The following is a 57671-nucleotide window of genomic DNA, read 5'->3' on the forward strand; positions in this document are numbered from 1 at the left end:
TTCGCGGACAGCACCAGCACCATCTATGGCGTCAAAGCCGCAAGCTTTACGCAAAATGGCTGTCGCAAACCGTGGGTTCATCGCATCCATTTTCTCCAGGAGACGCCAAGCTGGCGCCTCGCTGATGGCGAGATAAGGATTGTCGTTGGTCTTTTCCCGACGCGAGGCTGAAACTGTGACGCTCGTTACGAGCCGCATCGCAATAAGGTCGAACAGCAGATCAACTTCTTCCGCTTTGAGCGGATATTTTTCATGGAACCCCGAAGCAAGTGTCGCCGCCGCGCCAATAGGGTCTTCCATGTCGAGCGCTGAGTAAGCACATGCAATCGCGACTTCCGCGATCAGCACTGTATGAACGGCATCACCAAAATCGATGAGACCAGCAATCTTTCCGTTGTCTCTGTTATCGACCAGAACATTCCAGTCATTTGCATCATTATGAATAACCTGTGCGCGTAGACCTGCAAGCTTGGGCTCGATCAGAGTTTCAAAGCGAGTGATAAACCGCTCAAGCAGTGCTCTTTTGTCTGCATCGTCAATGAAGTGCAGGCGTGTACGCGCACGACCTGCATAACGAAGGTCCCAATCCAGGTCCCGGAGCGCGCCTGGATGAATGAACCCCTGCAACGCGTGATCCAGTTCACCCAATGAACGGCCCAGATTGCGCATCAAATCGAATGTTCTGGTTACTTGTGCCAGTGGTGTTCCAGGGAGCCAGCCAACCAAACGTAGCGCATGCTTTTCGCCGTCTTCAGCAACGGCTTGGGCGAGGAGGTCACCGGAGAGACTTGTCTTGAGATGCGGTACAGCCAATCTGGACTTTGCACTGGAAAGATGATGCAGCAGAGCCGTCTGAAACTCGCTCTCAACTCTCGGTTCGCTGGCATTGACGATCTTTAAGATCCAATCAGACTCCGTTCCGGTTTTCAGACGGAAATTACAATCACGCTCACTATCGAGTTCAGACGCGCTGGCACTTACGCCAAAAACTTCTTTGGCAAGCCTTTCGGCATCAATCGCTGAAAACTGTGGTGCGGGATGGGAGAGATCGGTCATAGCCAGTATTTTTCCAGGTTACATTTCTTAGCCGCAGCTTGGCATGCAAAGGATTTTCGGGCATCAAGTATCCTGTCGGGATAACCGGCACATTGTCGGAATAGACCGGCATATGTCCGGCCATGTGAATAGGGTGATAATGCGCGAACTAGATGCGAAAGATCGTGAAATACTGGCAATCCTGTCGAAGGAAGCACGTATTGCGTTGAAAACGCTTGCGGGGCGTATTGGATTGTCGCGTAGTGCTACGAGTGAACGCGTCACAAATCTTGAGCGCAGCGGAGTCATAAGAGGATACCGCGCCGATATCGGTGAAATTGACGCAAATGTCATTCGAGCAGCGTTTTTAATCAATCTGCGACGGACCCCCGCACATGATCTGCTGGATATCCTCGCACGACACCCGGAAGTGCGCCGGGTATCATCAGTGAGCGGCCAGCTTGATCTGATCGTCGAACTGGAGACGGGTTCAATCGACGGCCTTAATCGGGTACGCGATTTGATTGCAGGGCATGATATGGTCGAAGATCTCACGACCGCCATTATCCTGAGACGCGATATTGATCGCGAGTTAAATTAAAGTCAATCCGCGACCTTGAATGCCACTTATTATGACGCTAAATTATGTCATAATAAGTGGCATCTTGGGAAGGAGACAATATCATGGGGCCTCGCACAATATTCAGATAACGGTCTGTTTGCACCACGGAAAATCGCTGATGCGTTACGTACGACAAGCGATGAAGTTGCCCGTTCGGCAGGATTGGGACGCGATGCCGTACAGCGGAAAGACCGCGTACAATCTGACAAGACGCAGAAGCGGCTACGCGAGATGGTCGAGATTTTAAACAAGGTCGAGCCACGTTTTGGTTCAGCTCTTATGGCTTATGCCTGGTATCGTTCCGAACCGTTGGCGGGCTTTTCAGGCCAGACAGCTATGCAATTGGTGCTCACTGGCAGGGCCAGTGAAGTTCTTGATTATATAGATGCTGTTGATGCCGGGGTTTATGCCTGACCGTGCCAATCAGCTATCAAGACAAACTTTATCGAGCCTTGAATCCTGTTTTTGCGCGGGAGCCTCTTTCCGGGCGGGGCGCTGAGCTTTACGGCGGGCGCTTCAATCCCAAAGGGGTTTCGGCGCTTTACGCGTCCCTCAGCATCATGACCGCACTTCGCGAGGCCAATCAGGTTGGCAACCTGCAACCAACGACAATTGTGCCTTATGATGCAGAGGTCGAAACTATTTTCGACTGCAGGGACGAGCTCGCATTAGAAGAAATGGGAATGGACGCAGCAATGCTTGCGCATGATGGTTGGCGAGAGCAAATGCGATTGAAAAGTGAAGCCACGACGCAGATTTTTGCGAGACGCTTAATCGCAGCCGGTTATAGTGGCTTGCTGGTGCGCAGTTTTGCAAAAGGTGCAAACAAAGATGATCTTAATCTCGTTCTTTGGCGGTGGGGGCCATCGCCCCCTTCCCGCCTCACCTTGATTGATGATGAAAATGGGCTCTCCCGCTAAAAAACGTCGAAAGCAGTTTCATAGTTTTTGAGGAGTAGCTCTAGTTAGCAAAGACACTTCCCGGATTCATTCGTCCGTTGGGATCCAACACACTACGCAATGATCGCATGAGTTCCATACGAACGGGGTCAGAACGCGTGGCAAGCTCAGAGACCAACTTGCGACCAATCCCATGCTCAGCAGAAAAAGTGCCGCCGAGTTCGTCAACAACATCATGAACCTGCTTCATGACGTTAGCTGTCACGTCTGCTGGATCAGCAAATGCCGCCCATTCATCATGTGTGAAATGTGCGATGAAATGAATATTTCCATCACCAATATGAGACACAATCAGAATCGTTGCCTGAGGATAGATTGTATGGACAGCTGCAGTAGCGCGTTTGATCATCAACGGTACGATTGCCGGACGCACAGCAATGTCATGTGACAAGCTATGTCCATGCAGTTTATTGGCCTCCGACACCGAGTGCCTTAAATGCCAGATGTCTTCCGCATGTGCTTCGCTTTGAGCAATGAAGGCATCTTCAACCAAACCGGCCTCAAACTGCTCTGCCAACCATTCTTCGAGAGCGACATGAAGCTCTGTCGTCGCGTCTGTACTACCCAGTTCGACAAGCAAGGACCAATCTGGCCGGCTTTCAAGCGGATGCCTCGAACGCGGTATATGTTGCAGAACCAGATCAACCTGCTCACCAGACAAGAGCTCCGCCGCCTGGACCGCAGTATCAAACCGATCCTGCAAGCCCATCAGAATGGTTACTGCAGCATCGAGATTTGGCAAAGCAATCCAAGCATGTCCTGATGACCGCAGCACTGGCTGTAAACGCAGAGCGGCCGCCGTGATGATCCCCAGTGTGCCTTCAGCTCCGATGAAGAGGTTCTTTAAATCATACCCGGTGTTGTTTTTGCGCAATGCCTTCAAATCGTTCAATACCCGACCATCCGGCAGCACCACTTCGATGCCGCAGATCAGGTCACGAATAGGACCGTAACGAAGAGCACTGGTTCCTCCAGCATTGGTTGATGCCAGCCCCCCGATCTGTGCGCTGCCTTCGCTGCCAAGATGCAATGGAAAACGACGATCAACGGAACCTGCGGCATCATGAGCTGCCGTCAGGGTCAATCCAGCTTCAACCACGATTACATTCGACGCTTTGTCAATTTCACGAACTGCATCTAGACGACGCAGACCCAGAACAATGGTACGTCCCAGACTTAGAGGGACCGCGCCCTGACACAATCCGGTATTGCCCCCTTGAGGAACGATCGTGCTGCCATGCTCACTGGCAATGCGCATTACGGAAGAAACCTGTTCAGTGGTTGCTGGCAAAACAACAGCGATTGCCTGTCCAGTCTCATAGCCACGCCAGTCAGTCAGGAACGGCTCTTTATCATGAGCATCAGTCAACACATACTGGCTGCCAACGGCCTGACGAAGGTCGTGCAGGAAAGCATCATTGGAGCTGGACTTGGACAACATTTTCTTACCTGTGAAATTGAAAAGCACGTCTTTTGGGAAGTGGCGGTCAACCAACCCATTCGGATTGGCGAAGTGCAGAAATATCCTGGGCGCCGGCAAAGCCGAGAAACAAACGCAGTTCGTCCCTTAACTGTTCAACCATACGCACAACGCCGTCTGCGCCCCCTGCTGCAAGACCATAGAGAGGCGCACGCCCAAGAAACACGCCATCAGCACCAGCCGCCAGTAGTTTTGCTGCATCAGACCCGCGTCTCACGCCACTGTCGGCAAAAAGCGTTTTGTGAGGCCCCGCAGCGTCCCGTATCCTTGGCAGAACGTCCAATGGCAGAGCCGCACTATCGAGATTGCGGCCGCCATGCGCCGATACCACCACGCCATCGCAACCTAAATCGAAAACCTCAATTGCGTCAGCCGCAGACAAAACTCCTTTGATCAGAAGTTTATGCGGCCAGCGGTGACGAAGCTCTTTGACGAAATCTCTATCAAGCACAGTGTCGAGAGCGAAGCGCGGATCGCGGATGGAATCTGTCACTGCTTTAGCCACATCCCCGGGATAATGCGCATAGGACGGGAATCCTTTGCGCAATAGATATCGTCCCATGACTCCAAGTGTCCAATGCGGATGAAGCATCAAGTCCACTGCCAGCGTGGCTGAAAATTGTAGTGGCACCCCAAAACCATTGCGTCGGTTATGGATCTTTTTAGGTGATGCTGGCGTATCAACCGTCAATACCAAAGTATCAACACCACATGCTTTTGCACGCTCAAGCAGTTTCCATGTTTCTGAACGATCACGCCAGACATATAGCTGAAACCATAAGTCGCTATTGGGTGCTCCGGCCGCAATCTGCTCGATACTGGTCGATGACTGCGTTGCCACAACATAAGGCAGCCCGGCTGCTTTTGCTGCGCGCGCCATGAGAACTTCCCCATCATAGCGGACCATGCCCGCCAGAGCGGTAGGAGCAATCATAAACGGACAGTTGTGTGTGCTCCCAAGGTATTGTGCAGACAGATCAGGCGTGGTGACTGGACGCAGGACGTGTGGAACAACACGGCGCTTGGCGAAACCATTATGAAGCGCCGAAAGGGCGGTTTCTGCTTCGGTTCCCCGATCAATATATTCAAACAAAGCGCGGGGGAGAAAGACCTTTGCTCGTTCCCGCGCTTCCGCAAAATCCAGAAATCCCGCCCCGCCTGTCATGGACTATGCGATCCCTTCGGTGCGCAAACCTTCAACTGCCTTGAGTATCAGTGCCTGGGTTGCGTCATTGGGTGTCTTCAAAGGCAAAGAGACAGGCCCCACTGGCAGGCTCAGCTGAGCCATCATTGCTTTCAACGGACCAGGATTAACTTCGTTGAACAAAGCTGCGAATGTTGGAAGGAGCTTCCGATGAAGCGCAATCCCTTCCGCATAATTTCCGTCAACAAGCGTATCATGGATCTGTGTCCAGTAAGCTGGCAACATCGGAGCGCTGGCAAGAATGCCGCCCTTAGCACCATACATGATATGGATAGCGTACATCATGTCGTCGCCAGATAACAACGCGATACGATCACCAATCGCCGCAGACAAGCGGTTGAAATAATAAGCATCGGTATTGCAAATTTTTGCACCGATGATCGTACCATCTTCACCCAGCGTCTTCAGCGTTTCGACCGTGGTTACAAAGCTGGTTCGCGCAGGCACATCATAATAGACAAGTGGTAGATCAACAGTCTTTCGATAAGCGCGGAAATAGTCGATCACGCCCTGCTGGCTCGGAATAACGTAAAATGGGGTTACCAGCAGCAGCGCATCAGCGCCTGCTTCTTTAAACGCATTGCCATGATCTACTGCTTCAGCCCAGCCCGGCGAGACGACGCCGGCGACAACCGGAACGCGGCCATTCACAATCCGTACCGTTTCCCGCACAATTTCGAGCCTGACAGCGGCGGAAAGCGCGGTAAATTCGCCCGTGCCACCGACAGGCGCAAGCCCCTTCGCACCGCCAGCCAGATTTGCCTCAATAAGGACTTCCAGCTTTGCAACATCGAGTTGTCCGGCTTCAGTCAGTGGTGTTGGAATTGCGGGGAACATTCCATGCAGATCATAGTGCTTCATTGTCGAATATCCGCTTCTGTCTGGTATTTTGATTAGTGCTCAACTTTGGAAAGGAAGCTCTTCAGACGGTCCGTTTTAGGCTGGCGCAGTACTTCTCCCGGTGCGCCTGTCTCAACAACATGCCCGCTTTCCATGAAAATGACTTTTGACGCGACATTGCGTGCGAAACTCATTTCATGCGTAACGACAATCATTGTTGTTCCGTCAGCAGCCAGTCCCTGCATCACATCAAGAACCTCACCCACCAACTCTGGATCGAGCGCTGATGTTGGTTCGTCAAACAGCATAACTTCCGGCTCCAGAGCCAAGGCACGTGCGATAGCCACACGCTGCGCCTGACCACCAGAAATCTGATGCGGATAGAGACTGATTTTGTCAGACAGCCCAACTCGCTGAAGGAGCTTCATGGCCAGTTCTTGCGCTTGAGGCTTCGTCTTCAGCTTGTTCAGCAGTGGACCGGACATCACATTTTGCAGAACAGTCATGTGTGGGAAGAGATGGAACCCCTGAAAAACCATGCCAGTTTTGGCGCGAAATTCGGCTTTAACTCGCTCCGAGAACTTGCTCTTTGCGTGAAAATCCAGGCTGTTGCCTGCAATCTCAATAAGACCTTCCGTTGGCTGCTCGAGCAAATCAAGACAACGAAGTAATGTCGACTTCCCACAGCCTGATGGCCCAATAAGAACGGCCACATCGCCACGATCTACTGAAAGATCTATCCCCTTGAGAACTTCATGCGTACCAAATGTTTTACGCAGGCTTTTGACGTTAATCATCGCATGACCCTCAATGTTTGATTTCGAAACGGTTCGCAATCAGCGTCACGGGAGTGAGGATCGCCAGATACAGCAATGCTGCAAAGGTATAGACCTCAAGTGGTCTGTACGTTTCCATCGTCAAGCTACCAGCCGCATACATAAGATCAGGAACTGCCACCACTGAAAGAAGCGATGTGTTCTTAAGTTGCAGAATTGTCTGACTGACAATTGGCGGGATCATGCGTCGCGTTGCCTGCGGCAGAATGATGTGTCGCATTTTCGTAAAATAGGAGAACCCCAATACGGTCGATGCTTCCCATTGTCCGCGATCAATTGAGATCACGCCGGCCCGGAAAATTTCAGCTGCAAACGCACCCATGTAAAGCGTCAGGCCCAGTCCGGCTGCGAACCAATCCGGCAAGGTGTAGCCAGTGAGCATCGGCAATGCATAGAAGAACCAGACGATCTGCACGAGTAGTGGTGTGCAGCGAAAGAGATGTATGTAGGTATTGATGACCCAGGTCAGAACCGGAATACGGGATACTAAGGCGAGCCCTAATACGACACCGATGAGAAGACCTGCCAGCGACGTAACGAAGGCATAGGCCACCGTTACACCAATAGCATTGAGCCACAATTGTCCGTCCAGAATAACGGACCAGTCAAATTGGTACATCCGAATGCACTCCCATTTTTGCGGCCACACTGAATCCGGATCAGGCAGCCTTTTTTTCGCAGCTAGCTTGATTCGAAGTTGAAGAAAAGCAATTTCGCACAAATAATTATTAATTAATCATATTGTGATTAAATATAATCGATATACGATTACTTATGTTGATATTATGTTTAATTTCAATTTTTAATGATGGATTTTCGTGAAGAAATGATTTTTCGCTTGTCGTTGATAATGAGAAGATCACAAGGTGCAACCGGGCAATTTAAAGCTCTCCATAGAAGGGCACTTGAAGGGAATATGATAATGATGAAGACGATTGCAGCTGCGCTTTTGGCTTGTGCAAGCATTACAATGAGTGCGCCAGCAATGGCTGAATCGGTATGGGACAAGATCGAACGTACCGGTGAAGTTGTATGCGGCGGAGTCAGAAACTATCCACCGACATCGTTTCATGTGGGTGGAAACCTCGAATATGCCGGTTACGGACCACGGGTCTGCCGCAAGATGGCAGCGGATCTGGGTAAGGCCATGGGTAAAGAGCTCAAGCTGAAATGGCGTGAAGTGACATGGCAGAGCGTTGTGCTCGATTTGCAGTCTGGTCGCCTTGATATTTTTCCAGGTATGACGGCAACGGAAGAGCGCAAAAAGGCTTTGGCCATGGCTGGCCCCGTTTGGCAGATGTCGGATTGTGTCATTGGCGCCAAGGGCAAAGAGCCTATGGCGACATGGGAAGAATACAATTCGCCCAATGTTACATTCGCGATGGTCACAGGCGCAGCACAAACTGCGTTCATCAAGCAGGACATGCCAAACGCCAAGATCATGAACCTTAAGGAAATGAGCGAGGCGATCATGGCTGTGCAGTCTGGCCGTGCTGATTACATGCTGCAGGAACTGCCGATCTGCATAAAAACTTTTGAAAGCGCACGTGGCATTTTCTCAAGCTACAAAGTGCCAGAACCAGTCCACGGCATTCCTGTTTCAGCTGCGACCCGCAAGGATGAAGACGGCCGCGTTCAGGAATTCCTCCAGAAATGGGCAGACGAAAACCGCTCGAACCAGGCAATTGTTCCGTTACTCCTTGAAGGCTTCAAGGACGCCGGCATGGATACTTCCGCCCTGCCTGAAGGCATTCGTTTCTAAAACAAACGGGAAGGGTGTCGATATCGACACCTTTCTTCCTCCTGTCTCGTTATATGCAGCATTTAGTGAGTAACGATCAGGAGAATCTTTAAGCTATCTGAGAATAGGTAATAATTATTGACTAGATGATGGTATCGGGAATGCCATGTCAGAGGAGAGGTTGAGCTAACAATGGCAAAGAACGATGAAGAACATGACGACCCAATGATGGTCAGAGCGGTTGAAAAAGCTTTTCGTGTTCTTGAGACATTCGACCCGGTTCATTCTCGCCAAACTCTGACGCAACTGGCTCAACGCGCCGGTATCGACCGCTCAGCGGCACAGCGTTTTGCCCATACATTGCTACATCTTGGCTATATTCAGAAAGTGCCGGGTAGCAAGACCTATGAGCTGGCGGCCAAGTCTCTTAACATGGCTTACCGCTATACACGCTCGAGTTTACTCGTGCAGAGGGCACATCCCTATTTACTCCATCTTAATCGCAGCACAGGAGAGACAATTTCTCTCACCTTGCTCGACGACACCGACATTATCTATCTCGCACGTTATCTTTCCTCAAATACGCTTGATAATGATGTCATTGTTGGCAGCAGATTGCCGGCATATTGCTCTGCAGCCGGATTGGTATTCCTGGCTGGTCTTGATGATAGCAAAATCCACGACATTCTGGCGCGCAGCGACTTACGAGCCTATACGCCTAAAACGGTTTTTGATCCGGAGAAAATCTGGCGGCGGATATATGAAACGCGTCAGCGCGGTTTCGCTATCGCAGAAGAGCAGGTCTATACCAACGATATTGCACTGGCTGCGCCAATTTACTTACCGGATGGGCACACAACAGCTGCCGCTGTCCTTGCCGCATCAAACCTGCGCTACAACGAAGACACTCTGATAAGGCAATTTGTTCCTATGATGATTTCAGCGACGCGCTCGGTTACGCAAATTTTGACGTAAGCGTCTAAAAAACACTATGAAGAAGCTGTTTCAACACGGTTCTTTCCGTGTGATTTCGCTTCATAAAGTGCCATGTCGGCTTTACGCAGAATGCTGTCGAATGATGACGATGAATTTTTCTGCTTAGCCACACCGATCGATACCGTCACTTTTATTTCGACATTACCGATGGAAAATACATCTTTTTCAATTTTCTTTCGGATCCCTTCTGTCGCCGTTATGGCCTGCTGACTGTTGGCTTCACCAAAAATTATCACGAACTCTTCTCCGCCAGAGCGCGCGACGAAATCTCCGTTCTCCATCGACGCCTGTAAGCGGAAGGCAACATGTTTGAGAACCCTGTCGCCAACATCATGGCCATGGCTGTCGTTGATCAGCTTAAAATTATCGATATCAAGGACTGCCACCGCGTGATGAACTTCACACGCGCTGGTGGCTTCAAATCTGTCTGCGCCGACTTCATTCAAAGTTCTGCGATTGGGCAGCCCAGTTAAATAATCCCTGGATGCGGCCCGCTCCCATCGGCGCCTTATCTGGTCGGTGCACATCAATATAAAGGCGGTTGTTCCAATGATGGGAAGAACGGCAAGGAACAGCGGCGTGACCGCGTTCATCCAGTTGGTATTGTCTGCAATGTCCAGGGCAGCACTGGGACTGATGCCCACATAAAAAAGTGCACGGGCGGCGGTGGCGCTCAGAGCGGCAATGTATAGAGATAGCAACATCACACGGCTGCGCGATCCATCGCTATAACGTCGGTTGGCGAGGATACGAATACTGGCTGCCATCAACCAAATCCATACAATGGAGACGATAACGATACGCGCCAGTGTATTGGGCATCACAATCACAAAATACGTGAAAGGTATCATCGCGAGGATGGAAATCACCCAGGGGAACAGAATGCTTTTCAGGTTATGAAACTGTCTTATTGCCGTATAATACAGGCACAGACCCGCAAAAAGGCAGGCGTTTGCTATGGTTACCGTCACGGCAGGTGGTGCAATTTTACTGGCTGCAAAAATAGCGCACCCGAACGCGACGAGCAAAGTCGCCCACATCCAGTTCATTGCAGCAGGTCGCAGTGACACCGGAAAATCGCGATTGATGGCGCTTAGCATAGCGCCGTTGGCAAGGATAATCAAAGTGACGGTTAGAAAAACCGATTTGGCGTCCACCTCTCCCTACCCCCAATCAATTCGATCTGCCTACTCAATGCAGTCAGCTTAAGAATTCTCTCAACACGTCGAAAGTGTGATCGCCATGATATGTTGTTTCGCCTGCACACACTGCGTCATATGAATTGCCACCCGAACCTCCAAACGAATGCGCCTCTTCAAACCAATTGGAACTTCATAATTCGATGATCTATGTATCTCAAAATATATTAGCGCGCTGATATTCAGCAAAGGTTCATAAACTTTCAGCTAACGATTTCGTGATGTCGCCGAACTTTGCTCTAAATCGACCAATAATGATGACGACACAAAGCGCCATATTTGATCGGGCTTGATGAAATAAGGCGTGTGCAATTTCTGCCTTCAAGGAGAGGGATAATGACTATTCGTTCCAAGCTTCTCGCAACGGTTGTCGTACCGGCGCTTTCAGCATCCATAATGATGCAGCCGGTTCAGGCCGAAACATCGGCTGCAACAATCATCCTCGCGCAGGATAGCAGCGAGCAACCCTCCGATGATCAATCATTGCGTCAGCAACAGACAGAAGAAATGGAACGGGCGGCAGAAGAAGCCCGCCGTCAAGCCGATGAGCAGAATGCAATCGCGGAAGAAACGCGCCGAAAAGAAGCTGAGGATGCTGCCCGACAAGCTGCCGAGCAACAGAAAGCAGCAGAAGAAGAAGCCAGACGCGCAGTGGATCAGCAGCAGAAAGCAGCTCAGGAAGAAGCTGATCGACAGGCAGAAGAACAAAAACGTGCGTCCGAACAAGCCCAACGGGAAGCTGCAGAACAGCAGATGAGTGCTGAGCAGCAGAAGGCAATCGACGAAGAAGCAAAAAGGCAGGCGAGAGAGGCTGCAGAGCAGTCCAAGCCAACCGAAAAGCCGGATCAGCCATCGGAGCCAACTCAATCCGGAGAGGCGCCCGCGGCACCCACTGGTCAGGAACCCGTACAGCAGCCGGAAGAGCCAACCGCCCCTCAGGTGCAGCCTGAACAACCTGCCCCAAAGACACCTGCCTCAGATGAAAAGCCTCAGGACGCTGAACCGGCTCCAGCGGAACAACCAGATCAACAGCAACCGCAGCCAGAGCCGCAGCCTGAACAAGAAGCGCAACAGCCTGCGAACAATTTGCCAGCAGAACCTAAGGCTGAAATTGTTGACGAGCGGACAACCGAGCAAAATCAGGAGATCGCGAAAGATCCCGCCAGCACGGATGAAACCGTTGTTCTGCCGGTGGAAAACGGCGCTGCAATTCTTGATAGCGACAAGGACGCGGACAATTCCGGTGGTAATCAATCTCGGGAAGAGCGCCGTAAACAACGTGAACAACAACGCGCGGCTGACGAACAAAAGACGCCACCACCTACCGATGACGCCGCAGCTCAGGTAGAAATCCCCGCAGATTTGAAGGCTGCTCTGCCTCAGAAAATCGAAGCCAATCTCAAGGAAGAAGGTACGCGCATCAAGGATGCGCCAGCGTTCGTCGTTCCGGATACTACCAATATCGTCAATAACACGGTTATAAATAATACCGTCATTAACAACACAACCGTCAACAATGTGACGAATGTGAAGGTTATCGAGCAGATCGATAACCGCGTCATACTGGAGACAGGCGACCGTATATTCGTCCGCGGAGATGATCGCCCTCGCCTGCGCCGCGACGCTGAACGCACTTACTATGATGAGTTGCCGCGTGGTCGCTTGCGCGAAACCATTGTGCGTCCCGGTGGATACGAGATCGTGACGGTCTATGACCGCTACGGCGATATTTTACAGCGCTCGCGTATTGATCGTGATGGAAATGAATATCTCATGATCTATGCGCCAGAGTATGACGATAATCCCCGTGCAGCGATTTTCGATGTCGGGTATGATCTGCCTCCTATGCGGCTGACCATTCCGGTCAACGATTATATCATTGACGTTGCAGCAGACTCTGAACGCGACTTCTATGATTTCCTTGCTTTGCCACCTGTCGAACGTGTTGAACGCGTCTATACCATCGATGAGGTTCGCCACTCCGCTCGCTTGCGTGACAAGGTGCGCCGTATCGATCTGGACACCATTCATTTTGCTACCGGTAGCGCAGAGGTTTCGTTGTCACAGGCTAAAACCCTTCGCAAAGTTGCAAGCGCGATGCAAAAAGTGCTGACCAAGGATCCAGGGGAAACCTTTTTCATCGAAGGTCATACAGATGCCGTGGGTTCTGATCGTTCAAATCTTGTGCTTTCCGACCAACGAGCGGAATCTGTCGCAAGCCTGCTGACGGAAGTTTATGATATCCCAGCAGAAAATCTTGTAACTCAAGGGTACGGCGAACGGTTTCTGAAAATCCGTACGCAAACGGCCGAACAGGAAAACCGCCGCGTAACAATCAGGCGAGTGACACCATTGGTTCGTCCTGTGGCGCAGCGTTAAATCGACTTGAGTTAGTTCGGTCAGGCACAAACACTGACCGAACTAATCTGAGCTAGAGTGGCTCACGCGGGGACGAATTGCACTTTCATCGTGGCAGGGTCGCCACTTTGCTTTGTAAAAAATGACAGCATTTCTTCAATCGGCAGGCGATGCGATATCAGACGTGCCATGTGGCCTTGATCGTTCTGAAGAATTGACAATGCTTGCGGAATATTACGGTTTAGCGAGTGCGAACCTGCTATGCGTATCTGACGGCGGAAAATCTCAAACGGCGCCACTGAAATACGCGCGTCAGGTGCACATACGCCAAACACCAGTACCGTTCCACCATCTGCCGTAAAGCCGACCATACCTTCTGCAACCTTGGCAATTCCTGTTGCATCAGCGACAAAGTCAAAGCTTTTCTTCCGCGCCTCAAGTTCATCCGAGCCAGAAATAACTGGCTCAAGCCCAAGGCTCTCAGTGAATGCAAGCCGGTGCTCATTAATATCGGCAACAGCAACGTTCGCTACACCTTGTGCTTTGAGCGACAGCGCAAGCAGCAAGCCAATCGGGCCGGCGCCAAATACCAGTGCTGTCTCAGCTCCTTGCGGGCCGGGTTTCAGTTCGGCTGCTCCAAGCCCATTGAGCACACAAGCCAGCGGCTCTGCCAGAGCCGCAACATCGAAAGGCAGATCACCGATGAGATGCAGATGTCGCGCGTTCACAAGGCTCTTGTCCGCGAAACCACCGTTATGCGTCACGCCATAAGCCTTCAGGTCCAAGCAAAGATTGGTCAGACCCTTCCGGCAGGCACGGCAATGCCCACAGGGTATATTCGGATCGACCGCGACGCGATCCCCGGGCTTAACGTTGGTTACGTCCTCAGCAACAGCAAGTACAACACCAACATATTCATGTCCCGGCACGAGCGGAAATGCACTGGAGCCATAGCGTCCATGCAACACGTCGATGTCGGTATGACACAGACCCGACGCTTTGACATCGATCAAGGCATGGCCGGGCTTTAGCTCGGGGTCGGGCAATTGGGCGAGCTCCGCAACGCCATGCCCGGTAAAATATATGGCTTTCATTTCTGCACCTTGGAGCACATTGCGAATGCCAGAAACGGCTTTCGACGAAAATTCGCGTTAGAACAAACGGCTAGAACACGGATCTGATTGAAACGCGCTCTAAGAGATGGCTCAAGCCATCCAGTTGCCACCATCGACACCAAAAGTCTGAGCGAGGATGTAATCGCTGTCAGATGAAGCAAGGAATAAGGCCATGCCTGTGATATCTTCGGGCGTGGCAAAGCGACCAATTGGTACCGATTTAGCAACGGCCGCTTTCTTCTCACCGGACTTTAGTCCTTCCCATTTGGCAAAATTTGCATCTACCACTTCCCAATGTTCCCCATCGACAACGCCCGGTGCGATCGCATTGACCTGGATGTTGTGCTTGACAAGAGCAAGTGCTGCCGACTGGGTAGCCGAGATAATCGCAGCTTTAGACAGGCAATAAAGCGTCACCAATGCTTCGCCACGACGGCCAGCCTGGCTCGCCATGTTGATGATTTTACCGCCGCGCCCGCGCTCTATCATCACATTCGACACCGCTTTCATCATGAATAGCGGACCTTTAAGATTGATGCCGAGTACGCTTTCATAACTGTCTTCGGTGATCGCATTGATCGGTGCCATATCGAAGATAGCCGCGTTGTTGACTAGAATGTTTATGCCACCATATTCCTTATCGATATCGGCCACGACTTTCTCGATATCTGCAAGGTTAGTCACATCGAGCTTAACCGCCTTCACAGCACTGCCCAGACTGCGCGCCGCCTCTTCTGCGCGCTCAATATTGATGTCGGCGATGATGACTTTCGCGCCCTCACGCGCGTAGGCTTCTGCAAAGCCAAGACCGATACCACGTGCGGCACCGGTGATAAGGGCAACTTTGTCTTTTAGTCTCGTGGGCATACTCATGGGAAGTCTCCGGGAGAGTTATTCACTGCACTCAACGATGCGTTTTCTTATCAGAAAGCAGAAGTGGATGACGCTCACGCCGTTCGAGCGCCAATCCATCAGATTTGAAGAGATGTGCGTCAGCCGGGTTAAAGCCAAGCTTGGCGACTTCATGGGTGCGTGCAGTGCTGCCACCACCAGCTTCAGCAACGATCAGGTCCTTCGCAGCCGAATTCTGTACATAAAGGTATGTTTCGCCACCCAGACGTTCGACGACCATAATCTCACCATCCAGAGTGCCATCACTTGCCGGATGAAGATGTTCAGGACGAACACCAAGGACCAGTGATGCACCGATATCGACTCCGTTGCTCTTAACTGGCACCGTCACGCTATTGCCGTCCGCAAGTACGACGGTAACGCCCTCTGCATCCACTGCTTTCACCTTAACATCGATGAAGTTCATGGTTGGCGAACCGATGAAGCCCGCAACGAATTGATTGACGGGGTGATGATAGAGCTCAAGCGGTGAACCAAGCTGCTCAACCTTGCCATCACGCAGAACAACAATCTTATCAGCAAGCGTCATCGCTTCGACCTGATCGTGTGTCACGTAGATCATGGTTGCATTCAGGCGATCATGAAGACGAGCCAGCTCGATACGCATCTGCACGCGCAGCGCTGCATCAAGGTTCGACAGCGGCTCATCAAAGAGGAAAATCTTCGGCTCACGAACCATGGCGCGACCAATGGCAACGCGCTGGCGTTGACCACCTGAAAGCTGACCTGGCTTGCGATCTAAAAGCTGATCGAGCTGAAGTGTCTTCGCCACCTCTTCGACTTTCCGGTCACGCTCTGACTTGGGAATTTTTGCGAGTTTGAGTGCGAAGCCCATATTGTCACGCACATTCATATGCGGATAAAGCGCATATGTCTGGAAGACCATCGCCAAACCGCGTTCATCAGGCGGCACATCATTACATTGCTGGCCATCAATGGTGAGATCACCCCCGGTGATTTCTTCAAGCCCGGCAATCATCCGCAATAGCGTGGACTTACCTGATCCAGATGGACCGACAAAAACCACAAACTCGCGGTCTTCAATATTCAGATCAACGCCTTTGATGACATCGACGTTGCCGTAGGATTTGGTCGCATTATGGAAAGAAAGCGTGGCCATGGGGTTCCCTTTATTTCACGGCGCCGAAGGTGAGACCGCGCACCAGCTGGCGCTGGGTGATCCAACCAAAGACAAGGATTGGCGCGATGGCGAGCGTGGAAGCCGCCGAGAGTTTTGCCCAGAACAGCCCTTCTGGCGATGAGAAGGACGCGATGAAGGCGGTTAGCGGACCGGCCTTGGATGCCGTCAGATTGAGGCTCCAGAATGCTTCGTTCCAGCAAAGAATAATCGAGAGAAGTGCGGTTGAGGCGATGCCTGGCAAGCTGAGCGGCAGTAGCAGATAACGGATTTGCTGGCCCACTTTTGCACCATCCATGCGACTGGCTTCAAGAATTTCGTGCGGCACTTCCTTGAAGAAAGAATAGAGCATCCAGACCACAATAGGCAGGTTGGACAATGTGAAGATGATAATGAGGCCGGTGCGAGTGTCGAGCATTCCACTGTCGCGGGCGAGCAGATAGATCGGGACAAGAACGCCCACAGCTGGAAGCATCTTGGTTGAAAGCATCCAAAGCAAAAGATCCTTGGTACGCCTACCCGGGAAAAATGCTGCTGCATAAGCCGCGGGCACCGCGATGATGAGTGAGAGGATCGTTGCCCCCACGCTTTCAACGATACTATTCATCGCATAACGGAAATAATCCGCTCGCTGATTGACCGCCTCGAAGTTCTCAAGCGTTGGAGAAAATAAAAGCTTTGGCGGTGCCACAGCGTCGATTTCAGTTTTGAATGCTGCGAGCAACATCCAAAGGATCGGAAAGAACATCAGGAGCGCCACAATCCAGCCAATGATACCGGCGGAGACTGTGGCCTTGTTGAATTTACGTTTTGCAGCCATCTCAGCCTCCTAATTATCCAGATTGCGCGCGACTGTGCGGATGAGGAAAAAGGCGACAATATTGGCGAGGACGATAGCAATAACGCCCGCAGCCGATGCGCCGCCGATATCCCATTGCAGCAGCGCTTTGAGATAGATGAAATAGGTGAGCGTGGTGGTGGCGATACCCGGACCGCCCGAAGTGGTCACAAGAATTTCTGCAAAGATTGATAGAAGGAAGATCGTCTCAATCATGATGACGACCGAGATCGGCCGCAACAAGTGAGGCAGAATGATGTAGTAAAACATCGCCGGCCCCTTGGCTCCGTCAAGGCGAGCGGCTTCCATTTGTTCGCGATCGAGCGACTGCATCGCAGTCATTAGGATAAGCGTTGCAAAGGGCACCCATTGCCATGAAACAATCATGATGATTGAAGCCATGGGAAATTGCGAAAACCAGTCGATAACCGGCAGTCCAAAGCTACGCGAAATAAAAGCAAAGAAGCCGTTCACCGGATGCATTAGCAGGTTTTTCCAGATCAGCGCAGACACGGTTGGCATGACAAAAAATGGCGCAATGACCAGAAGACGCGCTATGTTTTTGCCAAAGAAATCCTGATCAAAAATAACGGCGAATAAAACACCCAGTACAATAGATATGGCCAGGACAGATCCAAGCAGGATCAATGTATTAGCAATGGCAGACCATAGTCCTGGGTCCGACAGAAGAAACGAATAATTCGATACGCCCGCAAAGCCCGTCACAAATGGATTGATCAGATTATAATACTGGAATGAAAACCACAGCGTCATTGCCAGCGGCACAATCATCCACAAAAGCAGTACAATCACAGCTGGCGCGAGCAGAGGACCGGTACGGATACTACGGCGCGATCTGGATGCAAAACGAGATTTGGTGCCGGTGACGGCAACGTTGTCAGATGGCATTGAATGCCCCTCCCTTCCCGCTCATGCTCTCACTCCACTAAGAGCCTGCGAAAATTACAGCGGTTCCGGTTGAGATTAAATCGACGGAACCGCTCTAACTCTTCGTTTCGACGCATTATCCCATACAAAGCCGTTTCACGATTTTGTTTGGAACACCCCAAACTTGCTGTCCTTTTGCAATCGGACAGCAAGCATTGGCTTCCTGACTACTTGATGTAGCCAGCCTGCGTCATCATCTGCTCAGCCTGTCGCTGCGCACCATCAAGAGCCGCATCGACAGTTTGCTGGCCTGCAACAGCCGAAGAAATCGCCTGACCAACAATCGTACCGATTGCCTGGAATTCAGGGATAGCTACAAACTGGATGCCTGTGTACGGAACAGGGTCCTTGGTGGGCTTTGTGGGATCAGCGGACTCGATTGCCTTGAGAACAGTTTCAGCGAAGGGTGCTGCCTTCTTGTAGTTCTCATTGGAATACGTGGATTGACGCGTGCCCGGAGGAACAGCAACCCAACCCTCCTTCTCACCGACCAACTCCACATACTTCTTGGAGGTAGCCCATTTCAGGAACGATTTTGCAGCTTCCGCCTTGCTGGTTGAGGCCGGAATTGCAAGGTTCCATGACCATGCCCATGCCGAGCCATTCGGCGTCACTTCAACAGGCGCCTTGGTAAAAGCAACCTTATCGGCTACCTGGCTCTGTGTCTTGTCGTAGATGCGTCCTGCTGCGGATGTCGCATCGATCCACATAGCGCAATGACCAGTCGAGAAGAGAGCCTGATTTTCGTTGAAGCCATTGGACGTGATTCCGGGAGGGCCTGCTTCTTTCATCAGATCGACGTAGAAGCTAATTGCCCTCTTCCATTCGTCCGAATTGATTTGCGGTTTCCACTGCTCATCGAACCAACGTCCGCCATATGTGTTTACGAGCGTGCCAAGATAGGCCATGTTTTCGCCCCAGCCCGGTTTTCCTCGCAGGCAGAGACCGTACTGCTCTTTGGACTTATCGGTAAGCTTGGTCGCAAATTCCTTGATCTGCTCATAGGTCGGCTCATCCGGCATTTTGAGGCCAGCTGCTTCAAACAGATCCTTGCGATATAGGGTGAACGAGCTTTCTGCGTAGAACGGTACGGCGTAGAGCTTATCCTCAACCGTTAAGCCCGCACGGACAGGCTTGATCAGATCGTCATAATCATAATCGTCGCCGAGATCATCCACCTCTAGCAGCCATCCTGCTTTACCCCAGATTGGCGCTTCATAACCACCGATGGTCATGATGTCGAACTGGCCACTTTTAGTTGCAATGTCGGTGGTAACACGCTGGCGCAGAACGTTTTCTTCAAGAACTACCCAGTTAAGCTTGTTGCCGGTTTCCTTTTCCCATTCCGACGAAAGCTTCTGCATGATGATCATGTCAGCGTTGTTCACAGTGGCAATGGTCAATTCTTCAGCTGAAGCAGCCCCCGAAAGAATGGCTAGCCCCGCAACTGACGCAATTAGCCCAGCTACATAAGATTTGGTTCGCATCTCGTCTCCTCCTTTACGAATGCATAGCAAAATTCTTACATGTGTAAAATTTATGAACAGTAGTTTGCTTCTTGTCAAGCGAGGCTTTTATGCAGTTCAGAGGACTGATATGCTATCAGCAAAAGCTCATTTACGATAAGAAATATTCTGTTTTTTTGCCCGCACATGCACGGTATTCGCGCTCGCACATCTCCGGGCGAATGAGATTATTAGTTTTACTTCAAATAGTTATATGGAATACATCGCATTCAAAATTTTAGATAATAAGTGATAAGGTTCAATGACCATCATCGTGACTTCCGCACATCGGGAAGCCAGACATCAATCAGCGACAGTGATCATGCGATATACGACTTTGGTGGTAATCTCTCTGCAAACTAACGATCTGAATTCAGCATCAGGCTGAACCGCGCATGATAAGGTGACTATCAAGCCGGCGCACTTCCGTTTCAATGGCGGCACCGCTTTCTTGGGCATTGATACGTGAGAACAGCATATCAAGCCCGAGCTGAGCAATATTGCGATAATCCTGCGCTACAGTTGTCAAAGGCGGACAAGTGAAGCGACTAAGAGGGTGATCATCGTGGCCAGCCACGCGGAAATCACAACCTTCTTCGCGTCCGACATGGCGTCTGCGTTCAAATGCAGCGGAGATCACGCCGAAGGCAAGGCGATCATTCGCACAAAGTACAGTTCGGGTTGGAAAGCCGCCACGATCAAGAATTCGCCCTGCTTCCTGATATCCAAGCTCTTCAAAATTCCAGTTCTTGGCGGTCATTGGCAGAACAATGGGTTCAGTTCCAAGTCGTTCCATAGTTGCAATATAAGCCGCACGACGGTCGAGCGCATTCTGATTAACGGCAGGCATCTCCAAAAAACATGGATGCTCTCCCGTACGACACAAATATTCGGTTATATTACCGATGCTTTGACGATTATCAGTGCCGACAAAAGGCTGATCTTCGCTGATACGATTATCGAGGAAGACTACCGGCATTGAATTCGAAAGGCTGGCCAGCAGTTTGGCGTCTGTATCAAAACCGAGCGGCGCCATAAGAACGCCCGCAATCTTGAGCGACATCAACGTGCGCATAGCGCGTGCTTCCAGCTTTCTGTCCCCATGCGAGGACAACACAATTGTCCAATAGCCTTCAGCCAGACAACGCATTTCGATCTGACGGATTATTTCCGCGTAAAAGGGGTCAGAAATATGCGGAACAATGACGCCAATGTTTTTTGGCTTCTTCCTGTTAAGGCTGACAGCAAAGATATTGGGTTGATAATTGTAGTCTTTAAGCGCCCTTTCGATACGGGCCCGGGTCGAAGGCTTAACACTCTCAGGATTGTCAAAATATTTAGACACAGTGGGACGAGACAGGCCGCTTGCAACAGCAAACTCCTCCATCGTCCTGATCCTGTTATCGCCCATTATACGCTCTTCCCGATCCGGCCAGAACTGTTAACTGACAGGCCTATTTTCTTTCTATGCGTAAATTTATTTTTACATAGAAGCAACACGAATTTATCTTTCGCACCGTTTTGCCCCTGATTTCCCATGAGAATTTCAACGGAAATCGGTGAATTTACAGGCTTTAAATCGTTATAATTTTTACACGTGATAATTTTTATATTGACTCGTTGAACAAGCTCTATCATGTCTAAGGAAAGCTCGGTGTTGGGCTCGTGAAGGAACCTGCCCTTCAGGGAGGTTTCAAGATTGGAAACAGTCTTGAGCCCGCAGGAAGATGTTATTTGTGTCCCCAGTCAGAAGGACGATCCGGCAAATGCCGGTTCTATTCGGAGGAAATCATGTTTCGCAAATCGCTCAGCCGCATTCTCTTTTCCGGTGTCGCTATCGCTATGATGGCGGGTGCTGCTTCTGCTGAAGGCATTGGCGCGTCACTCCTTACCCAGCAGCATCCTTTCTACATTTCGCTCGCAGACGCGATGAAGAAGGAAGCGCAGGCCCAGAATGTGCCGCTCGAAGTGTCTATCGCCAATCAGGATTTGAGCAAGCAACTCGCCGATGTCGAAGATTTCATCACTAAGGGCGTTGACGTCATCATTATCTCGCCGGTTGACAGCAAGGGCATACGCTCGGCAATCAACAAGGCTGAGAAGGCAGGCATCAAGGTCATTACCGTTGACGTCCCTGCAAACAATGTTGAGGTGACATCGTTCGTTGGTACTGACAATTTCGCCGGCGGTGAAAAAGCTGGTGAACTGATGGCAAAGTCCATTGGTGAAAAAGGCGATGTTGCAGTCATCGAATATCCGACCGTACAGTCGGTGGTGGATCGCGTTGAAGGCTTCAAGAAAGCCATTACTAACTATCCGGACATCAAAATCGTATCGGTACAGCCAGGCATCACCCGTTCTGAAGCCCTGTCTGCCGCTCAGAACATTATTCAGGCCAATCCCGACATCGTCGGCATTTTCGGCTTTGGCGATGACGCAGCTCTCGCAGCGGCGTCCGCGGTGAAGGCTGCCAAGCTTGAGAAGCAGGTAAAAGTTATCGGCTTTGATGGCATGGAAGAAGCCCGAAACGCTGTGAAAAACGATCCGGTCATGGTTGGCGTTATCGCCCAGTATCCAGACCAGATGGGCAAGGTTGCAGTTGAAACAGCTGTCAAAGTGATCAAGGGCGAAAGCGTGCCGGCCAAACAGCCAATCGTACCTGGCGTTGTCACCAAAGACGGCGAAACCAAGTAACACCGCGTGAAACGGCGGCACTCCTCCCAGCCGCCGTTTCCATTCCGCGCGCGGCAGCTTGAGCGACACTACACGCCAGAGCTGCCGCTGCGCACTCATTGACAGCAGACTTTAAGCGTTCCACGTTTCTTAGCGCGCTCATCTGCAGTATAACGGAGAGCGGAGGCCTAAAATGACAGCCACCAGTTCCGCAAAAGATATAAGCCCGAATTTGATGACCGATACAGTGCTGGAGATCCGCGACATCGCTAAGTCGTTCGGTTCGGTAATTGCGCTTAAGCGCATGAACCTGACTGTGCGTCGTGGGCGTGTGCACACACTTTTGGGTGAAAACGGCGCGGGTAAATCCACGCTGATGAAAATCCTGGCCGGTGTTTTCAAACCAACATCTGGCACGATTATACTCAAGAGTGCGCCTTATGCGCCCAAGAACCCGCTTGATGCCCGTTCCCATGGAATTTCGATCGTCTTTCAAGAGCTAAGTCTCTGCCGCAACCTCTCCGTTGCAGAGAATATTTTTGCTAATAATGAACCAAGTCGCTTTGGGTTCATCCGCAATTCCGAACTGAACGCGGAAGCCGACAAACTGATCAATGAGCTCGGTCTGCCGGTCGATGTGCACGCGAAAGTCGGTGACCTGTCAATTGCGCAGCGACAGCTCGTAGAAATCGCCAAAGGGTTGAGCCAGCCCGCAGACGTAGTTATCCTCGATGAGCCCACGTCTTCCCTTTCCGACAGCGAAGCAGAAATCCTTTTCACGATCATCGAACGGTTGAAGGCACGTGGCACGGCCGTTATCTATATTTCCCATCGCATGGAAGAAATCATGCGACTTTCTGATGACATTACTGTCGTTCGTGACGGTGAATATGTAACGACCACGGAAAAAGATCAGACCAGCATCGATAAGTTGATTGCGTTGATGGTTGGGCGTGAGATGACCGACATCTACCCCCCGCGCGAGGCTCATCGTCCATCGGCAATCGTCCCCCCAATTCTGGCAACCAAGAACCTCAGCGTGCCGGGTAAATTTCACAATGTCTCAATCGATGTAAAACCGGGCGAAGTGCTGGGCCTTTTCGGCCTCGTCGGCTCAGGTCGTTCGGATGTGATGAAGGCCTTGTTCGGCATGCTTCAGCCAACCGGCGAAATCATACTGGATGATAAGCCAATTACCCTGGCTTCACCAACGGATGCAATCCGCAACGGCATAGCTTTTGTCACTGAAAACCGCAAAGAAGAAGGTCTCGTCCTGCCTCATAGCGTCGAGCGCAATATCAATATGGTTGCGCTTGGTCAGCTCGCAGGCCCGTTTGGTATGATGCGCTCATCCGCAGAGCGCTCTGGTGCTAAAGCGGAAGTGCTACGTCTTGCCATCAAGACCGCTTCGCTTGATACGATCGCGGGTTCGCTCAGCGGCGGCAACCAGCAAAAAATCGTGCTGGCGAAATGGCTTCAGATGAAGCCACGCATATTGATCCTTGATGAGCCAACGCGCGGCGTCGATGTCGGTGCGAAATTCGAAATCTATCGCATCATCCGTGAACTAGCCGCCAATGGCGCGGCGATCCTGATGGTTTCCTCCGAACTGCCGGAAGTGCTTGGTCTCAGTGACCGCGTAGCCGTCATGCATAACAAGCATGTCGCCGCTGTCCTTGATGCCGATGACCTCACGCCAGAAACCGTCATGAGCTATGCAGCAGGAATGCAAAAATGAGCAACGCACAAGAAATTCAGAAAAAAGCAGCGGACGCGGAAGTCCGCCGTTCGCTGTTCTCCTCCCCGATGATCCGCCAATATGGCGGCATCGTCATTTCACTGGTAGTGCTCTGTGTCGTGTTTGCAGTGTTGAACCCGCGCTTCCTCGCCTTCAACAATTTCATGAACATCATGCAGCAGGTGGCCGTAATTGCGGTTGCCGCTTACGGCATGACATATGTGATCCTGCTCGGCGAAATTGATCTCTCGATTGGTTCCATCATTGCTGTATCCGGCATGGTGGCAGCTCAGGCCTTTGCAATGGGCTTCGGGTTTGCGCCAACAGTGATATTCACACTGGCTGCGGGTGCGATCATGGGCGGCTTGAATGGTGTCCTCTCGGCCAAGCTTATGTTGCCGTCCTTCATCGTCACCGTCGCAACGATGGGCATCTATCGCGGCATGGTCAGCCTGCCTACCAATGGCGCACCTGAAATCATCGAGAACGACACGTGGCTTGCCATCGGTTCTGAAACCTGGCTTGGCCTTCCGATTATCATCTGGATTGTCGGCGTCCTCTTCATCGTCAATTATATCCTGCTGTCTAAGACTGTATTCGGCCGCCGAATCTACCTGGCAGGTGGGAACAAGGAAGCCGCCATCTATTCCGGCATCCGGGTTGATCGCATCAAGATCATTGTTTTCATGCTTTCCGGTGTCATGGCAGCCATCAGCGGCATTCTGCTCTCGTCGCGCCTGTCCTCCGCACAGACAAATGCCGGTATGGGCTACGAACTTGATGCAATTGCAGCTGTCGTTCTTGGCGGAACCTCGCTTGCAGGCGGAGTGGGCACCATGGTGGGCACCATCCTCGGCGCGCTTATCATTGGTGTCATCAACAACGGCATGAACATGCTGTCAGTGCCTTATTTCTATCAGCTCATCGTCAAAGGGGTCGTCATTCTCGTCGCCGTCTGGCTCGATGTCCGTTCAAAGTCCGTCAGAACATAAGCAGCGGTATACATAAATGAAAAAGATCATCACCATCGGCGAAATCGTCGTTGAGATCATGGCCGTGGAGACTGGTAACGGTTTCAGGAGCGCCATTCCGCTGATCGGGCCGTTTGCCTCCGGCGCACCTGCTATCTTCATTGATCAGGCCGCAAAAATGGGCCAGCCGTGCGGCATCGTCAGTGCCGTTGGCAATGACGATTTCGGTACGCTCAATATTGAGCGACTGCAAAGGGACGGCGTTGATGTTTCGGCCATCGGCATACATCCGACCGCAGCCACAGGCAGCGCCTTCGTGCGCTATCGCCCGGATGGTAATCGCGATTTCATATTCAATATCAAGCACAGCGCTTGCAGTGCAATCGATCTGACTCCAGAAGCAGAAGCATTGATCGAAACCGCTGACCATCTGCATATTATGGGCTCGGCACTGTTTTCCGATGGCATTGTCGCAACCATTCATGAAGCGACAATCCGCATCAAGGCTAAGGGCGGCACGGTTTCCTTCGACCCGAACATCCGCAAGGAAATGCTCGAATTGCCCGGCATGCGCGAAGCCCTTGCCCATGCGCTTGAAAACACCGATCTGTTCATGCCAAGCGGTGCGGAAATTTTCCTCTTCACCAAGGCGACAGAGGAAAAGGCTGCAATAGAAGAATTGCTGGCACGCGGCATCAAGGCGATCGTCGTCAAGCGTGGCGCTGATGGTGCAAGCTATTTCGACCAGTCTGGTGAAATCTCTTCACCTGCATTCAAGGTCGAAGAAATCGATCCGACCGGTGCTGGTGATAGCTTCGGAGCAGCTTTCGTCACTTGCTGGCTGCGCGGCATGAAACCTGCACATGCGCTACACCTCGCCAACGCAACGGGTGCGCGTGCGGTCGGGGTCAAAGGTCCAATGGAAGGAACGTCCACCTTGGCAGAAATCGAAGCCTTCATTGCAAATAACGGAGCATTGTCATGAGCAGCACGCAGACATTGAGCACGCTTCCCGCACGGTTTTCGAGCGGCGCACGTGGTGGCATCACCTCGATCTGCTCAGCGCATCCTGTGGTCATTGAAGCAGCCCTGCTTGAAGGCATTGCAACCAAAACCGACGTGTTGATCGAAGCCACCTGCAATCAGGTCAATCAGGATGGCGGCTATACCGGCATGACACCGGCTGATTTCCGCCGCTTTGTCGAAGACATTGCAGCCCGCCTCGGCTTTGATACCAAGCGCCTTATTCTGGGTGGCGATCATCTGGGTCCAAATCCGTGGAAGCATCTTCCCGCAGAAGAAGCCATGCAGAAGTCCGAAATCATGATGGATGGCTTTGTGCGTGCAGGCTTCACCAAGATCCATCTTGATACTTCCATGGGCTGCGCCGGTGAACCGGTCGCTCTGCCGGATGCAATCACTGCGGAACGCGCAGCGCGTCTTGCCAGGGTCGCAGAAAAAGCAGCCGCTGAATCCGGTTTTGATCTGCCGGTTTATATTGTGGGTACGGAAGTTCCTATCCCCGGCGGCGCGATGGAAGAAATCGAAGATCTGGAACTGACCACACCGCAAGCAGCGCTTGAAACCGTTGCTATTCACCGCAAGGCTTTTGCAGCGCTTGGTTTGGAAGATGCCTTTGCACGTGCCATCGGTGTTGTCGTGCAGCCGGGTGTGGAATTTGGCAATGAGAATGTCGTCTATTATGATAGCGACAAGGCTACAGCGCTGAGCAGCACGCTCAATGAAATGCCGCAATTTATCTTTGAAGCGCACTCAACCGACTATCAGCCGGTAGAAGCGCTTACCGATCTCGTTCATGACGGTTTTGCCATTCTGAAAGTCGGACCGGGCCTCACCTTCGCGCTGCGTGAAGCACTTTATGGTCTTGACCAGATTGCAGCTTTTCTCGACAAGCTGCCGGAAGAAGAGACGGTTCGCGGCAAGCTTGAAAAGCTCCTCCTCAACGAGCCTAAGAACTGGGAGAAATATTATCATGGCGATGCGAGCGAGCTGCGCCTTCAGCGTCATTTCTCCTATAGCGACCGCATTCGCTATTACTGGCCACATCCTGAAGCGACCGCTGCCGTCAATTCACTCATGAAGCGTCTTGAAGGTCGCAAAATCCCGGAAACACTGATCAGTCAGTATCTCGGTACGCTTTATCCGGCTGTTGCCTCAGGCAAGGTCGAAGCAACCCCACATGCGCTGATGGTCGAAGCCGTCCGCAATGTCATCCGCATCTATGGCAAGGCTGTTGGGACCCATTGAGAGGGTTACAAAAACAAAGGAAAGGGCGGCCAAAAGGCCGCCCTTTTTTTATCACGCATTCAAAGACGCTATATCGATAACGAACCGATAGCGCACGTCGCTTTTGAGAACACGCTCGTAAGCTTCGTTAATGTCCTGAATATTAATCTTCTCAATTTCAGAGACGATATTGTGCTTGCCACAGAAATCAAGCATTTCCTGTGTTTCTTTAATAGAGCCGATCATCGAGCCAGCAAGGCTCTTACGACCCGGAATGAGCGAGAAGGCATGGACCGGCACCATATCTTCAGGCGCTCCAACGACAACCATTGTGCCATTCACTTTGAGCAATCCAAGATAGGCATTCCAATCAATCGCCACACCAACCGTGCAGATGATCAGATCAAATGTTCCGGCCAGCTTCTCGAATGTCTCGCTGTCGCTGGTAGCATAATACTCTTTTGCTCCGAGCTTCAGTCCGTCATCCTTCTTTGAAAGCGATTGGCTCAACACAGTGACATGCACACCCATGGCATTTGCCAGTTTGACGCCCATATGGCCAAGGCCACCCATGCCAACAATCGCGATCTTTTTGCCAGGTCCGGCCTGCCAATGGCGCAGCGGCGAATAGAGCGTTATCCCTGCACAAAGAAGAGGAGCTGACGCGTCAAGCGGCAGATTGTCGGGTATGGAGAGGACATAGCCTTCCTTGACGACGATCTGATCGGAATAACCGCCTTGAGTAGGCGTCTTTCCGTCAGCATCGACACTGTTATAAGTCTGCACCAGACCGGGCAGATAATGTTCATTGTCCAGATCACGCGTGGCACAGCCTACACAGGAATCAACGAAGCAACCAACGCCGACCTTATCGCCTACTTTGAATTTGGTCACGTTGGAACCGACGGCGCTGACAACGCCAACGATCTCATGACCTGGTACAATCGGGTAGACTGCATTTTTCCATTCGTTGCGAACGGTGTGAATATCAGAGTGGCAAACTCCACAATATTGAATTGAAATCACCACATCGTCTGCATTTGGTTCGCGACGTTCAAATGTGAACGGAACCAAGGGTTGATCCGCATCAGTTGCGGCATAACCTCTTGCAATAGCCATAATAAACTCCAATCATCGAAGCGAAACTGGGGAGAGAAGGGACGCTGAAATATGAACGATTTTCGCATAATAAGGTAGACCGATCCTACAAGCTTCTTGCACGATCCTGCAAAAATTGGTGTATCCTCTCGCAAGTCGAACAGCCAGGCATAAGTAAGTGGCGGTTCAATCAGTTATGAAACGAGGCCCATATGAGATCACTGGCAGACGCTTATAGCGAACTTGCATCACTGGCGGCTCGCTTTGTAAAGGAAGACGGTGAAGTCCGAACAGCCATCGAGGGGCTTTCGCTAAGCAGACGCTCGACGCCAAGCATTCCATGTCACGGGAGTTACAGACCGTGCCTCGCAATGGTCCTTCAGGGCGCCAAGTCTTTGCAGCTCGGATCTGCAACAATCAACTACACAACAGGTGAGTATCTGGTGACGTCGCTGGATTTGCCCGTAACATGGCGTGTTTCGGAGGCGAGCGTTGAAGCACCACACTTATGCTTGTCGCTAGCAATCGATAGTGAGAAGCTCGTGAACCTTCTCGGACAAATGGATATTCGCCGCAATTCAATCTCAACGGAGGCGAAACGGGGAATTGCTGTAAACGCGGCGCCTACTGAACTTCTTGATGCCATGGTCCGGTTGTTACGTTTGCTTGAAACACCCGGTGAAATTCCCATTATGGCGCCTCTTCTAGAACAGGAAATTCTATACCGATTGCTGACGGGTACGGATGGCGAGCGGCTTGTCAATATTGCAACAATCGATAGCCAGGCAAACAGAATAGCACGTGCAATTTCGTGGCTTCGGCAGAACTTTGCTCTTCACCTCAAGATAGAACAACTCGCTGAATACGTGAATATGAGTGTCTCATCATTTCACCATCACTTCAAAGCAATCACTGCCATGACACCAATTCAATATCAAAAGCAATTACGGCTTAATGAAGCGCGGAGACTAATGTTGGTTGAACGGCTCGATGCCGGTACCGCGGGCCATCGTGTGGGATATCAGAGCCCTTCGCAGTTTAGTCGCGAGTACAGTCGATTTTACGGTAACCCGCCACTTCGGGATATAGAAGCTGCTTAAGCTGTTTCGATCGCATCTGTTCATAAGAGCACGAGTTGCATTAATCGCAGCAAAACGCGCTCTACCGAGTGTCATCATCCATTCCGGGGAGGATAATTGACAGTGAGGCGCCACCGCCAGATCTGTTTTGCAACTCGAGCCTTCCACCGTGCGCGACAGCGATAGCCTGCACCACCGAAAGACCCAATCCCGTGCCGCCAGTGGCGCGTGATCTGGACACTTCCCCACGCCAAAATGGTTTCACTTCAACCCCACACATATCGTCCGGAAATCCGGGGCCTCGATCCAGAAGCCGAATAGCCAGAAATCCGTCAGCCAACTTATCAATTTCGCATCGTAAGCTCGCGCCTTCCGCAGCATAACGACAAGCATTTTCGACAAGTGCGAGGATAGCTTGTCTTATGCGCTGTGAATCAACCAGAACAACGGTTGGCGGCAGTTCTGCTGACACTTTAATATTGTTTGTATCGAGCATCGGTTCAGCCGAATGTAGAACTCCTTCAATCAACTGAGCCAGATCAATCTGCTCAGGGTGCATGACCAGCTTTTGGCCTATCGCCAAGGATAAAGTACGGAGGTCTTCGACAATCCGGGATAATCCTTCGGCTTGTAAAAGAAGATTGCTCAAGGCCTTCTTTTCCATCGGGAATATGCCGTCGACCATGCCCTGCATCGTGCCACGTAAAATTGTGAGTGGCGTGCGCAGTTCATGTGCCAGGGCCATGTTGTTGAAGTGCAGTCTGTTTTCCATATTTTGAAGGCTGGTGGCCATCGCATTAAAGCTATCGATAAGGCTCGAAACTTCCATAGTGCGTTTGTGAGAACCCGTCATACGAACTGAAAAGTCACCTGATTTCAACGCTTCGGCAACCACTGTCAGTTGCTCAAGTGGCCGCGCAATTTTTCTCGCCAAATATATCCCAATCGCACTACAGATGAGCGCCGAGAGAAGACCCGATACCAGAACCGATATATAAACGTTCCAATCCAATGGATCTGAGAACCTGTTGAGATATCGAAACAGCTCCTTAAGTGCTGCTGTATCCGGCACGATGCCCGCATTTAGATCCCGATAAGCATGTGCCGCGTCTGCGGGTAGCTGTTGTAATAGCCCTTCCTCAAGATAGGATGCGTACCAGTTAACCCCCAGATAAGCCAAGCCAACACTCAGCAATAACATTGCCGTGATGATGATTGCGGTTAATGTGGCAAGTGAAAGCGTTGGGAACTTCATTTTGGATCACAGAAACGATAGCCGATGCCTCGGACCGCAGAGAAAAAACCAATCTGACCCAGCTCTTCCAGCTTCCGCCTGAGATTGGAGATATGCGTGTCTACAGTTCGGGCGAGTGCATCGCTTTCTGGCAAACAGGCGTCGAGAATATCGGCACGTTCAAAGGCATGCGTCGGGCGGCGTATCATGTAAGCAAGAATTCGAAATTCACTTAAGGTGAGCTGTAAGGTCACGCGCCTTTCTCCCTGATATACGAAAGCCGAGTACGCCTTGAAATCGACCTCGAAATTACCAAAGCGTCGAACTGTTTCGTGCTGTGCTCCGTTCGTTCTGCGAAGCACTGCCTTTACGCGTGCAACGACCTCCTGCGGATTGAAAGGCTTCACGATATAATCATCAGCCCCAAGACGTAGCCCACTCAGCCGATCCAGATCTTCCGCCAATGCGGTTATCATAATCACAGGTGTATTCTCAGTCTGCCGCAAACGACCAAGCACTGCAAATCCATCCAGTTTCGGAAGGCGTACGTCCAGTAGAACAAGATCGGGCGATAGGTGGGCATGATGTTGAAGCGCCGTTTCACCATCAGCAGCGCGAACGGTCCGGTATCCTTCCCGCTCCAGGTAAGCGCTGAGAATTTGTGCGATCTCCGGCTCATCCTCTACGATCAGAACGAGACTGTTTTCCACCCTGGGCTCCGAAATTCTTTATTTTCTTCTGCTTAAACTTTGCTGCGTCGGTCGGAGTTATGCCGGAGAAAAGACCAACGCGCAATTTCCAAACAATAGATAAGCAGACATGCTGCTGTAGTTTAACACGGTGCAGATATGCTCTCCATCGTTTCTTGACAATCGGGGTTCAAATCGCGGCCATGTTAATTTTGCAAGGCTATCGAAATGCGAAACACAGTTTCCAGCCCAAGCGATGCCCCTTATCGGGTGGACTACACCAACAGCATTTGGTTTTCAGGGTGGACTGCGCCCGCTGTCAGCTTTCTCCTGATATCAAGTTTGATTTTTATTATGTTCCCTACGCTTGATTTAGCAGTCACTCGTATTTTCGCAAACGGTCGCAGCTTTCCACTATCCGAGAGCCCAATTCTCCTCTCAATACGCGATGCGAACCGTCGCGCCATGATTTATCTGCTTGTTCTGATGACTATCATGATCATTCTTTATGCGGTTAAACCGCGAAAATTTGAGCTTTTTCCACCTCACAAGGCTTTCTTTGTCATTCTATCTTTTCTCATCGGGCCATTTCTTACAGTACAGTTTCTCAAAAACTTTTTTGCTCGTGCGCGGCCACGTAGTCTGCTTGAATTTGGGGGCTCTGCGGACTTTACACCTGTTTGGCAATACGCTGCTCAATGCAGCCGCAATTGCTCCTTTCCGTCAGGCGAAGCCGCGACAGCCTCGGCAACACTTTCAGTGATTATACTAATACCCGCAAAATGGCGTCCGATTGCAGTTGCGGTTATTACACCGGTTTTGCTCTTTGCGTCGTTTAATCGCGTAATGTTTGGCGCCCATTTTCTCTCGGACGTTACCATCGCATGGGGGCTTATGTGGTGCCTGATGATTTGGCTTTGGCGACGAATTTCTCAAAATGCTCAAAACATAGATTATCTGATTGAGAACATAGGGCGTGCATTAATTAAATGACGACACCTAGAGTATCCGTCTTGATCAAGCCATTTTTGGTGCCCAACAGCGATGCGCTTTTAGGCGTGCATTTGCTAGCACGATGAGCTTTCGCATGACGGCTGTAATGGCGACCTTTGGCGGTTTTCCCTTTGCTCTGAGCTGATCGTATTTGGCTTTGAGGTCAGGATTGAAACGGGTAGCTCCCAGAGCAGGCATGTAAAGGACCCGTCGGATATTGGCGCGGCCACCGGCTATAAAGGTCTGGCCGCGCCATTTGCCCGACTGCCTCGTCATTGGGGCCAGCCCGGCAAGGGCTGCGGCCTGATTGGTTTCAAGTCTCCCCAGTTCTGGCATGTCTATGATCAAGGAGAAGGCAATGATTGTCGAGAAACCTGGTATGGACGTGAGGATAGAAAAATTTGCAGCCAATTGTGCATCCACTTGAATGATCGCTATGATTTCTGCTTCTATTGCTTGCATCTGGCGCTCAATCTGCTTGAGCCTTTCCGCATTCTGGCGCTTGAGCAGAGGAATGGAAAACGCCTTGGCGCGGTTCTTCGCTGCGGTGCGATCTTTGACCAGAGCCGCGCGTGCCAAGTGCAAGTCTTTGAGATCATTGTGGATGGGGCTTGGCACCGGACGTGGTGACAGTTTCAGCAATGAGCCCATTTTCGCCAGCATTGCAGCGTCAACCTTGTCGGTCTTTGCAAGCGTGCCCATGCCTTCAAACATGCGTCGAGCCCTGCGTGGATTAACTTTGACCTGCGGAAGATTGGCTGCAGCCAACGCCCTGTCTGTATTAGCCCTGTCCTGCTCGCAACATAGAACAGAGCACAGCGGAAAAGATTCATCGAAGACTGGACTGATGTGATGGCACCAATTGCCGGTCGCAAAGCCTGTTGATAGTTATCATGTTTAAAGTGCGTTTGTGCAGGGGATCGTTAAACTACACCGACGCAAATCGATCGCTTCATTTTTTCGGTGAATAAATAACCTTAACCGGAGCGTCATGCTTGTAGGTTGCAGCGGAAGGTCCGTACTTCGCATTGAAGCTCGGGTGCCACGCTCTCAGCTCCGTATCAGACATCCACTTAATTTCCAACTGATCGGCAGGCGCAAATCCGTAAAATTGCACCAGAGCATTTGTGGCCGATTGGCACTTTTCCGATGTGCCGGATTTAAGAATAGAAACCTGCGTCGTTTCCGCCCATGTCAGAGACCCGTTTTGCGGACATTTGCGAACTTCAACGTGATATTGTCCGCTCGGGGAAGGCAGGTTAGCAACAACTTTGTTCGGGCCGCATCCTACCGCATAAACAGACAGAAAAATCAGAACCGCGACCTGGCTTTTCATTTGTCTATCTTTCTCTTCAGCAGCTCATTCGGCTTATGGCCGCTTGACTATTGTGTGGGTTTCTACATCCCGTTAAACACAAAAGATTGCTGATGGCTATAAGTATTGCATTTTCTGGATAATATATAACCCTAGATGACCGAAACGATTAACAGGTGGCCTGTATCCGCGTCAGCCGAAAACCAGAAGCCTTATGAAGGACATTATTCCAAAGATAATACAGCGGCTACCCTGGATGCTCACTTGCTTCGAAGGGCCGAAGACCGGCATTCTATTTCGCTATCGACAAACGTCCCCATGAAAACCAACCAGGTTGCGCGGGAAGGATCGAAGGCGAAGGAACAGCGCTGACAGTACCGAATGGAGGCTTTAATGCAAAAGCCAAAGAATCTGTTCAAAACAAGCGCTATCGTGAAATCGGTATACAGTTTCTGGATGAGTACACAATGGAACTGCAAGAGGTTGGCGGATGCTCATATTACCATGGCGCATCTTGCGGCTTTAACGGGGTCGTGGAACTCGACGCTAGTGGCATTTAAATTTGAGCCGAAAATCTTCAGATAAAAAGCAAGGCTGGATTAATCACAGTTTTGCTATAAAAGTCATATGAAACACAACTCATCAGATTGGCTCATGGCGCGCCATTCATCACGACCGCCGCGCCAACTTTCAGATTACCCTACAACTATTTCGAGGCCTCCTTATGCAAATCCGCCAGTTCTCCAACGATAGCCGCTGCTTCATTTTGCAGAACGTCTTTTGTACTTTTGCGCGCTTTTTCTAAGGCAATTTCAGCGCTCAAACTCCGCTCGTTAGACTGTAGACCATCGTCCTTATCCGCATCAACTTCATCATTGTTCTTACCGCGCGCCTTAAGGCGATTTGCTTCAGCAAATATCTCATCGCGACGTGTGGCTTCATTGAGAGATATGATTGTCTTTTCGCGCTGTGCCTTCAAGGCAGCGATGTCCTCCAAAAAACGCTGAAATTCAGATTTATTCTTTACTCGGCTATCATGCCGTTCTTGCAGCTGTAAGATCGTCGCCGCCATATCGCCAAACGACTTGTATTTCGCGGCCTTCACCTGGCTCCACGGCAGGGCGTTATCGAAGCTAGATTCACCAGTGGTCTTGATATTAAACGTACCGGGAAGATTGATATCAGGCGTCACGCCACGTAGCTGCGTAGTGCCGCCATTTATTCGGAAAAACTGCGCAACCGTCAACTTCAATTCGCCGAATTTCGCTTCTGGATTCTGAACTACTTCATCAAGATTTATAACGGTTTGCACCGTTCCTTTACCGAAACTAGGCTCACCGATAATCACCCCTCGTGCGTAATCCTGAACCGCTGCAGCAAAAATCTCAGACGCCGATGCTGATCCACGATTTATGAGAACTCCTAGCGGACCATTCCAGATCGGAGTCGGAAGATCATCACTCTCTATTTTCACTTCACCTTTTGCATTGCGCTGCTGAACGACAGGCCCTTTGCCAACAAATAGGCCGGTGAGATCTATCGCTTCGGTCAATGACCCTCCCCCATTATAGCGAAGGTCAATGAGGACGCCATCAACTTTATCTTGCTTCAGTTCCGCTACCAGTTTAGCGACATCGCGGCTGGCGCTTCGATAATTCATGTCACCTTTTCGACGAGCTTCAATATCCTCATAAAATGCAGGAAGAGTGATTACGCCTATCTTTCGCGTCGTAGTTCTATCGTTTACCGAAATGATGGTCTTCTGGGCTGCTTGTTTTTCGAGGCTGATCTTGTCGCGAACCAGGCTGATAATGTGATGTGCCCCATCTGGTCCCGCGTCCGCCGGCAAAATATCCAGACGCACACTCGACCCTTTGGCACCGCGTATCAGTTGAACGACCTCATCAAGACGCAGTCCGACCACTTCTTTTATTGGACCGTTTTCATCTTGACCAACCCCAACGATACGATCTCCAACTGCAAGCTTTCCTGAGGATTGAGCGGGGCCACCAGCCACCAGTTCGCGGATAGTCGTGTAATCATCGCGTTCCTGTAAGACAGCACCGATACCCACAAGGGAAAGTTTCATAGCGATGTCAAACTCTGCCGAAGCATTCGCACCAAAATAGTCGGTATGGGGATCGACGGATGTCGTATATGCTGCCATGAATATTTGGAAAACATCGTCGGACTTCGACTTATATGCACGCGCGAGCGTGTTCTCATAGCGCTTGTCCAGCGTCTCGCGAATTGTGGCATCGTCCTTGCCAGCAAGTTTCAGACGCAGCCAGTCGTTTTTGACGCGTTTGCGCCATAAATCGTTGCGGTCCTTGTCTGATTGTGGCCAAACAGCCTTATCGCGAACAATCGGGTAGTCTTCCTGAACACTGAAGTCGAATGTTTGATTAAGCAGACTACGTGCATAAGTCATCCGGTCAACAACACGCTGCCCATAAATATTGAAAATGGCAAACGGAATGCTCAGGTCTTCCTGGTTGATGGCATCGTCAATTTCTGTGCTGCTGGTCTTGAAGCTATCTATATCAGACCGTAAGAAAATCAGCCGGTCAGGATCAAGGGAATCGATATAGCGATTCATGATCTTGACTGACAGAGTATCATCCAACGCAACCGGCTTGTAATGGAACCGCGAAAGAAACTCTGCCGTCAAACGTGCGGCTTGAACCTGCTGCGTCAACGGCTTTAGATCTGGCGGAGGGCCTGCTTCAAAAGCGTGTGAGGGAGACGCAATAATTGCAAGGAAAAGAAAGAGAAAAACAAACTTCTTGCGTAACAACTTGCACCCCATTTTCTCGAAGCAGAATATTCAAACCATAATTTATGTGAAACAATTATGGTCTTTTAGCAACCATTCGCGTTCTTATTGACCACTGAGATTACGAACCTTGCCAAAATAGCGCTGAAGGTGCCGTCATTTTCCAGTCGAAATAGAAAGTCCGGGCGGTGCCCGGACCAGTTAGACGTTCACCACCTGCGGTAGCGGCTGGTCCACGCTCATCGCATGATCGAGAACGCGCTGGAGATTTGCAGCGTGCCGGAAGTTCGGCTCCAGCCCCACACCATCGGCGACCGATCGAGCAAAACGCTGATAGTTCGTTTCGACCGGGCTCACTTCGATCTCACGCCAAACCGGAGTCTCGATATCTGCTCCAATAGAGCCACGGAGGGTCGAGTCTGCGGGCGTATGAATGACTTCAAGGGCACCTTTGTCGCCGTGAATGCGTAAACGCAATTCATTGAGATGCCCAGTTGCCCAGCGGCTGGCATGTATCACACCCAGTGCACCATTCGAATATTCTGCCATCATCACAAAACTGTCATTCGCATCAAGCACATATTCGCCGATGTGATTATTGTCGGCCTTATCGAAAGTTTTTAGTCGTGCCGATGCGCGCTCGACGTCGCTGCCAATTGCATAAGATGCAAAATCAAGAATATGAATGCCAACATCGCCAAGCACTCCGTTGGAGCCATGGCGCGTGGAAAGCCTCCAAAGCCACTTGCTCTCGGTTTTCCAATCGCCCCATGTTTTCGACACCAGCCAGCTCTGCAGGTACGAAGCCTCGAAGTGTCGCACCTGACCAATCTCGCCCGACATCACGATCTCTCGCGCCTTTTGCAACGGGGCGACATTGCGATAAGTGAGATTGACCATACTGATGACGCCTGCCTGCTCGGCGGCTTCGGCCATTTCACTGGCCTTTTCGTAACTTTCGGCAAGCGGCTTTTCGCAGAAGATGTGCTTACCTGCACCAATGAGCGCCATTGATGTTGGATGGTGGATCGCATCTGGCGTCACATTTGCAACAGCATCGAAGCGGTTCCATTCAAGAGCATCTTCAAGCCGCGTGAAGCGATTGTGTATGTCGTGATTTTCTGAGAAAGCGTCAACGCGTTCCGCTGAAACATCACACGCTGCAACCACTTCGACACCATCAATGGCTTTGAAAGCCTCAGCATGGTTCTTCGCCATGCCGCCAGTTCCAAGGATAAGAAGACGCATCATGCACCTCAACGATAACCGGCTTCGCCCGCCTTATGAAGTTTAGGCCCCCGCTCTACAACTGGCTCCAAAGCCTGGTCTACGGGAACATTTGGCGCTGTGTGAATACCAGTCCAGGCGGGCCGGGAATTATAAGCCCATTTGACAGAGTTGCGGAGTACAGTCTGCACATTCGCGTCGTGATAGGTCGGATAGGTTTCGTGACCGGGACGGAAATAGAAGATATTACCTGCACCGCGGCGCCATGTCAGACCGGAGCGAAATACCTCGCCGCCCGCAAACCATGAGATAAATACGGTTTCGAGCGGTTCAGGGACTGAAAATTGCTCGCCATACATTTCTTCGTTCTCAAGCACAAAATTCTCATCAAGACCTTGTGCAATCGGATGACCTCGGTTCACGATCCAAACCCGTTCACGTTCGCCTGCTTCACGCCATTTCAATGCACAGGGCGTACCCATCAACCGTTTGAAAATTTTGGAAAAATGCCCTGAGTGAAGGACTATCAGCCCCATTCCCTCAAAAACGCGTCTGGCCACGCGCTCAACAACTTCATCTTTTACACCACCATGATCTTTGTGCCCCCACCAGACCAATACATCCGTGTTGGCAAGGCGTTCCTCTGTCAGACCGTGCTCTGGTTCCTGCAAGGTGGCTGTGGTGGCTTCAATATTGTTATCAGCATTCAGCGCACCTGCAATCGTGTTGTGCATTCCATTCGGATAAACAGCACGAACGATTTCATTAATCTGCTCGTGAACATTTTCACCCCAGACGATAGTGCGTATAGACACGAGTATTCTCCTTAATTGTGGCCTGTGAGCCCTTGTTTGGATTGAACGATGGGGATGTAAGTGCCTATTGATAAAACCAATGCCCGAAGGCAATTGTTCCAAAAAACGATCTTTTTATTGGAAGGGTGGCTCTACCGAATGTCAACGCTGTACGACTTGTAACAGGTCGCACAGGCGCTATTGGCGTTGTGATGCGGCGTAATAGTGAGTTTCACTTCGCTGAGTTCATGCGCGGTATGGCTGAAAGGCTCAGTCAAGATGAGGTGGATATCCTGGTCAGCCCGATTGCAAATAACGGCACGGAAGATGAAGTGGAATTTTTCCAGCGCCTTGCCACCAGCCGACGCGTCGACGCTATAATCATAACCTCACCCAAACCGAATGATGAACGCATTCGCTTGCTAAATGAATTAGGCATGCCTTTTCTCGTTCATGGTCGTTCGAAAATCGATATTCCACATGCGTGGCTTGATATCGACAACGAAGGTGCCGTTTATCGTTCTACCACCCACCTGCTTGATCTTGGCCATCGTCGTATCGCTATGATCAACGGTCGCCAAGGTTTTACATTCTCACTAGATAGGGACATCGGATACCGTAAAGCTCTCGAAGAAAACCAGGTTGAATTTGACCCAGATCTCGTCGAACACGGCGATTTCACAGACGAGATCGGCTACCGCTTAGCGAGAAAACTCCTAGAGCGCGATTTATGGCCTACAGCATTCGTCGCAGGTGCGATGATGAACGCTTTGGGCATTTATCGAGCGGCCCGTTCTTTCGGTTTAACCATCGGCGGAGATATTTCCGTCATTGCACATGATGACGTGATTTCATTTCTGAGCGCAGATAATATGGTGCCGTCACTTACAGCAACACGTTCATCAATGCGCGCTGCCGGCAAACGTTGCGCAGATATGCTCATGGATATCCTTAATGACAAAGCGCCCGCCAATATTCACGAGCTCTGGCCCGTTGAACTAATCTTAAGAGAAACAGCCACTCGAGTTCCGAAAGATGAGGTCAATTTACGCAACTAGAGCGTATTGCGCAAAGTATGAAATGGTTTCCGGACAAGATGCGCGTTAACACAAACGGTTAGAGCGCTGATCTCATTCAGTCAATTGAAATGCGCTTTCGCGTTTGGAACTGTGAGAAAAGTCACTCACGAAATTCTCGAGTGCGATCGCATACTATCTGTGAGAGCTTTCTTGTTCGCCAGAAGGCTTACCCCTTTTACGAACAACCGTTCTGACCTGAGCCCTTCAATTCCCTCACTACATGGGGTAAGGAATTTGATTCTTCGTTGAACCATTTGGGACGGCAACCGTTATGAGAGTGCATGACACGTTCACAGGGTGACCTAAATTGGTTCATAAAAAAGCGACCGAGCGTCGACAGTTGCGAGAATCTCTGCCCTATTGGCAGACCACACCGCATATAACGGTCAGAACGAAGCAAACTCCATCCAAACTGCACTACGATGTTGTCATTGTCGGGGCGGGCATCAGCGGGGCACTTGCGGCTCAAGCCCTTGCGAACGGCAAGAGAAGCATTCTGATAATTGATCGCCGAGCGCCCGTGCTCGGGAGCAGTATGGCGAGCACAGCCATGATCCAACACGAACTTGATGTCCCTCTTTTCAAGCTCAAGAAATTTCTAAAAAAAGAAGCGGCAGAATGCATTTGGCTACGGTCGGCACAGTCGGTCAAATCAATCGTTTCTCTGGTCCACGAGCACAATATTTCATGCCATTTACAGTCCAAAAAAGCTCTGTATCTCGCAGGTGATGAATATGGGATGCGCGCACTGGCTTCTGAAGCCGAAGCACGAAATGCTATCGGCATTGGCGCGAGTTTTCTTGATAACCGGCTTCTGAAAGACCAGTATCAAATTGATAGAACTGGCGCGATTGTAAGCGACATATCGGCTTCAGCAAACCCGGCACAACTCACTGCCGGTATTATTCGTTCATGCATCAGACAAGGTGTTGAAGTGGTTGCGAACACCGAAATCACGGATCTGGTTAGTGTCTCGAATAAAGTAGCCTTATCAACTGCTGCAGGTACGATCATCACCGCCTCCAGTGCGATTTTTTGTACAGGGTATGAATTCCTCAAGTCTTTGGCTAACAATGATCACCAAATCATATCGACCTGGGCTATAGCCAGCCCGGATAATGTTCAGCTTCCCGCTTGGCTTGCAAACCATCTCGTTTGGGAGGCTTCAGACCCATATCTTTATTTCCGTACTGCTGAAAATGGCCGTCTTATCGCCGGCGGAGAGGATGAACAATCTGACGACGCTTATCTGGATGAACAAAAATTAGTCAAAAAGAGCCACAAAATTGCGAAGAAAGTGAAAGCACTTATCGGCTGCAATGTTGACGAGCCGGAATACCGTTGGGCTGCCGCTTTTGGCTCGACCTCACTTGGCATCCCTATGATCGGTGCCGTACCCGGACATTCAAATGTTTATGCCGCAATGGGGTATGGGGGAAATGGCATAACTTTTAGCAAAATTGCCGCCGAAATCTTATCAGCTCAACTTAATGGCAAACTAGACCGGGATGCAGATCTCTTCCCGTTCAGATAAATCTTCAAAATTCTCTCTGTTCTACAAGCTACCTAGGTTGCAGTCTGCTTACAATTATCAACAATTTTAACCATTGCGGAACGATTTCTGGGTTCAACGGTTTCATTCTTTGAGGTGAAAAATTATGACTATAAAGACCACGCGTAGCCAAACGCTCACAAATGTCCGGGAGCCACTGTGCTCCGCCTCCCTGATGGGAAAGCAGAGTTTTTGTGGCCATTCAAAGATTAAAAAGCCGGTGGCGCCATTCGTGATATGGTGGCTGCTAATGTTGGGAGGCGTAGCGATTTGGTATGTTTCTAGTTGATTGACGCAGTTGTTTGAAACTTCACTCACAGACAGGAAAAGTCATGATCAAATATCAACAGAATACCGATCCACTGACACAAGATAGCGATGTCAAATACTTAACTGAGAATTCGGATCTCTCACCATTACAGGCCAAGGAACTGATTGAGAAAATAGGTCGCAATCGTATCGAACTTCTTAAGAAAGCTAAGAACTTTAAAGCCGAAAGCTGATGAATTAAATCGCCCCCAATCATGTTCGGTCCATATGCTAATCAGTATCCTTTGAGAACGATACGGCTAGCGAACAGTTTCGCCCCCGATTTCAAAGCCTAACGTGTTATATTTAAAGGAATGGGTCGTGCCACGCGCTTTTGGAAAGGGTTATCTCAAACTCTCATTTCTGACCTATACAGTCAAACTCACACCGGCCACCGGGGACAGCGGAAAAGTTCGCTTTCCCACCTGAATGGAAAGACCGGCTATTGTATTCTCAGCCGCTACGTAGATTCAGTACCACAGTTCAACAACTATCGCGGAGCTGCGAGCCTGATCCTATGTTCCGAAGAGGTACTCGCAACTGCAATGCGTATAGGTGAAAACACACACCGGATCGCATCAAGATACGAGTGCCATGATGCGACCGTTCCGATAGCAATCCTCGATGGCTACCGGAACGATTCTTAATCACAAAATTAAGCAATTTCATATGATGAAACGCCCCAGCAGCGTTTCTAAACGAAAGTTTTATTGCAGTTTACTTCGCACTTGCGTTTTACTTTGGCGAGGGGGACCGTTAGAATGCCTTTCGAGAGTGAAATTTATCGCCAGATATTTAGCTCAGAAGAGTTAGAACAGGTGCGAATGTCCTATGTGCGATGCTGCGACTTACTAGGTACTTGGCCAAACACACACGAGAGCGAAATTCTCTTGGCTCAATTTGTTTTGAGAGCCTTTGAAGAGAGTAACCACGATCCAGAGCTTACCGCCCTCCGCGCCTTTGAAATTGTACAAATGCTCCATTAGTTGAAAAGCTTGAGGGTTTCCCACAGAGATGTTCGACTTCCTCCGTGCGGGCATTACGCTCAGTAGCCGATATTGTGGTTGCAATTTCCCATGCGGCATTCGACTCCAGCTTTAATGGGAGCACGGCGGAAAGCAGGATCGACACACTAACCTTTTGTTGAACGCAGTACGTTCCCATAATCGACTATTCTCCAAGCCGTTTCACAATAATCGCTTCGGACCAATGTGGAGTGAGCCATTGGCTTACGAACAAACAAGCAATTCGCCGACAAATTGACAACATTATTTTCTGACATTTCTTCATTAAGCTGAAAGACCGCGGCTACGCTGGTTACACAACAACCGAGCCCTCAATCTGCCAGAATTCTCCACTTGGCTCTTCTCTATAAGTTTGTTGAGATATGAACTCCAGGATTCTTGTCGGAATTATACGGGCCGATGGCGTGTAACTTGCAACCCACTTCTGAACTGTCTTGATTAAACTCCGGTTTATAAAAGCAAAGGAGAAAAATCAGTACGGTAAAAGAACTCTCTCTTGAATGTGAAATGATAAATATACACGGAATAAATTTACTCGACTCTACACTATTTAAAGCTGTGCAGCCATGACTCCCCCCGAGATTAACCAAAATTCTTATATAACAGGTGAATAAATACCTGAATCATGAGATACTCATGTCGATCCAGGCAACCCTCAGCGGAGCTCCAATTTCTCATGGAGAAATAAAATGAAAATCCTCCCCTACCTTCTCTGTCTGCTGTCACCTTTTGTTTGGCTATCCGCAGCGTCCTCTGAGCCTCTATCTGAACCAACAAGTAAACCCATCCTGACCATATCGGGCAACATCTCAAATACTAATGTAGGTGACACAGCGCAATTCGACCGTGACATGCTGGAGCACATAGGACTGCAGGCTGTTGAAACTGCAAATCCATGGTATGACGGTCGTGTGCTGTTTGAAGGCGTGTCGATGGACAAACTCATGACACTCGTAGGCGCTAAAGGAACGAAAGTGACAGCCATCGCGTTGAATGACTATGTCAGTTCGCTGCCAATGGAAGATTTCAAAAAGTTCGATGTTATTCTGGCCATGAAAAGGGATGGGAATTACATGGCTGTTCGTGATAAAGGGCCCTTATTTATCATCTATCCGTATGACAGCGACCCGCAGCTTCAAACCCAAACCTATTACACACGTTCAGCTTGGCAGGTTGCCAAGCTAATAGTTGAATAAAGGTAGAATGTGAGACGAATCTTGGGCGTCATCATATGTTGTTTTGTAATGGCAACGGCTTATATCGCCTATGTCATTGCAGAACGACAGACCGCGCTTCAGAAATTTTCCCGCTATAATGATTCTTGGTCTATCGGTCAGACCGTGTCGGAGTATATGCGACTAGAACACGTTCTGGCGACATATGCGTTGAATATGAATGACGACACACTAGAAGAAACACACCTTCGACTCGATATTATGCTTGGGCGCTTGGAATTGCTCCAGCAGGGAAACTTACGTTCTTTCATTCAGGATAATCCGCAGCGGCGTGAGCTGTTTACTAAACTAAGTGATGCCCTGAACGATCTTGATAATCGGCTCGACCAGCTTGACGCTGAAGCAATCAAATTGCAGCTTGATTCAATGGCCACATTAGATGGCCCCATGACCGCACTCGCTTCCTCGGCAGTGGAATATGATGTCGGGCTTATTGATGCAGCTCAGGCTGAAGTGCGTCAATTACATCTGATTTATACAGCCCTTGCAGCGGGGCTTATCCTTTGCGGTGTCGCGTTGTTCATACTTTTACTTCGTCATAACAGGCTTCTTGATCGGGCCCATGGCAGTATGCAACGCCTGACAAGTGAACTTCAGCAGGCGACATGCGAACTGCAGTCGCAGAATTATCGCCTCGAACATGACGCACATCACGATGCACTTACCGGTCTGCCCAATCGTGTTCTGTTTCGTCTGGATTTAGAGAAAAGACTTCTTGCAGCAAAGACCGGGCAAAAATCAGCGATTATTCTTTTGTTGGACCTCGACGGATTTAAGGACGTAAATGATACATTGGGGCATGATATTGGTGATGCACTTTTGCAAGCAGTGGCAGACCGGCTAACCGGGCTTGGACAAAAAGACGACATCGTATGCCGATTGGGTGGGGACGAATTTGCCGTATTGTCAACAGGCATCCCCGAACAAGAGGCACTCGAATTTTCTAATCTATTGATGGAAAAAATTGGCCAACCCTATCACTTGGGCGAACTCGAAATTAAAATTGGCACCTGTATCGGCATTGCAATTTCTAAGGGCGAACCAAACACAGAAGAACTCTTCAAACATGCTGATCTGGCACTTTATGAAGCTAAAGCGCTTGGTCCAGGACATGCCAGCATCTTCAGGCCGCAAATGCAAACACGATTGCGTGAGAAAAAGTCTTTCGAAGCAGATCTTCAAAAATCGCTACTGAACAGCGAGTTAAAAGTATTCTATCAACCACAGGCCCGCACGGATACGCGAGAAATTTGTGGTTATGAAGCTCTGGTTCGTTGGAATCATCCTGTTCGTGGTGCTGTGTCGCCGCTAGAGTTCATTCCAATCGCCGAAAAAATTGGATTCATACATACACTTGGAGACTGGGTTTTAAAATCAGCGTGCTCAGAAGCTGCCCGATGGAGTAAGCCACTCAAAATTGCAATTAATCTCTCTCCCGTTCAGTTTGGTAGCCCGAACCTTATTGAAAGCGTAATCAACGCGCTGGAACAGAGTGGGCTTCATGCCGGCCGATTGGAACTTGAGATTACGGAATCAGTACTTCTCGACAAAAACGAACATACCCTAAATGCTCTGCGTCAATTAAAAGCCTTGGGTATTCAGATTGCTATGGATGATTTCGGAACCGGTTACTCATCCCTAGGGAGTCTCAGTGGCTTTCCGTTCGATAAAATTAAAATTGATCGATCGTTCATACGTGATGTCACGACACGGCTTGATGCTTTAGCAATTATTGAGCTCGTAACGGGTATTGGGCGGCGCCTAAAAATGATCACGATCGCAGAAGGAATTGAGACTGAAGAGCAATTCGAATGTCTGAAAAGGCTGGGCTGTGATCAAGTTCAAGGTTTCCTTATTGGAGAGCCAGTTCCCGCTTCTGAGCTAACGGATGTCCACGGTTATGACGAACTGGCACTCAGATCATAAAGTTGGCCACAAACTTCATAGATAAGAATATTGCAAAAGGTAGCTTAGTATAAAAAAATCGGATATTCACCACCTTCATATCACATAAGATGTGCGCGCTAATACGCATAGATTTGGGCGTTAAGGTGTTAAAAATACATGGGATCAATGTACCGATTTCTGCGGATGAGGTCTCGCCAGTTATCTGGCAGGCTTTGACAAGTGGAAATTATGAGGCCAAAGAAGCAAACTCGATATTCAAGGCGGTAAAACCGGGTGATCGAGTTCTGGAGCTCGGCTCTGGTCTTGGAATCATTACGTCAATCATTGCAAAAATTGAAAATGTTTTTGTTTGGGGCTTCGAGGCCAACCCGTCCACGGCGGCACTTGCTCATCGCGTGATAGAAGCAAATAAACTGGACAACGTTGTTTTATCACAGGGCATTCTTACGGCAAATGAACCGTGTTCTATCCGGTTTTACGTACGTCGTGATTTCTGGATGTCATCAATGGATGAAAACCAGGGCCCATATGAGCGCAGTATCGACTTGCCTTCATCCAATATTGACCAGTTAATTGCTCTTCTTGGTATTAATGTCATCGTGATAGACATTGAAGGCGCCGAACTTGACTTGCTCAAGAATGCCAGCCTGACGGGAGTGGAGCGTATTGCGCTTGAGTTGCATGATCACCTCTATGGTCTTGCCGGCATCCGAGATATTACATACGCGCTGGCGACTAGGGGGTTTGCATACGACCCACGAGGTTCGAGTGGCCCATGCGTCCTTTTTGCGAAGGAAGACGGTATCCGTGAATATGACCCTGGATAAAGCCTACTGGGTCCAGCGCTATTATGACACTTAGCGATGTTGAAATTATAGCGGAATACTCAGGCTTATTTGAATCGGATACCATCTTTTCAACTGCTGGTTTGCAGCACAATTATACGCGCTTCCCGTACAAAATCACCACGTCACGTACCGCGCCCGCTCCGCCAATGATGGCGAGCGCATAGAGGGTTCGTGGAGATTCATCGTTATTACGCTCGCACAAGTAACTAAAGCACCAATTAATGCGCCTATGGCGCGAGCACCAGCTAACCTTAAAAATGGGTTTTTAGCGTAACTATTTGAGAATGCTGTGTTTTCTGCCATTTCTCAAGTGCATTTTTACACTCGCAATACAATCGCTCGCGATTTAGCAAAGCAAGTGGGCTTATAAGCAGGGTTGGATAACAGACTGGACTAACTTAAGGAGATTATCCTTACCCCAACTTGTCAAATGGGAAAAGACACCGGCAAGTGGGATGAAAAGACCAAGCCATCCGAGATCACCTTAATACGACTGCCCGTTGGCAAGGATTGAAAAATACGGCTAACGGAACAAGAAGTCCAATAAGAGTTAATCCTGCACCGGGACCACTGGGCCAAGATTATAAACCAAAACAGAAAGCTCCCCGCACTGAGCGCGAAGGCAAATTGCACTGTGACTTGATGCAGCGCGTGTATACCGTCGCAGGAATATCTTCAGTGCTATCCATGTTTGAAGCCTTTCAAAGACAGCGTTTGCGAACTTGAATAGCCACGCAAACGTCCATCTTCGTCAAGTACGGCATCGCGGCAACCCTTATTGTTGTTTGGAATTGTCAAAGATGGAACGGATTTGATCCAGTCGATTGACGACTACGGCGACCCCGAAACAGACTGATCCTAGCCCAAACGAAATCGTACCAAGAATTAGACGTTGGGTTGATTGAGCTTCAATAATAAACAACAGACCAATTAATATCTGTACGAAACCGAGATTAAATAATAGTATATTCATCTTATTTTACAATTTCGCAATAAATATTCTTCGAATCGATCTCGCCAGCAGCAACATTGTATTCGTTAACTTAAAGAAATTAGTAAACATAAATCCTTCCTCATTATATAGAAAAATACAATTTCCACTAGCTGTTTTTATTCATATCCATGCTTATCCATATCAAGTATTGTCGGTTTGCGTTCGTCTTTTACCGTTGCTGTCATTACAACAACAATACAATTTGTATCGAGCAAAACTCTCATTCCCGTCCTTTAGTATATGCAGACTCAGCACAGACAAATGTTAAAATGAACCGTCAGGATACTTAAGGGAGATACTACAAAACTTGAATAAGGAGTATTCCAAAAAAAGCTTCACCCCTTATTATAAAAGCTCGCGCTTGATCAGAATTGACGAAATGCCGGCCAATTCTCTATGCGAGTTCGAACAGGTTTGTTGGGCTCGCGCAAGGAGCACGCCCTATATGCTTCCTGACATATTCAAGATGGCGTAACATTCAATCCTCACGTGCTGGTCCACTTTTCAAATAAAGGCGCTGGCATTCGGCGGATTTTCAGCTGACGACCGTTGCTAATTGTCTGACGGTCCGCTCGATAATTCGTGCACGGACGCTGTAAAAGGAAATGTAATTCGAGCTGATTAGCAGAGCCCGGCGACCAAGAACTCGGTGTTTAAAATGGACGCGCGGATAAGTTTTAGGATTCCAGGATAACGACTTCAGCCCTCCCCCCGGTTATCTTCAATTATCAATTACAGCATTCAACAAACATAACTGCAGTTCAATTCGAACGCGCAAAGGGAACCGCTGTTCTTTTTTAACAGAGGGCTCACGTAAACTAGTAGTGTTGGAGGATCTCGTGAATATGAATTTCAGATCGTCGGGTATATCCACCGAAAGTATGTCAACGCGGCGTATCCTTGTAGCGGGCGGCGCGGGATTTCTGGGTTCACATCTTTGCGAACGTCTCCTCATCGAAGGAAACTTCGTCATCTGTGTCGACAATTTTTCGACTGGGCGTCTTGAGAATATTCGGCATCTTCTGAGGTACGACACATTCAGTTTTGTACGACATGATATCGTCAATCCCATCGACCTGCCAGTCGACGATATTTACAATCTGGCCTGCCCTGCCTCACCACCGCATTATCAAGCTGATCCCGTTCATACGATGAAAACGAGTGTGATCGGGTCGCTCAACCTTCTTGAGCTTGCGGCACACTATCAAGCGAGGATCTTTCAGGCTTCCACCTCAGAAGTATATGGCGATCCGCAAACACATCCACAACCAGAGGCCTATTGGGGCAATGTAAATTCATTCGGCCCCCGCTCCTGCTATGATGAGGGCAAGCGCTCAGCAGAAACATTGTTTTATGATTTTCACAAACAGTATGGCGTTGATATTCGCATTGTTCGCATCTTCAATACCTATGGCCCACGCATGCGGCCAGACGATGGGCGCGTTGTGTCGAACTTTATTGTTCAAGCACTCGGACGCGAAGATATCACCATTTATGGTGATGGTTCACAAACGCGTTCGTTCTGCTACGTCAACGACCTTATTGAAGGCTTCGGCCGGTTGATGAACAGCCAACCAGCGCTTCACACACCTGTCAATCTCGGCAACCCAGGAGAATTTACTATACGGGAACTCGCCGACCAGATTATCAGGTTGACTGGTTCGCCCTCCCGGATAATTCACCGCCCGTTGCCCACAGATGATCCACGCCAGCGACGTCCCGACATAACGCTCGCCAAGCGCGAACTTGGTTGGGAACCGCAGATCGCCCTTGATGAGGGCCTCAAACAGACCATTGCATATTTCGAACGCCAGCTGATCAGACCTTCAGGAGAACTCTTCGAGGTTACAAAATGACCCGACCGAACATACTCGTTACTGGTGGCGCGGGCTTCATTGGCAGCCACACAGCCAAGCTTCTGCATAAAAGCGGATACTCGCCTGTTGTCTATGACAACCTGTCGACAGGACATCGATCGTGCGTGCGCTGGGGCGCATTTGTCGAGGGCGATACGCTTTCTTTGGAACAACTCTTGTCGGCAATCAGAACCTACGCGCCCGTTGCCATCGTGCATTTTGCGGCCTCCGCCTATGTCGGTGAATCGATCACAGACCCGGCAAAATACTATCGAAACAATGTGGGCGGCATGCAATGCGTCTTAGAAGCCAGCCGGCTCTTAGGAACTCTCCCAGTTATTTTCTCCTCAAGCTGTGCCACTTATGGCATTCCAGACACCTTGCCAATTCGGGAAGGCGAGCCACAACACCCAATTAATCCTTACGGACGTACAAAGCTGATCGCCGAGCAAATGCTAGCCGATTATGCGGGAGCCTACGGTATATCGTATGCGGCGCTGCGCTACTTTAACGCCTGTGGTGCCGATCCAGATGGTGAATTGGGCGAAAAGCACGACCCCGAAACCCATATTATTCCGCGCGCCATGATGGCCGCAGCAGGCAAAACAGGCTGCCTTGATATTTTCGGAGACGATTACGATACGCCTGATGGCACTTGTATTCGCGACTATATACATGTTTCGGATCTGGCGCGCGCGCACGTACTCGCCCTGGACCATCTTCTTCGTGGTGGCGATAACCTAGTGCTGAATCTGGGGTCCGGACACGGCACGTCCATAAAAGAAATCGTGGACGCTATCGCACGACTGACCGGCCAAACCGTACCGATTAAAGTGCAAAACCGCCGCGTCGGCGATCCACCGGCTCTTTATGCCGATGCTACTGAAGCTGCCGCGAAACTCGGTTTTCGCGCGTTTCATTCTGACCTCGACACAATCATCCGAACAGCCGCGCCGTTCTTCGGCCTGGAGTTGAGGCCATGAAAGAGCGGGCCATTCATATTGCCTCTGACTGTAGCCCAATCGATAGCGAGCCATTGCTCGCTCCGATTTTTAGTGGTCGAAAGCGGGTGCAATACATAATCGGCATCTTCCTTTGGGCACTCACCATCGTTTATTTCTGGCAATGGTGGTTCGTCAGCGCTGTTCATAATCATCTAGTCGGTTCCGTTTTGGTGACGGCGCTGCTAGCGTGGATTACCATTCTGCCGCTTTACTTCATCACAGTCTTTTTCCATGCCGCACGTCCAACCGGGCCGCTTCGTATCCCGGCCTCAAGCCGTGTGGCAATGGTCGTCACCAAGGCGCCGTCCGAACCTTTCGAGGTGGTGGCTGTGACCCTGCACGCTATGCTTGCTCAGGATGTGCCGCATGACACTTGGCTCGCCGATGAAGACCCTTTGCCTTCGACACTGGAATGGTGCCGGGAAAATCGGGTATTCGTTTCCACACGCAAAGGCCGAGCCGACTATCATCGGCAAACCTGGCCTCGCCGCACGCGGTGCAAGGAAGGCAATCTCGCATTCTTTTATGATTACTATGGCTACGAACGCTATGATTTCGTGTCACAGCTTGATGCAGATCATGTGCCCGAGCCAGGTTATCTCTTTAATATGCTTCGGCCTTTCGCTGATCCTCATGTCGGCTATGTATCCGCACCAAGCATCTGCGACCGGAATGCGCGTGAAAGCTGGTCAGCGCGTGGACGTCTTTATGTGGAAGCCAGCATGCACGGCTCGCTACAGGCTGGTTACAATGGTGACTTTGCACCTGTCTGCATCGGTTCGCACTATGCGGTTCGTACGGTTGCACTCAGGGAGATTGGCGGACTTGGTCCTGAACTTGCCGAGGATCACTCCACCACGCTGTTCATGAATGCGTACGGCTGGCGAGGCGTACATGCACTCGATGCTATAGCCCATGGAGACGGTCCACGCACTTTTACCGATCTTGTAACGCAGGAGTTCCAGTGGTCACGCAGCCTCGTCATGATCTTGCTAAAATACACGCCGAAGCTCATTGGGCGACTGCCGCTGCGACTGAAAATACAATTCCTGTTTTCGCAGCTGTGGTACCCGCTCTATGCATTCTTTCTGGCTCTGACCTTTGCTTTGCCTATAATCATTTTAGCTTATGGCGATAATTTTGTCAGCGTTACCTATCCTGCATTTCTGATGCACTTCATGCCGCAGTCTCTGGTGATCTTGGCGCTTGCCTTCTGGTGGCGGTCGAGCGAGACATTCCGCCCGGTCAGTGGCAGGATTTTCAGCTGGGAAGCAATGCTATTTCTACTGGCCCGATGGCCATGGGTTTTGGCCGGAACCTTTGCTGCTTTCCGCGACTGGCTTACTGGCTCCTTTGTCGATTTTCGCGTCACACCAAAAGGCTCTTCTGAGGTCGATCCGGTGCCACTACGCGTGATCGCTCCGTATGCATTCATATCTGGTTTTTCCATCCTACCGGTCCTCTTCGTCGACGATGTCGATCAGACGCGAGGCTTTTTCGTCTTCGCCATCGTCAATGCATGTTTCTACCTGTTTTTGATGGCCATGATCATCGTCCAACATAATCGTGAAAACCAAGTACGTATGACAAGCCGCCTCTATAGACCGGCATTGGCATGCAGCTTCACGGCGCTCATCGCTCTGACTGGCTTTACCACAGTCGAACGAGGACGCGACGGCATAGAGGCTCTGAGCTGGGGCACAAAAAACTTCACGGTTTTCGACGACCGCTTTTCGGTCGCGGGTGCAGGTGTGGGTGGACGTGATGTCCACAAGACAATTTTCAATCCGCGCTGGCGCACAAATCCCGCCAGTGAAGCGAATTAGCAAAGGAGGCGCGACAATTATGAAAATCGCTGTAATCGGTACGGGATATGTCGGATTGGTCAGTGGCGCATGCTTTGCCGAATGGGGTCATAAAGTCGTCTGCGTTGACAAGGATAGCCAAAAAATTCTCAGTCTCGAGCGCGGTATTGTGCCGATCTACGAGCCCGGACTCGAACAACTGGTGGAACGCAATTTCGCGTTCGGTCGGCTCAGGTTTACGACAGAGCTTTCCGAGGCCGTTAGAGGTGCAGAGCTCGTCTTCATCGCGGTTGGAACGCCTGCGCGTGCTGGTGACGGCAATGCTGATCTCTCGTTCGTCTACATGGCCGCTCGTGAAGTTGCGGCAGTTTTGGACGACAAAACCGTCGTGGTTGTCAAGTCAACGGTTCCCGTTGGTACGGGCGACGTGGTTGAGAAAATCATCGGCTCGGTTCGTAAACCAGGCACATTCTTTGTTGCATCCAATCCGGAATTCCTTCGAGAAGGTGTCGCAATCAGCGACTTTCTCGAACCCGACCGCGTCGTGATCGGCGTAGAAGATGATCATGCGCGCGCAACGCTTGTCGCACTTTATGGCCCTCCGCTGGAATCACGGAAGACGCCAATCGTGACAACACAACGCCGAACTTCAGAACTGATCAAATACGCAGCAAATGCATTTCTTGCCACCAAGATCACCTTCATCAATGAACTTGCAGACTTGTGCGAGGAGGTTGGCAGCGACGTTACTGAACTTGCAGTCGGTGTAGGGCTCGACCAGCGTATCGGGCGCAGTTTTCTCAATGCTGGTCCCGGTTATGGCGGATCCTGTTTTCCCAAGGACACGCTTGCACTGCTGCGTACGGCCCAGGATCACGGCGTTGCCCTGCGTTTGGTTGAAGAAACGGTCACAGTTAATGAAGCACGCAAACGACGTATGGCCCTCAAGGTAATGGAAGCACTCGGTGGCAGTGTCGAGGGCCGGGCGATTGCGATTCTTGGCCTGACTTTCAAACCCGACACCGACGACATGCGCGACGCGCCTTCCATTCCGCTCATCAAAATGCTGCAGCGCTTCGGCGCTAGCATTCACGCTCATGATCCGGCCGGAATGGACAATGCCCGACGTTTGCTCAACCAGGTCGAATTCCACGACGACCCCTATGATTGTCTAATGAATGTCGATGCAGCTGTGGTGGTCACTGAATGGGATAGCATTCGCAAGCTCGATCTTATCCGAATGAAGCGAGCCATGAAGGAAGCTGTACTCATTGACCTGCGCAATGTCTTTTCAACGGCGTTTGCCGAAAATCTAGGATTCCGAATTTCGACGATAGGCCGTCCCGTTCAACTGCGGCAGAAAATAGAAACAACAAATGTGCTGCCGCACGCGTGCATCCGTCAATCACCAGAACCTTTGGCGGGTGCGCGCACCTTTAAGGTCGTGGGAGGTTCGTCAAATGAAACATTCGATTTGTAATCATACAAAACTTCAATTAGTTCGGAGCAATCGCGTTCTGCCGCTAATATTCTTGGTTGGACTTCTCGGTGGGACGGTTGGCGCCGCTTCGGTAGAACCCGACGGCTTCCCAGACGGTAGCCGCGTGATGAGTCCGGCGGAAATATACCTGCTTTATCGGGATAAGAACTGGCAGTGGTCAGATGGAGTTGGCCGAATGGACAGCCTGAACCGTCGGTTCACCGCCCATGTGGATGGAGAAAAAGGTCAGGCATGGGCGGAGGGCCGTTGGCGGATTACTCGGTCAGGCCAGATGTGCTTCGATGCGAGGTGGCACATTGAGCATGAGGTCTTTCCCAGCAAAACATGCTTCACCCACCGTATCCTTGACGGAACGATCTATCAAAAACGTGAACCGGATGGCGTTTGGTATGTTTTTCGCCATGCAGACGGGGCCCCTACCGATGAAGCACGCAAGCTTGTATCGATCACAACCCCGATTCCGCAAACGGGTGGGCTGAACTTAGCACAGCCCGGCGCCCAATCGCCCACACAATAAAGGAGGAGGCAATGAAAACCTCATATCAAGTTGCTACAATAATCCTCTGCGGTGCGTTGCTTTCGACCGCCGTTTACGCGGCAAGCGGCGTTTCGGGCGCTAATGTCGATACACACAATACATTTCACGACAAGCGTCCGGTTATATCCACCCAATCCATCACATTCGGTGCTTATGATCCTCATGGGGATTTCACCAACGACTCCAATTCCCGCATCGAGCATCTATTCCTTCCCTGGGAGGATGTGGATTTAACGAGTCTTTCGGCGGCGGATGCCTATGCGCAAGAACGAAACCGCGAACTGCTGATTACCGTTGAACCTTGGTCTTGGGCCCGCGATTGGCGTGTTGCACCCGATGATCTTCTAAACGGAATTGTGCATGGCCAGTATGATTCCAACATGGCTGCCGTCTGCTCGGCAGCTTCAAAGCTCAAAAGCCCCGTTACCATTCGCTGGGCGCAGGAAATGGACGACAAAACAGGCCAGTTCACCTGGTCTTACTGGTCAGCCGAAGGCTACATCAAGGCTTACCAGCATGTCGTCACTGTCTGTCGCAAGTCGCTGCCAAAGGCCAAATATATGTGGTCTCCGAAGGGAGATGAAGGGCTCGAAGCCTACTATCCGGGAGATACCTACGTGGATGTTATTGGCCTATCGGTTTTCGGCTACGAACCCTACGATATGATTGAGTTGGGAAGGGTATCAAGCTTCGTAGAACGGACAAAGCCTGGATATGACCGGGTAGTTGGATACACAAAACCCATCGTCATAGCTGAGATGGGCTATGAAGGAAGTGACGCCTATGTTCGGGCCTGGGCAGAAGAGACCAACAAACCGCTTCCACAATTTCCGGGCCTAACTGCAACCGTTTACTTCAATGACCGCGAAGTGTACCCGTGGCCGCGCGGTGTCGGGCGTCCCGATTGGCGGGTAGCAAACCACCCGTTGGATTAATCCCACATCCCGAGCCTGGTCAATTATGCCCCCGATCTGATTGGGGCTCGGGAATCCTAATACAACTTTCGAATTGCAGCATCGTCCGCAGGACACACGTACGGCCCACGGTTCATGCTCTAACGTTTGAAGAGGAACACGACAATGTTTTCGATCCGCTTGAGAACTCTGGGTGCAGCGCTTTCCATGATCCTGCTTGCAGGAAGTGCAAATGCAACCACAAAACAAAAAACCGGGGACGCATTAGCGTTGAATATCACAGCGGCGTCACCACTTTCCGCCACTGCTATTGAAGCAATTTATTCCGGCAAAACATGGAAATGGAAGGACGGCGGCGGCTTCTTTTCTGACAATAACCACCGTTTTATAGCCTGGTCACAGAAAGGCCGGGCGTGGTCTTACGGACAAGGCCGCTGGTATGTCACCAATAATGGCAAGCTCTGCCTGCAGGCATATTGGGTTAACAAGACGAGCAGTGGCGGCGACACGACCTGTTTCACCCACCGCGAGAAAGACGGCACGATCTATCAGAAACGATCATTGGGCGGCGACTGGTATATCTTTCGCAACAACCCCGCACGTCCAAACGATGAAGCCGCAAAGATAATCAGAGGCGACCTCATCAGCAAGGGGCTCACTCGCATGAAGTCCGACGCAAGATAATCGTGCGGTCATGGAAACCAGCGTGTGAACCTATATTGTGGAAACGAGCCGATAATGCCTCAGTCACGATTGAAGCAACGAGACTTCTGTCCAAAGCCGCTAGGCGTGCATACATAAGTGGTTGCGCCCGCATATTGAGTGGCAGACACCTTAATGGTTTTTGCTGATGTTGGCGTGTTGAAGCGAGCTCCATTTTTTGCCTTGTCCTTGAAGAGGTAAACAGAAATCGTTTCACTCTTCTGCTTGTGCGCATCTCTGGCTTCAGCTCCTATGCTCAGACATAAAGAAGCGGATAATCCAATGGCGAGAGCGGCGGCCCATTTCGAGCTTTCGCGGCGCAGAGTATATGCAAATCTCTTATTCATGCGATTGCCTCCGGTTGTCATTGATGTGACTTCTACCGAACGCGAGTTAAAACTCCGGCCGGATATTCATGACAATTTTCATCAATTCCTACACAGTCAGGGCATTTCATCCGACGTTACTATACGCACGCAAGAACCTCGACCAACGCTGACCATACTCGCATCCATCGCGACGAATGCAGCGTTTCGACGGTTCCGAGATAACGGCGGCACTGGATGCTATGGTCAACTGAACGATTTAATCATTGAATGACCGATATTGTTCCGTTTGCTTGGATTTTAATCGCGCAAGTGCTAACATTCACGCAGGAACTCAGGCGGCATCTCCGTACCTTGAGCCTCTGATCTGGTGTAGGGAGTTGCCGTGACGACCCCAAGCGACAAGGCCGAGCATGATCCGAAGTCAGAATTTGTAGAGCGTCGTCTGTCAGCGCGAGTACCCCTTGCGCCGCTTGGCGAAAGCGCTCGAAGCACTAATATTCTGGCTCCTCTGATCTTTACTACTGAAACCCTGGAGCCAACCGAACAGTTTTCTGCATGGAAACAGCATATCACGGCTCTCTATGATGTGCGTATGCCCGATGGCGGAGACCCCAGCGACGGCTTTGTTGTTTTACAGAAGATCTGGGATCTTCACGGCATGTTGCTCATTGAGCAAATGGCCCCGTCATTCAGCTATGAGCGTACGCCGGAACAGGTTCGTTTCAGCCCGATCGATCACTGGCATATCAGCTTCTTGCGCAGCGGACGCACATGGACGGCAGTCGATGGCCGCGTTGCGGAGAATGAGCCGGGCATGGTTAATATCCGTTCACTTGGTTATCCATTTCGTGGTCGGGCACTGGCAACAGAGGCGGTCATTTTGATTATTCCCGTGGACCAGTTCACCGGGCTTGGCGGGATGCCGGAAGCCAGCAACAATGCCTTACTAAAAGGCTATCGAGCCAATCTGCTGATCGATTTCATATCGAGCCTTCAAATGGGGCTAACTCAAATAACAAGTGAGGATTTACCAGAATTGCGGAATGCTCTTAGGCAAATCGTATTCGATACTATTGCCCCATTGGTGCGAGACGGCGACATAAATGAACACGTGGCTTCCATGGGCCTGATGACCAAGGCAAGACGTTTTATCCAGAAGAACCTTATGTCTCGCGATTTGACGCCCGATGCCCTGAGCAAAGAACTCGCAATTTCTCGTACGCACCTTTATCAACTATTCGAAAGCTCTGGTGGGGTGCTCAACTATATTCGAAAGAAGCGATTGCTTGCGGCGCATGAAATGCTAGCCGACCTCACGGAAACCCGTAAAGTATCTGATATTGCGCAATGGCTCGGCTTTGAGACAGCTGCGAACTTCACTCGGGCCTTCACGCAGCACTTCGGCTACAGTCCGAGCAACGCTCGTAAGTCACCTTCACAAACCGATGGCGTTGATACCATGCGATTGGACGCGAGCAATGTCGTCACATTTTCAACTTTGTTAAGAACGCT

Annotated in this window: 48 protein-coding genes and 1 pseudogene (2 of these 49 running past the window's edge); 27 read left to right on the forward strand and 22 right to left on the reverse strand. The window is 50.4% G+C overall.

The features are described 5' to 3' along the window. Positions 1-1056, reverse strand: the start of a protein-coding gene (locus CES85_RS22855) for an aminotransferase class III-fold pyridoxal phosphate-dependent enzyme (protein WP_095448150.1). 1992 nt of this gene lie to the left of the window's left edge; 1056 of the gene's 3048 nt are visible here — the first part of the coding sequence; the start codon lies at positions 1054-1056; its stop codon lies beyond the left edge, outside the window. A gap of 139 nt (positions 1057-1195) precedes the next feature. Here CES85_RS22855 and CES85_RS22860 point away from each other — a divergent pair, with 139 nt between their 5' ends. From CES85_RS22860 to CES85_RS22870, 3 genes are all read left to right on the forward strand, one after another. Continuing rightward, on the forward strand, positions 1196-1636 hold the full coding sequence (locus CES85_RS22860) for an Lrp/AsnC family transcriptional regulator (protein ID WP_095448151.1): 441 nt from the start codon (positions 1196-1198) through the stop codon (positions 1634-1636). A gap of 78 nt (positions 1637-1714) precedes the next feature. Then, on the forward strand, positions 1715-2071 hold the full coding sequence (locus CES85_RS22865) for an MbcA/ParS/Xre antitoxin family protein (RefSeq protein WP_095448824.1): 357 nt from the start codon (positions 1715-1717) through the stop codon (positions 2069-2071). Between the two features lie 8 nt (positions 2072-2079). Then, a complete protein-coding gene (locus CES85_RS22870) occupies positions 2080-2577 on the forward strand; it encodes an RES family NAD+ phosphorylase (RefSeq protein WP_095448825.1) in 498 nt (165 codons plus the stop codon). Between the two features lie 40 nt (positions 2578-2617). Here the strand turns inward: CES85_RS22870 and CES85_RS22875 are convergent, their stop codons facing one another. From CES85_RS22875 to CES85_RS22895, 5 genes are read right to left on the reverse strand one after another with little or no spacing between them, the layout of a single operon-like run. Further along, positions 2618-4057, reverse strand: coding sequence for an FAD-binding oxidoreductase (locus CES85_RS22875; RefSeq protein WP_095448826.1), 1440 nt, complete (start codon positions 4055-4057; stop codon positions 2618-2620). Between the two features lie 46 nt (positions 4058-4103). Next, positions 4104-5261 (reverse strand): alpha-hydroxy acid oxidase, encoded by a 1158-nt coding sequence (locus CES85_RS22880; RefSeq protein ID WP_095448152.1) that lies wholly within the window; start codon positions 5259-5261, stop codon positions 4104-4106. Positions 5262-5264: 3 nt separating this feature from the next. After that, positions 5265-6161, reverse strand: a complete 897-nt coding sequence (locus CES85_RS22885; protein WP_095448153.1) for a dihydrodipicolinate synthase family protein — start codon at positions 6159-6161, stop codon at positions 5265-5267. Positions 6162-6193: 32 nt separating this feature from the next. Beyond that, a complete protein-coding gene (locus CES85_RS22890) occupies positions 6194-6937 on the reverse strand; it encodes an amino acid ABC transporter ATP-binding protein (protein WP_095448154.1) in 744 nt (247 codons plus the stop codon). Positions 6938-6947: 10 nt separating this feature from the next. Continuing rightward, the gene (locus CES85_RS22895; RefSeq protein WP_095448155.1) at positions 6948-7595 is read right to left on the reverse strand and encodes an amino acid ABC transporter permease; all 648 of its coding nucleotides are present in this window, start codon (positions 7593-7595) and stop codon (positions 6948-6950) included. Between the two features lie 303 nt (positions 7596-7898). Here CES85_RS22895 and CES85_RS22900 point away from each other — a divergent pair, with 303 nt between their 5' ends. Both CES85_RS22900 and CES85_RS22905 read left to right on the forward strand, forming a co-directional pair. After that, entirely contained in the window at positions 7899-8738 is an 840-nt protein-coding gene (locus CES85_RS22900; protein ID WP_157743484.1) for a transporter substrate-binding domain-containing protein, read from the forward strand. A 171-nt stretch (positions 8739-8909) separates the two neighbouring features. Beyond that, positions 8910-9692: an IclR family transcriptional regulator gene (locus CES85_RS22905; protein WP_094573756.1), complete on the forward strand. Its 783-nt coding sequence runs from the start codon at positions 8910-8912 to the stop codon at positions 9690-9692. A 14-nt stretch (positions 9693-9706) separates the two neighbouring features. Here CES85_RS22905 and CES85_RS22910 read toward each other — a convergent pair whose 3' ends face one another. Further along, on the reverse strand, positions 9707-10870 hold the full coding sequence (locus tag CES85_RS22910; protein ID WP_095448157.1) for a GGDEF domain-containing protein: 1164 nt from the start codon (positions 10868-10870) through the stop codon (positions 9707-9709). Between the two features lie 378 nt (positions 10871-11248). Here CES85_RS22910 and CES85_RS22915 point away from each other — a divergent pair, with 378 nt between their 5' ends. After that, positions 11249-13291, forward strand: coding sequence for an OmpA family protein (locus CES85_RS22915; RefSeq protein ID WP_095448158.1), 2043 nt, complete (start codon positions 11249-11251; stop codon positions 13289-13291). Between the two features lie 62 nt (positions 13292-13353). Here the strand turns inward: CES85_RS22915 and CES85_RS22920 are convergent, their stop codons facing one another. From CES85_RS22920 to CES85_RS22950, 7 genes are all read right to left on the reverse strand, one after another. Beyond that, positions 13354-14364 carry a zinc-dependent alcohol dehydrogenase family protein gene (locus CES85_RS22920; protein WP_095448159.1) on the reverse strand — a complete coding sequence of 337 codons (1011 nt, stop codon included), beginning with the start codon at positions 14362-14364 and terminating at the stop codon, positions 13354-13356. A gap of 111 nt (positions 14365-14475) precedes the next feature. Then, positions 14476-15252, reverse strand: coding sequence for an L-iditol 2-dehydrogenase (locus CES85_RS22925; protein WP_095448827.1), 777 nt, complete (start codon positions 15250-15252; stop codon positions 14476-14478). Between the two features lie 37 nt (positions 15253-15289). Next, entirely contained in the window at positions 15290-16417 is a 1128-nt protein-coding gene (locus CES85_RS22930) for an ABC transporter ATP-binding protein (protein WP_095448160.1), read from the reverse strand. A 10-nt stretch (positions 16418-16427) separates the two neighbouring features. Further along, a complete protein-coding gene (locus tag CES85_RS22935) occupies positions 16428-17255 on the reverse strand; it encodes a carbohydrate ABC transporter permease (protein WP_095448161.1) in 828 nt (275 codons plus the stop codon). Positions 17256-17264: 9 nt separating this feature from the next. Further along, complete coding sequence (locus CES85_RS22940; RefSeq protein ID WP_095448162.1) at positions 17265-18182, reverse strand: carbohydrate ABC transporter permease; 918 nt, start codon at positions 18180-18182, stop codon at positions 17265-17267. Between the two features lie 206 nt (positions 18183-18388). Then, positions 18389-19708 carry an ABC transporter substrate-binding protein gene (locus CES85_RS22945; protein ID WP_095448163.1) on the reverse strand — a complete coding sequence of 440 codons (1320 nt, stop codon included), beginning with the start codon at positions 19706-19708 and terminating at the stop codon, positions 18389-18391. A gap of 397 nt (positions 19709-20105) precedes the next feature. Further along, positions 20106-21137: a LacI family DNA-binding transcriptional regulator gene (locus CES85_RS22950; protein ID WP_094573764.1), complete on the reverse strand. Its 1032-nt coding sequence runs from the start codon at positions 21135-21137 to the stop codon at positions 20106-20108. A gap of 431 nt (positions 21138-21568) precedes the next feature. On the opposite strand from CES85_RS22950, the gene CES85_RS22955 reads away from it, so the two are divergent. From CES85_RS22955 to CES85_RS22975, 5 genes are all read left to right on the forward strand, one after another. Further along, positions 21569-22420: a substrate-binding domain-containing protein gene (locus tag CES85_RS22955; protein ID WP_404904580.1), complete on the forward strand. Its 852-nt coding sequence runs from the start codon at positions 21569-21571 to the stop codon at positions 22418-22420. A gap of 172 nt (positions 22421-22592) precedes the next feature. Next, on the forward strand, positions 22593-24137 hold the full coding sequence (locus CES85_RS22960) for a sugar ABC transporter ATP-binding protein (RefSeq protein WP_095448165.1): 1545 nt from the start codon (positions 22593-22595) through the stop codon (positions 24135-24137). Positions 24138-24205: 68 nt separating this feature from the next. Continuing rightward, on the forward strand, positions 24206-25129 hold the full coding sequence (locus CES85_RS22965; RefSeq protein ID WP_094573771.1) for an ABC transporter permease: 924 nt from the start codon (positions 24206-24208) through the stop codon (positions 25127-25129). 16 nt (positions 25130-25145) lie between these two features. Next, positions 25146-26093 carry a tagatose kinase gene (locus CES85_RS22970; protein ID WP_095448166.1) on the forward strand — a complete coding sequence of 316 codons (948 nt, stop codon included), beginning with the start codon at positions 25146-25148 and terminating at the stop codon, positions 26091-26093. After that, complete coding sequence (locus CES85_RS22975) at positions 26090-27376, forward strand: D-tagatose-bisphosphate aldolase, class II, non-catalytic subunit (RefSeq protein ID WP_095448167.1); 1287 nt, start codon at positions 26090-26092, stop codon at positions 27374-27376. The genes CES85_RS22970 and CES85_RS22975 overlap by 4 nt, the downstream gene beginning before the upstream one ends. 51 nt (positions 27377-27427) lie before the next feature. Here CES85_RS22975 and CES85_RS22980 read toward each other — a convergent pair whose 3' ends face one another. After that, positions 27428-28474: an NAD(P)-dependent alcohol dehydrogenase gene (locus CES85_RS22980; RefSeq protein ID WP_095448168.1), complete on the reverse strand. Its 1047-nt coding sequence runs from the start codon at positions 28472-28474 to the stop codon at positions 27428-27430. Between the two features lie 191 nt (positions 28475-28665). Here CES85_RS22980 and CES85_RS22985 point away from each other — a divergent pair, with 191 nt between their 5' ends. Beyond that, positions 28666-29553, forward strand: a complete 888-nt coding sequence (locus CES85_RS22985; RefSeq protein ID WP_095448169.1) for an AraC family transcriptional regulator — start codon at positions 28666-28668, stop codon at positions 29551-29553. Between the two features lie 61 nt (positions 29554-29614). On the opposite strand, the gene CES85_RS22990 is transcribed toward CES85_RS22985, so the two are convergent. Together CES85_RS22990 and CES85_RS22995 are read right to left on the reverse strand one after the other, a co-directional pair. Continuing rightward, a complete protein-coding gene (locus CES85_RS22990; protein ID WP_095448170.1) occupies positions 29615-30787 on the reverse strand; it encodes an ATP-binding protein in 1173 nt (390 codons plus the stop codon). Further along, on the reverse strand, positions 30784-31476 hold the full coding sequence (locus CES85_RS22995; RefSeq protein ID WP_095448171.1) for a response regulator: 693 nt from the start codon (positions 31474-31476) through the stop codon (positions 30784-30786). The genes CES85_RS22990 and CES85_RS22995 overlap by 4 nt, the downstream gene beginning before the upstream one ends. A 207-nt stretch (positions 31477-31683) precedes the next feature. Between CES85_RS22995 and CES85_RS23000 the strand changes: the two genes are divergently transcribed. Beyond that, positions 31684-32448: a phosphatase PAP2 family protein gene (locus CES85_RS23000; RefSeq protein WP_095448172.1), complete on the forward strand. Its 765-nt coding sequence runs from the start codon at positions 31684-31686 to the stop codon at positions 32446-32448. A 24-nt stretch (positions 32449-32472) separates the two neighbouring features. Here CES85_RS23000 and CES85_RS23005 read toward each other — a convergent pair whose 3' ends face one another. The 4 genes from CES85_RS23005 to CES85_RS23035 all read right to left on the reverse strand — a co-directional run bounded on the left by CES85_RS23005 (position 32473) and on the right by CES85_RS23035 (position 38581). Beyond that, complete coding sequence (locus CES85_RS23005; protein ID WP_244923360.1) at positions 32473-33216, reverse strand: transposase; 744 nt, start codon at positions 33214-33216, stop codon at positions 32473-32475. A gap of 1253 nt (positions 33217-34469) precedes the next feature. Further along, a complete protein-coding gene (locus CES85_RS23025) occupies positions 34470-36572 on the reverse strand; it encodes a carboxy terminal-processing peptidase (protein ID WP_095448177.1) in 2103 nt (700 codons plus the stop codon). Positions 36573-36740: 168 nt separating this feature from the next. Further along, positions 36741-37787: a Gfo/Idh/MocA family protein gene (locus tag CES85_RS23030; protein ID WP_095448178.1), complete on the reverse strand. Its 1047-nt coding sequence runs from the start codon at positions 37785-37787 to the stop codon at positions 36741-36743. Between the two features lie 8 nt (positions 37788-37795). Continuing rightward, on the reverse strand, positions 37796-38581 hold the full coding sequence (locus tag CES85_RS23035) for a ThuA domain-containing protein (protein WP_095448179.1): 786 nt from the start codon (positions 38579-38581) through the stop codon (positions 37796-37798). Between the two features lie 134 nt (positions 38582-38715). On the opposite strand from CES85_RS23035, the pseudogene CES85_RS23040 reads away from it, so the two are divergent. The 13 genes and pseudogenes from CES85_RS23040 to CES85_RS23105 form a co-directional block, all read left to right on the forward strand. Beyond that, positions 38716-39618, forward strand: a pseudogene (locus CES85_RS23040) (substrate-binding domain-containing protein); the annotation flags it as partial. A 328-nt stretch (positions 39619-39946) separates the two neighbouring features. Then, complete coding sequence (locus CES85_RS23045; RefSeq protein WP_095448181.1) at positions 39947-41173, forward strand: NAD(P)/FAD-dependent oxidoreductase; 1227 nt, start codon at positions 39947-39949, stop codon at positions 41171-41173. A gap of 350 nt (positions 41174-41523) precedes the next feature. Continuing rightward, entirely contained in the window at positions 41524-41694 is a 171-nt protein-coding gene (locus tag CES85_RS23050) for a hypothetical protein (RefSeq protein WP_095448182.1), read from the forward strand. Positions 41695-43214: 1520 nt separating this feature from the next. Beyond that, positions 43215-43721 (forward strand): putative pterin-binding protein, encoded by a 507-nt coding sequence (locus CES85_RS23060; protein WP_095448184.1) that lies wholly within the window; start codon positions 43215-43217, stop codon positions 43719-43721. A 9-nt stretch (positions 43722-43730) separates the two neighbouring features. Further along, positions 43731-45686, forward strand: coding sequence for a putative bifunctional diguanylate cyclase/phosphodiesterase (locus CES85_RS23065; RefSeq protein WP_095448185.1), 1956 nt, complete (start codon positions 43731-43733; stop codon positions 45684-45686). A gap of 89 nt (positions 45687-45775) precedes the next feature. After that, positions 45776-46495: an FkbM family methyltransferase gene (locus tag CES85_RS23070; protein WP_095448186.1), complete on the forward strand. Its 720-nt coding sequence runs from the start codon at positions 45776-45778 to the stop codon at positions 46493-46495. A gap of 1860 nt (positions 46496-48355) precedes the next feature. Further along, on the forward strand, positions 48356-49366 hold the full coding sequence (locus CES85_RS23075; protein ID WP_244923383.1) for a UDP-glucuronic acid decarboxylase family protein: 1011 nt from the start codon (positions 48356-48358) through the stop codon (positions 49364-49366). Further along, entirely contained in the window at positions 49363-50349 is a 987-nt protein-coding gene (gene galE / locus CES85_RS23080; RefSeq protein WP_095448187.1) for a UDP-glucose 4-epimerase GalE, read from the forward strand. The genes CES85_RS23075 and galE overlap by 4 nt, the downstream gene beginning before the upstream one ends. Then, entirely contained in the window at positions 50346-52196 is a 1851-nt protein-coding gene (locus CES85_RS23085; RefSeq protein ID WP_095448188.1) for a glycosyltransferase family 2 protein, read from the forward strand. The genes galE and CES85_RS23085 overlap by 4 nt, the downstream gene beginning before the upstream one ends. A gap of 19 nt (positions 52197-52215) precedes the next feature. Further along, positions 52216-53655, forward strand: a complete 1440-nt coding sequence (locus tag CES85_RS23090; RefSeq protein WP_095448189.1) for a UDP-glucose dehydrogenase family protein — start codon at positions 52216-52218, stop codon at positions 53653-53655. After that, complete coding sequence (locus tag CES85_RS23095; protein ID WP_095448190.1) at positions 53636-54193, forward strand: DUF995 domain-containing protein; 558 nt, start codon at positions 53636-53638, stop codon at positions 54191-54193. Before CES85_RS23090 ends, CES85_RS23095 begins: the two co-directional genes overlap by 20 nt. A gap of 11 nt (positions 54194-54204) precedes the next feature. Then, entirely contained in the window at positions 54205-55149 is a 945-nt protein-coding gene (locus tag CES85_RS23100; protein WP_095448191.1) for a glycoside hydrolase family 26 protein, read from the forward strand. 144 nt (positions 55150-55293) lie between these two features. Beyond that, positions 55294-55812 (forward strand): DUF995 domain-containing protein, encoded by a 519-nt coding sequence (locus CES85_RS23105; RefSeq protein ID WP_095448192.1) that lies wholly within the window; start codon positions 55294-55296, stop codon positions 55810-55812. A gap of 59 nt (positions 55813-55871) precedes the next feature. Here the strand turns inward: CES85_RS23105 and CES85_RS23110 are convergent, their stop codons facing one another. Beyond that, positions 55872-56177: a hypothetical protein gene (locus CES85_RS23110; RefSeq protein ID WP_095448829.1), complete on the reverse strand. Its 306-nt coding sequence runs from the start codon at positions 56175-56177 to the stop codon at positions 55872-55874. 364 nt (positions 56178-56541) lie between these two features. Between CES85_RS23110 and CES85_RS23115 the strand changes: the two genes are divergently transcribed. Further along, positions 56542-57671 carry the 5' portion of a helix-turn-helix transcriptional regulator gene (locus CES85_RS23115; protein WP_095448193.1) on the forward strand. It continues 19 nt past the right edge of the window, so only the first 1130 of its 1149 coding nucleotides appear in the window; it begins with the start codon at positions 56542-56544; its stop codon lies off the right edge, out of view.

Origin of the sequence: Ochrobactrum quorumnocens, assembly GCF_002278035.1 — a bacterium.
Classification (GTDB): Bacteria; Pseudomonadota; Alphaproteobacteria; order Rhizobiales; family Rhizobiaceae; genus Brucella; species Brucella quorumnocens.

Coding starts and splice junctions, on each gene's coding strand:
- CES85_RS22860 (WP_095448151.1), top strand. CDS start 1,196: ATGCGCGAACTAGATGCGAAAGATCGTGAAATACTGGCAATCCTGTCG.
- CES85_RS22875 (WP_095448826.1), bottom strand. CDS start 4,057: ATGTTGTCCAAGTCCAGCTCCAATGATGCTTTCCTGCACGACCTTCGT.
- CES85_RS22880 (WP_095448152.1), bottom strand. CDS start 5,261: ATGACAGGCGGGGCGGGATTTCTGGATTTTGCGGAAGCGCGGGAACGA.
- CES85_RS22885 (WP_095448153.1), bottom strand. CDS start 6,161: ATGAAGCACTATGATCTGCATGGAATGTTCCCCGCAATTCCAACACCA.
- CES85_RS22890 (WP_095448154.1), bottom strand. CDS start 6,937: ATGATTAACGTCAAAAGCCTGCGTAAAACATTTGGTACGCATGAAGTT.
- CES85_RS22895 (WP_095448155.1), bottom strand. CDS start 7,595: ATGTACCAATTTGACTGGTCCGTTATTCTGGACGGACAATTGTGGCTC.
- CES85_RS22900 (WP_157743484.1), top strand. CDS start 7,899: ATGATGAAGACGATTGCAGCTGCGCTTTTGGCTTGTGCAAGCATTACA.
- CES85_RS22905 (WP_094573756.1), top strand. CDS start 8,910: ATGGCAAAGAACGATGAAGAACATGACGACCCAATGATGGTCAGAGCG.
- CES85_RS22915 (WP_095448158.1), top strand. CDS start 11,249: ATGACTATTCGTTCCAAGCTTCTCGCAACGGTTGTCGTACCGGCGCTT.
- CES85_RS22920 (WP_095448159.1), bottom strand. CDS start 14,364: ATGAAAGCCATATATTTTACCGGGCATGGCGTTGCGGAGCTCGCCCAA.
- CES85_RS22925 (WP_095448827.1), bottom strand. CDS start 15,252: ATGCCCACGAGACTAAAAGACAAAGTTGCCCTTATCACCGGTGCCGCA.
- CES85_RS22930 (WP_095448160.1), bottom strand. CDS start 16,417: ATGGCCACGCTTTCTTTCCATAATGCGACCAAATCCTACGGCAACGTC.
- CES85_RS22935 (WP_095448161.1), bottom strand. CDS start 17,255: ATGGCTGCAAAACGTAAATTCAACAAGGCCACAGTCTCCGCCGGTATC.
- CES85_RS22940 (WP_095448162.1), bottom strand. CDS start 18,182: ATGCCATCTGACAACGTTGCCGTCACCGGCACCAAATCTCGTTTTGCA.
- CES85_RS22945 (WP_095448163.1), bottom strand. CDS start 19,708: ATGCGAACCAAATCTTATGTAGCTGGGCTAATTGCGTCAGTTGCGGGG.
- CES85_RS22950 (WP_094573764.1), bottom strand. CDS start 21,137: ATGGGCGATAACAGGATCAGGACGATGGAGGAGTTTGCTGTTGCAAGC.
- CES85_RS22955 (WP_404904580.1), top strand. CDS start 21,569: ATGATGGCGGGTGCTGCTTCTGCTGAAGGCATTGGCGCGTCACTCCTT.
- CES85_RS22960 (WP_095448165.1), top strand. CDS start 22,593: ATGACAGCCACCAGTTCCGCAAAAGATATAAGCCCGAATTTGATGACC.
- CES85_RS22965 (WP_094573771.1), top strand. CDS start 24,206: ATGATCCGCCAATATGGCGGCATCGTCATTTCACTGGTAGTGCTCTGT.
- CES85_RS22970 (WP_095448166.1), top strand. CDS start 25,146: ATGAAAAAGATCATCACCATCGGCGAAATCGTCGTTGAGATCATGGCC.
- CES85_RS22975 (WP_095448167.1), top strand. CDS start 26,090: ATGAGCAGCACGCAGACATTGAGCACGCTTCCCGCACGGTTTTCGAGC.
- CES85_RS22980 (WP_095448168.1), bottom strand. CDS start 28,474: ATGGCTATTGCAAGAGGTTATGCCGCAACTGATGCGGATCAACCCTTG.
- CES85_RS22985 (WP_095448169.1), top strand. CDS start 28,666: ATGAGATCACTGGCAGACGCTTATAGCGAACTTGCATCACTGGCGGCT.
- CES85_RS22990 (WP_095448170.1), bottom strand. CDS start 30,787: ATGAAGTTCCCAACGCTTTCACTTGCCACATTAACCGCAATCATCATC.
- CES85_RS23000 (WP_095448172.1), top strand. CDS start 31,684: ATGCGAAACACAGTTTCCAGCCCAAGCGATGCCCCTTATCGGGTGGAC.
- CES85_RS23025 (WP_095448177.1), bottom strand. CDS start 36,572: ATGGGGTGCAAGTTGTTACGCAAGAAGTTTGTTTTTCTCTTTCTTTTC.
- CES85_RS23030 (WP_095448178.1), bottom strand. CDS start 37,787: ATGCGTCTTCTTATCCTTGGAACTGGCGGCATGGCGAAGAACCATGCT.
- CES85_RS23050 (WP_095448182.1), top strand. CDS start 41,524: ATGATCAAATATCAACAGAATACCGATCCACTGACACAAGATAGCGAT.
- CES85_RS23060 (WP_095448184.1), top strand. CDS start 43,215: ATGAAAATCCTCCCCTACCTTCTCTGTCTGCTGTCACCTTTTGTTTGG.
- CES85_RS23070 (WP_095448186.1), top strand. CDS start 45,776: ATGTGCGCGCTAATACGCATAGATTTGGGCGTTAAGGTGTTAAAAATA.
- CES85_RS23075 (WP_244923383.1), top strand. CDS start 48,356: ATGAATTTCAGATCGTCGGGTATATCCACCGAAAGTATGTCAACGCGG.
- galE (WP_095448187.1), top strand. CDS start 49,363: ATGACCCGACCGAACATACTCGTTACTGGTGGCGCGGGCTTCATTGGC.
- CES85_RS23085 (WP_095448188.1), top strand. CDS start 50,346: ATGAAAGAGCGGGCCATTCATATTGCCTCTGACTGTAGCCCAATCGAT.
- CES85_RS23090 (WP_095448189.1), top strand. CDS start 52,216: ATGAAAATCGCTGTAATCGGTACGGGATATGTCGGATTGGTCAGTGGC.
- CES85_RS23095 (WP_095448190.1), top strand. CDS start 53,636: ATGAAACATTCGATTTGTAATCATACAAAACTTCAATTAGTTCGGAGC.
- CES85_RS23100 (WP_095448191.1), top strand. CDS start 54,205: ATGAAAACCTCATATCAAGTTGCTACAATAATCCTCTGCGGTGCGTTG.
- CES85_RS23105 (WP_095448192.1), top strand. CDS start 55,294: ATGTTTTCGATCCGCTTGAGAACTCTGGGTGCAGCGCTTTCCATGATC.
- CES85_RS23110 (WP_095448829.1), bottom strand. CDS start 56,177: ATGAATAAGAGATTTGCATATACTCTGCGCCGCGAAAGCTCGAAATGG.